Origin of the sequence: Citrobacter sp. C6_1, from assembly GCF_014596835.2 — a bacterium.
Classification (GTDB): Bacteria; Pseudomonadota; Gammaproteobacteria; order Enterobacterales; family Enterobacteriaceae; genus Citrobacter; species Citrobacter pasteurii.
In genome coordinates this window covers 1,954,791-2,012,461 of the sequence record NZ_CP115031.1, presented here as the reverse complement: position 1 = coordinate 2,012,461, position 57,671 = coordinate 1,954,791, and the positions used below count along the sequence as shown (strand labels likewise).

The following is a 57,671-nucleotide window of genomic DNA, read 5'->3' as shown; positions in this document are numbered from 1 at the left end:
CGCGCGTTAGGGCGCGAGGTGATTGAGCTTCCCAACTATATCTATGCACTGAATGTTTTGTATCAGATGGGCATTCACGCACATGTTGATTTTATCCGTGGACCAAACTGTCAGCAGGACAACAGCACCTGGACACATTTTCTGGAGAACGTACGCTGGAGCATGGGGGAACTGAGCACAGACGAAATTGAGCGTCTGGATCACTGGTATCATCAACAGGACCCCGGCACCATTGCGCCCGCCAGTCGCGACTGGGCGCTTATCTGGTGGGACAGCGTACCGCGGGAGGCGCTGCAATGATCTACTTCTCACAGGCGCAAGTCGATGCGCTGCTGCTGGAGGATATTCAGGGCGGCGATTTAACAACCCGCGCGTTAGGTATCGGCGCACAGCCAGGAAATATGGGTTTTTATCACTGCCAGGGCGGGTGTGTAAGCGGAACCACTGTTGCCAGACAAATGCTGACATCACTGGGTTTGACCGTTACCGACCTTGTGCCCGATGGCGAACGGGCGCGTACCGGACAGTTACTTCTACGGGCGCACGGTAACGCGGCGGCACTACACCAGGGCTGGAAAGCGGTACAGAACGTGCTGGAGTGGAGTTGCGGTGTCTCACGCTATCTCGACGATATGCTAAGCATCCTGCGTCAGCGCTATCCTGATGGCCAGATTGCCTGCACCCGCAAAACTATCCCTGGCACCCGTATGCTGGCTACCCAGGCGATCCTTGCTGCCGGAGGCATTATCCACCGGGGCGGGTGCGCCGAAACCGTTCTGCTGTTTGCGAATCATCGCCGCTTTCTTGCCGATCCGAAAGACTGGGCCGCGGCAATCGCGCAACTACGCGCCCATGCGCCAGAAAAAAAGATTGTGGTCGAAGCAGATACCCCCGATGAGGCACTGGACGCGCTACATGCTGCCCCTGATGTACTGCAACTCGATAAGTTTACCCCTGAGCAGGCAGCAGGCATCGCTCGCCTGGCACCTTCTCTGGCTCCCCATTGCACGCTGGCGCTGACTGGCGGCATTACCCTCGCCTCACTGGCGAGTTATCTCGACTGTGGCATCAGACTCTTTATCACCTCCGCACCTTACTACGCCCCACCGGCGGATATCAAAGTTAGCCTGAGCCCGGACGCCCACGGCGTATAACATTTATAAATGGACTATAAATAATGAATTTCAACAAAAGTTGTCTTTACACAGCCCTGTCGTTTGCTTTCGCGCAAGGTGCTTTTGCTGGGCAGGAAAGCGAAACCATGACCGTCTGGTCTAGTCCGGCCTCCGCCGCCACCACTACGGTTCTCGGCCAGGAAACGATGCAGCAACTGGATAAACAAAACGTGGCACAGGCGCTAAGCGTCGTTCCCGGCGTCGTGCTGCAAAAATCCGGTAACCGTAATGAGCAACAAGTGAAGGTCCGCGGTTTTGACAGCCGTCAGATCCCGGTCTTTTTCGACGGTGTTCCGGTGTACATCCCCTACGATGGCAACCTTGATTTAGGTCGTTTTCTGACGTCCGATATCGCCTCTGTCGAGGTCTCTAAAGGCTACTCATCCTTGCTACAGGGGCCGAACCAGATGGGTGGCGCTATCAACATCACGACCAAAAAGCCCACCAAACCGATTGAGGGCTCTCTAGGGTATCGTCAGGGCTGGAGCCGTAGCAAAGACAATGCCCATGATATACACGCGTCGTTCGGTGCCAGCAACGATCTCGGATATATCCAGCTCAGTGGTAGCCAGCTAAAACAGGATTTCCTCGGATTACCTCATGGTGTTGATAACCCGGTAGCGGGCAGCAATGGCAAGATTACCAACTCGTCAGCCGATGATAAACGCGGCATCGTGAAACTGGGATTCACGCCGCGCGGCGATGATGAGTATGTTCTGACCTACATTAATCAGGACGGCGAAAAAGATAACCCGCCATATGCCGGGACCAGCAGCCAGAAATCACGTTACTGGCAATGGCCGCAATATGATAAAGAAAGTTATTACTATCAGGGCACCACGCATTTGGGCGATCGCTTTACATTGAAAAGCCGTCTGTATCGCGACACCTTTGAAAATACACTGATGATGTACAATTCCCTTGCCGATCTGAAAAATAAGAAAGGCAGCTACAGCCATTATTCTGACTATAGCGACGGTGCAGGTTTGCAGCTTTCCGCTGATATGCGGGAAAACGACCTGCTCTCTTTCGCCGTGAACTGGAAAGACGATGTTCATCGCGAAAAAGGGGCTCCGAATGCCGCTTATGACCGCTACGAAGATCGCACCTGGTCTGTCGCCAGTGAATATCAGTGGGCGGCTGCGGATAATGTCGATGTGGTGGCGGGTATCAGCTACGACTGGCGTGACAGCGTAGAGGGGATGAAGCACGAGAAAAACGGTAGCGTTACCCATTATGATGACAACGACCAGTCCGCCTTTAACTGGCAGGTAATGACCAAATATCACTTTGAAAATTCTGACACATTAGCGCTGTCCTACTCTGACAGAACGCGCTTCCCCACACTGAAAGAGCGCTACACCACGTCAAAACCGGCTTATAACCAGATAGCGCTGGTCAACCCGCAGCTAAAACCGGAACGCGCCCGCAGCGTCGATCTCACGTGGAGCGGTTCGTTCACCCAGGACTGGGGATTCGAAGCCAGCGTGTATTACAACCGCATTACCGATGCGATTCTGTCGCACAATATTGATGCCGACACGATTCAGAACCAAAACAGTGGTCGGGTGGATTACACCGGCCTGGATGCAGGCGTCAAAGGTAAGGTCTTTGACATGTTGGATGTGGGGCTGAGCTACGGTCTTATCCATGCTGACGTTAAACGCAGCGACATTGGTAAAATTACCGATCTGCCGACACAAACTCTCACCGCCTGGATGACGCTGAAACCGTGGGATCCACTCAGCATTACACTATCCGAAGAAGCCCGCTCTTCAAGCTATAGCAATTCTGATGGCTCACAAAAAGCGGCCGGGTTCGCCATTACCCACCTCCGTGCAGATTACACCATCGGACATGGCTTTAGCGTTAACGCTTCGGTCAACAACCTGTTTGATACACAGTACGTCTACAGCGAAGGATTTATTGAGGAGGGGCGTAATTACTGGGCGGGGATTGAATACCAGTTCTGACTAAACTACGCAGAGAAACGGCCCCCGCAGGGGCCGTTCGATTAATCTCGTCGTACCAGTCGGAAAACCCCCAGTACCACAATCGCGCCGACCACGGCCACCAGGAAGCTGTGGAGATTAAACCCACTGACATCGCCGCCGATACCAAACATCGTTGCCAGCCACCCACCGACCACAGCACCGACAATACCGAGAATGCAGGTCAGAATAAATCCGCCGCCATCACGCCCCGGCATAATCAGCTTGGCGATAACCCCCGCAATCAGACCAAAAATAACCCAGGCAATAATTCCCATTTTCAGGCCCTCTTTCCAGTGAACGCATACGCAAGACATTCCTGCGCCAGCACGTTAAGTATAGGCAAACCATCGCTACCTGCTGTTTGCACTCAGACTTAATTCATTGGCTGGGGTAAAAAATTTCATCCATTTGTATTAAGTTCCGTCTCGCGATGCCGATAACCCAACGATAAGCCAGGTATCCAGGAGTCATTAGGTGTGAGTAACTACAATGAGCAGTTCCTGAAGCAAAACCCGCTCGCAGTATTAGGGGTACTCCGGGACTTAAATTCACAACAGGTTCCACTGCGTATCTCCTGGTCAGGAGGTCAGTTCATCAGCAAAATTCTTGCTGTCAGCCCGGACGAATTGATCATGGATTTTGGCAGTCAGGAATATGAAAACCAGGCCGTGCAACGCGCCAGCCAGATCTCAATTATCGCCGAAACGCAGGGTGCCAAGGTGGAGTTTACCCTCCCGCAACTGACAAAAGGCGAGTACCAACGATTGCCAGCCTTTGTCTCATCGTTGCCACCTTCGCTGTGGTTCGTCCAGCGCCGGGAATACTTTCGCATCGGTGCGCCGTTGCACCCACCCTATCACTGCAAGGCGAAAATGCCGGACAACAGTCTCCTGCATTTTCGCTTATTCGATTTGTCTCTTGGCGGCATGGGCGCGCTATTAGAAGGAGCAGCACCGGAGGGGCTGGTCGAAGGTATGCGCTTCTCGCAGGTTGAACTGAATATGGAACAATGGGGCGTGTACCACGTTGATGCCCAACTCATCTCGATTACCGAGCGAAAAGTGATCGACGGGAAAAATGAGACCATCACCACTCCCCGCCTGAGCTTTCGTTTTCTCAACGTCGGCCCGGCGGTGGAGCGGAATTTACAGCGGATTATTTTTTCACTTGAGCGCGAGGCTCGGGAAAAATCGAATAAAGTGCGCGAGTAATATCACGCGCGTTACATCGCATCCAGCGCTCGCTGAAGTTTCCAGATATAACGTGGAGCCTGCGGCGCAGGATGGTTATCGACAACATGCTCAAAAAACTCATCCGCACTCAGATCGTTGATTTTGCTGATGGCTTTTTTCCTGTCAGAGGAGAACGTCCGCAGCAGCGCCCCGGCACCGTTCGCGTATGACACCACCAGCGCATATTGCATCACCTGTGGGTCTTCAATTCCCGCCAGCGGGCCGGTTTCAAGAATGCTCAGATACGCCGCCCCCATGGAGATATTGCGCTCTGGATTTTTCAGCTCACTGGTCGACGGCTCACCGCTCCATCCCATGCGACGATAAACATCCCGCCCGGAGGTGGAGGCTTTAAGCTGCATCAGACCGATGGCATTAGATTTACTGACTGCATTGGGGTTACCCCCTGATTCAATAGCGATAATCGCCGTAATCAATTGTGGGCTAACGCCCCAGGCGGCACCGGCTTTTTCACTGATAGGCATCCATTGCATCGCGCGTTTAACCGGAACTTCTGCATTCCATGGCGGATTTTTGTAATCCTGTTTTGAACTACAGCCCGCAAGTATTACAACCAAAAAAGCAAACCATCTCAATTTCACGTCATCTATCCTTATAGCCGGAACCTGTCGCTGAGGTGACAACGACATACCTACGCGGCATGATATACATTTGGTTTTAGTTGTAGCAAGGAAATGCCATGTCCCGGTTTCACTTAATTGCCCCGTCGGGCTACTGTATCAACCAGCAGGCAGCATTACGTGGGCTTGCGCGTCTTACTGAGGCCGGTCATCAGGTCGATAACACTGCCGTCATTTCTCGCCGTTGTCAGCGTTTTGCCGGTACCGAAGCCGAGCGTCTGGCGGATGTGAACTCACTCGTTGAGCTAAAAACGCCTGATACCATTGTGATGGCGGTACGCGGCGGCTACGGCGCGAGCCGTTTGCTGGCAGATATTGACTGGCAGGCGTTGGCGGCCCGTCAGCAACAAAACCCGTTGCTGCTGTGTGGACACAGCGATTTTACGGCCATTCAGTGTGGTCTGCTGGCGCAGGGTAATGTGATTAGTTTCAGCGGCCCGATGCTGGCGGCTAACTTCGGTGCCGGGGAAATGAACGCCTTTACCGAGCACCATTTTTGGCAGGCTTTGCGCAATGCCGAATTTACCCTCGACTGGCAAGGGCATGGCCCGGATTGCGCGACCGAAGGCACGCTGTGGGGCGGAAATCTGGCAATGCTCATTTCGCTGATGGGGACGCCGTGGATGCCCGCCATTGAGAACGGTATTCTGGTGCTGGAAGACATCAACGAGCACCCGTTTCGCATCGAGCGCATGCTGCTGCAACTTTATCATGCTGGGATCCTCGCCCGCCAGAACGCCATCATTCTCGGCAGTTTTAGCGGTAGTGCGCCTAATGACTATGATGCCGGTTACAGTCTTGATTCAGTCTGTGCGTTTTTGCGTGCCAAATTATCCGTTCCACTGTTAAGCGGTCTCGATTTTGGCCATGAACAACGCACCGTCACCTTACCTTTAGGGGCCCAGGCCGTGCTGAAAAATGATAAAAACGGCAGTCAACTCACAATCTCCGGTCATCCGGTGCTTAAATTGTAAAAAAAGCCTGTCTCAGGGCTAAGTAAAACGCTGTTTCTGTCGTTATTATGTTAGGGTTTATTAATACGAAACAGCGTAATTCAGGAGTAACCGAACGTTGGATGCCGCAGCAATCATTAGCCTTTTTATTTTGGGTTCCGTTCTCGTCACCTGCAGTATCTTGCTTAGTTCATTCTCATCACGTCTTGGTATCCCGATTCTGGTGATTTTCCTCGCTATCGGCATGTTAGCGGGCGTGGACGGTGTTGGCGGCATTCCTTTTGATAACTACCCTTTTGCCTACATGGTCAGTAACCTGGCGCTGGCGGTTATCCTGCTCGACGGTGGGATGCGCACCCAGGCCAGCTCCTTTCGTGTTGCGCTAGGCCCGGCATTATCGCTGGCGACCGTGGGCGTGCTGATTACCTCTGGTTTAACCGGCATGATGGCGGCATGGCTGTTTCATCTGGATCTCATTGAAGGGCTGCTGATTGGCGCGATTGTCGGCTCAACTGATGCCGCAGCGGTATTTTCCCTGCTCGGCGGTAAAGGACTCAACGAACGTGTGGGCTCGACGCTGGAAATTGAGTCAGGTAGCAATGACCCAATGGCCGTATTTCTGACCATTACGCTTATCGAAATGATCCAGAACCACGAGACCGGTTTAAGCTGGATGTTCGCCGTGCATATTATCCAGCAGTTTGGCTTAGGCATCGCTATCGGTCTCGGCGGTGGATATCTGCTCCAGCAGATGATTAACCGTATTTCTCTGCCTGCCGGGCTGTATCCGCTGCTGGCCTTAAGCGGCGGGATCCTGATTTTTTCCCTGACTACCGCGCTGGAAGGCAGCGGTATTCTGGCGGTCTATCTGTGTGGTTTCCTGCTGGGAAATCGCCCGATCCGCAACCGATTCGGTATTCTGCAAAACTTTGACGGCCTGGCCTGGCTGGCGCAAATTGCCATGTTCCTGGTGCTGGGATTGCTGGTGACGCCGTCCGACCTGCTGCCTATTGCAATTCCGGCGCTGATTTTGTCCGCATGGATGATTTTCTTCGCTCGTCCGTTGTCGGTGTTCGCCGGATTGCTGCCATTTCGTGGTTTCAATCTGCGTGAGCGCATTTTCATTAGCTGGGTTGGCTTGCGCGGGGCGGTACCCATCATCCTTGCCGTCTTCCCGATGATGGCGGGTCTGGAAAATGCGCGTTTGTTCTTTAACGTCGCATTCTTTGTGGTACTGATCTCGCTGCTGTTCCAGGGAACGTCGCTGTCGTGGGCAGCCAAAAAAGCCAAAGTCGTGGTACCTCCCGTTGGCTGGCCGGTTTCACGTATAGGTCTCGATATTCACCCGGATAATCCCTGGGAGCAGTTTGTTTATCAGCTCAGCGCGGATAAGTGGTGTGTCGGGGCTGCGCTGCGCGACCTGCATATGCCGGAAGAAACGCGAATTGCCGCCCTGTTTCGTGACAATGTGCTGTTTCACCCCTCAGGCAGTACCCGCCTGCGTGAAGGCGATGTGCTGTGCGTCATTGGCCGCGAACGCGACCTGCCCGCCTTAGGTAAGCTGTTCAGCCAGTCGCCGCCAGTGTCATTAGACCAGCGTTTCTTTGGTGATTTTATTCTTGAAGCCAGCGCGAAATATGCCGATGTGGCACTGATTTATGGCCTGGAAGATGGCACCGGGTATCGCGATAAGCAGCAAACGCTGGGTGAAATTGTTCAACAACTGTTGGGTGCTGCGCCGGTCGTCGGTGACCAGGTGGAATTTGCCGGTATGATCTGGACGGTAGCCGAGAAAGAAGATAATGCCGTGCTGAAAGTAGGTGTCCGTGTGGCAGAAGATGAGGATGAATAACGCGGATGTTTTTGCCGGGTGGTGGCTGCGCCTTACCCGGCCTACAAAAGTTACACCGTCACTACCGGCACGCGCAGCGCCAGCGAGCACATTAATTCATAGCCAACCGTACCCGCCGCTGTCGCCACATCGTCGATTTTAATCTCTTTGCCCCACAGTTCCACAGGCGTTCCTATCCCCGCCTGTGGGCATGGCGTCAGGTCAACCGCCAGCATATCCATGGATACCGTGCCAACCGTCCCGGTACGTACACCGTCCACCAGCACAGGAGTCCCACTCGGAGCATGGCGCGGATAACCATCGGCATAGCCTGTCGCCACAATCCCAATGCGCTGCTCGCCGCTGGCGGTGTAGCGTCCACCGTAGCCCACCCGATCTCCGGCTTTCAGCGTCTGTATGCCGATTATCTCGCTGCTCAGGGTCATCACCGGTTTCAGGCCGGTATTGGCGATGTCCCGCCATTGTCCCGACGGCGATGCGCCATACAGAATAATGCCCGGACGAACCCAGTCATAATGCGCTTGTGGGTGCCACAGCGTCGCAGCCGAATTCGACAGCGAACGTCGACACTCCAGTCCTTCCGCTGCCTGCGCAATACGCGCCATCGCGTCCTTAATGCCATCCGGATGCTCAGCATCAGCAAAATGCGACATCAGCGTCATTTCACCCACGTTAGGCATTGCCCGTAACTGTTGCCAGACGGTCGCTACTCGCTCTGGTAAGAAACCCAGCCGGTTCATGCCGCTATTCATCTTCAGGTAAATATCCAGCGGCGCGTTCAGGCGGGCATTTTGCAACGCTTTGAGCTGCCAGTTACTGTGGACACAGGTGGTCAGACGATATGTGTCATACACCGTCAGGTCTTCGGCATGGAAAAAACCCTCCAGCATTAAAATCGGTCCTTTCCATCCCCGCTCCCGCAGGGTGATCGCCTCCTCGAGATTGAGCATAGCGAAACCATCGGTCGTTCCCAGTGCATTCCAGACACGTTCTATGCCGTGTCCGTAGGCATTGGCTTTTACGACCGACCAGACGCGGGAGTCCGGCGCGGCCTGGCGGGTAATGGTCAGGTTTTGTTTCAACGCCTGCAGGTCAATGCTGGCCAGTATCGGGCGGGTCATCTCACGTCCTTATTAGTTATGTACGCCATGTAAATGCCGCGGGCGAGACGGGGTAAATCCCGGACTGTAACGCGCCACGCTCAGATCGTCATAAGGTATGGCTGGCGTGCGACCAGAGAGAATATCGCTCAGCAACTGACCGGATCCACACGCCATCGTCCAGCCCAATGTGCCATGACCCGTATTGAGCAGCAGATTCTTAAAGCGTGTACGCCCCACCACTGGCGTTCCGTCTGGCGTCATCGGACGCAGCCCGGTCCAGAAGGTGGCTTGTTCAACATGACCGCCGCGCGGAAAGAGATCGCGCACCACCATCTCCAGCGTTTCACGACGTGGTTGTAGTAGCTCGGTATTAAAACCAACAATTTCTGCCATACCGCCAACACGAATACGCTCATCAAAACGGGTAATGGCGATTTTGTAGGTTTCATCAAGAATAGTGGAAACCGGCGCACCATCATCTTCTGCCACCGGAATGGTTAATGAATAACCCTTCAGCGGATAAACCGGAATATCAACGATCCCTTTGAGCATCGCCGTGGAGTACGAGCCAAAGGCCATAACATAGGCATCGGCTTTGATAACTTCGTCGCCACACTGGACACCATAGATTTGCTCGCCTTCGCTGAGTAGCTTATCGACGGGAGTGTTAAAACGGAATTTTACCCCCGCCTGCTCGGCCATTTGCGCCAGACGCTGGGTAAACAGCTGACAGTCACCGGTTTCGTCATTCGGTAACCGTAACCCGCCAGTCAGTTTATGCGCGACCTCTGCCAGCGCAGGTTCGACTTCCGCCAGACGATTCGCCTCCAGAAGTTGGTACGGCACACCGGCATCTTCCAGCACGGCAATATCACGCGTGGCGTTCTCATACTGTTGAGCGGTTCTAAAAAGCTGTAACGTACCGCCCTGACGACCTTCATATTCGATCCCCGTGGTGGCCCGCAGCGCCTTCAGACAATCACGGCTGTACTCCGCCAGCCGCACCATGCGCCCTTTGTTTTCCATGTAGTGGCTGGTGTCGCAGTTGCGCAGCATTTGCCACATCCACTTCAGTTGGAACTGCGTTCCGTCGAGGCGTACAGCCAACGGCGCGTGGCGCTGAAACATCCATTTAATCGCTTTTAGCGGTACGCCTGGCGCCGCCCACGGCGCGGCATAACCAGGGGAGATTTGCCCGGCGTTCGCCGCACTGGTTTCCAGTGCCGGACCCGGCTCACGATCGATGACGGTGACATCGTGTCCAGCCTGACTTAAATACCAGGCGCTGGTCACGCCAACGACGCCACTTCCCAGTATGACAACTCGCATAGCCACTCCGTTAACAGTAAAAGAACAATCTTCTAATTACATCTTGATAACTCAGTTGAAAATATTATTCAACATATGGCTTTTTTATGGTGATGTATCTCACACATAGCAGCGATTGCAGGGAAGTCTCTGCTTTGGCATCTCCTGCTGTGCGTTATTTTTATCCAGCATAAAATTTTGTCACCTGGCCGTTTTTCGACGCTTCGCTGACGTGAAATCGCAAAGAAAAAATTTCTCCTGCAGCACGCTTTTTAACACCATGATCTATGCTTGAAATGAGGTACTCCAGACAGAGAGTGCCGCCAACAATGAGGGTGCGCGAATGGCTACGATTGATTCCATGAACAAGGACAGCACACGGTTAAGCGATGGACCCGACTGGACGTTTGATCTGCTGGATGTCTATCTGGCAGAGATAGACCGCGTGGCGAAACTCTACAGGCTGGATACCTACCCGCACCAAATCGAGGTGATCACTTCTGAGCAAATGATGGACGCCTACTCCAGCGTCGGGATGCCAATCAACTATCCACACTGGTCGTTTGGTAAAAAGTTTATTGAAACCGAACGTTTGTACAAGCATGGTCAGCAAGGGCTGGCCTATGAGATTGTTATTAACTCCAACCCGTGTATCGCGTACCTGATGGAAGAGAACACCATCACCATGCAGGCACTGGTCATGGCGCATGCCTGCTATGGACATAACTCTTTCTTCAAGAATAACTACCTGTTCCGCAGTTGGACGGACGCCAGCTCCATCGTCGATTACCTGATCTTCGCGCGAAACTACATCACCCAGTGTGAAGAGCGTTACGGTGTTGATGAAGTTGAGAAACTCCTCGACTCCTGTCATGCACTGATGAATTACGGCGTTGACCGCTATAAACGCCCGCAAAAGATCTCACTACAGGAAGAGAAGGCCCGGCAGAAAAGCCGTGAAGAGTATCTGCAAAGTCAGGTGAATATGCTGTGGCGCACGTTGCCGAAGAAAGAGGAAGAGAAGACGATCTCTACCGCGCATCGTTATCCTTCTGAGCCGCAGGAAAACCTGCTGTATTTTATGGAGAAAAACGCCCCACTGCTGGAGTCCTGGCAACGCGAAGTGCTGCGCATTGTGCGCAAGGTCAGCCAGTATTTTTATCCGCAGAAACAAACGCAGGTGATGAACGAGGGATGGGCAACTTTCTGGCACTACACCATCCTCAATCACCTTTATGATGAAGGCAAAGTCACCGAGCGCTTCATGCTGGAGTTTCTGCATAGCCATACCAATGTGGTATTCCAGCCACCGTATAACAGTCCATGGTATAGCGGGATAAACCCTTATGCGCTGGGCTTTGCTATGTTCCAGGATATCAAACGTATTTGTCAGTCGCCCACCGAGGAGGACAAATACTGGTTCCCAAATATTGCGGGTTCCGACTGGCTGGAAACGCTGCATTTCGCGATGCGCGATTTTAAAGATGAGAGCTTTATCAGCCAGTTCCTGTCACCAAAAGTGATGCGCGATTTCCGCCTGTTCACGGTGCTGGATGATGACCGCCATAATTACCTGGAAATTTCCGCAATTCACAATGAGGAGGGGTATCGCGAGATCCGTAACAGGCTGTCATCGCAATATAACCTGAGCAATCTGGAGCCGAATATTCAAATCTGGAATGTCGATCTGCGCGGCGACCGTTCACTGACCTTGCGTTACATCCCACATAACCGCGCGCCGTTGGACAAAGGACGCAAAGAAGTGTTGAAGCATGTGCATCGGCTATGGGGTTTTGACGTGATGCTGGAGCAGCAAAATGAAGATGGCAGCGTTGAGCTGCTGGAGCGTTGCCCGCCAAGGATGAACGGCCTGTAAAGCTTATTGCCGGAGGCGGTGTAAACATCTTATCCGGTCTACGAAGCGGACGCATTGTAGGCCGGATAAGACGCGTTGGCGTGACCATCCGGCATTGCGCGATTAGCGTCCCTGAATAGCTAAATCGCCTGGTAAATTCTTCTGCATACGGTGCCAAATCTCGCCACTGTCGTGACCATAGCGGCGCACCGTTTCATAGACCAAATCATGAGCGCCCTGCTCACACAGCTCTGACAGCTTACGGTAGAAGTTCAACGCCAGGCCGCGCGCTTCCGGGTTGGCAAAGTAATGACGGCCAATACGCGTATAAAGTCCTTTCATACCGTTGAGGATCAGACCGTAAATCGGATTGCCCGACGCAAATGCCAGACCGCGGAAAATGTTGTAATCCAGATCGGCAAACGCGTCAGCATGGTCAGCAACCTGATTCGCCGTAGCCAAAACGTCCTGGGCTTTATCAGGATGTTGGCGGAAGGCGGTGCGAATAAAGATCGTCGAGATGTTGGTACGCACAGACAGCAGATTATCAATCAGCTGCGGAACGCTTTCGTGATCAAGACGCGCCAACGTTTCCAGGATATTCAGTCCGGAGGTTTCCCAGAAGTTATTCACTTTCGTCGGTTTGCCGTGTTGAATGGTCAACCAGCCGTCCCGCGCCAGACGCTGCAATACTTCGCGTAACGTGGTACGTGTTACTCCAATAAGTTCGGAGAGTTCACGTTCAGCGGGCAAAATAGTGCCAGGTGGGAAGCGGTTATTCCAGATACTCTCAATGATGTACTCTTCCGCGAACCCAGCAGGGCTTTGCGCCTTAATGACCATAGTGATAATTCCATTACACAGCAAAACATAGTTACACACATCATACCAGACGGGTTTCTTAGCTGATAGCTGACGCAACGAAGAAAAAGTGGATCAAGGCTTCATTTTCCAGATAACGCTGATACGCAGCCGGTACGATAAGCCACGTGAAGAGCTTGCCTGCGTTCCCTCGTGCCGCTAAGCTTTGCGGTCAAACATAAAAACATGATTTCATTTTTACAGGTAAGGGAAACTGCCATGGAGCTATCATGGGGCCGCGCTATGTGGCGCAATTTTTTAGGTCAGTCGCCAGACTGGTATAAACTTGCACTGCTCGTCTTCTTAATCATTAACCCGCTTATTTTTTTCATCAATCCCTTTATCGCGGGTTGGTTGCTGGTGGCCGAATTCATTTTTACGCTGGCAATGGCGCTTAAGTGTTATCCACTGTTGCCGGGCGGGCTGTTAGCCATCGAAGCTGTCGTCATCGGCATGACCAGCGCCACTCATGTTCGTGAAGAAGTTGCCGCCAACCTTGAAGTGCTCTTGCTGCTGATGTTCATGGTGGCAGGCATCTACTTTATGAAGCAACTGCTGCTGTTTATTTTTACCCGACTGCTGCTCAGTATTCGCTCCAAGATGCTGCTGTCGCTGGCCTTTTGTGTTGCCGCTGCCTTCCTTTCGGCGTTCCTCGACGCATTGACCGTGGTCGCGGTCGTGATCAGCGTGGCGGTCGGTTTTTACGGTATCTACCATCGCGTCGCCTCTTCCCGCCCGGGAGATAACAATTTGCTGGATGACAGCCATATCGACCAGCACAATAAAGCCGTACTGGAGCAGTTCCGCGGTTTTCTGCGCAGCCTGATGATGCATGCGGGAGTCGGCACAGCGTTAGGCGGTGTGATGACCATGGTTGGCGAGCCGCAGAACCTGATTATCGCCAAAGCGGCTGGCTGGCATTTTGGTGATTTTTTCCTGCGCATGTCGCCGGTCACCGTCCCGGTGTTGATTTGCGGTCTGCTCACCTGCCTGCTGGTCGAAAAGTTACGTTGGTTTGGCTACGGTGAAACATTGCCGGAAGCTGTCCGTGGCGTTCTGCAACAGTTTGACGATGAAAGTCGTCAACAACGTACCCGCCAGGATAAAATAAAGCTGATTATTCAAGCAGTTATCGGCGTATGGCTGGTGATTGCCCTCGCGCTGCATCTGGCAGAAGTCGGATTAATTGGCCTGTCGGTGATTATTCTGGCTACTTCGTTAACCGGTGTCACTGACGAACACGCTATTGGTAAAGCCTTCACCGAGTCGCTGCCCTTCACCGCGCTGCTTACCGTATTTTTCTCCGTAGTTGCGGTGATTATCGATCAGCAGCTCTTTGCGCCGATTATTCAGTTTGTTTTGCAGTCTTCTGAACATGCACAGCTGACCCTGTTTTATCTTTTCAACGGCCTGCTGTCGTCGATTTCAGACAACGTCTTTGTTGGCACAATTTACATCAACGAAGCGAAAGCGGCGCTGGAGCACGGGACGATTAGCCTGAATCAATATGAACTGTTAGCAGTGGCGATTAATACCGGAACCAACCTGCCTTCCGTGGCTACGCCAAATGGTCAGGCGGCATTCTTATTCCTGCTTACCTCCGCACTGGCACCACTGATTCGCCTCTCCTACGGCCGTATGGTGTGGATGGCATTGCCGTATACAATCGTCCTGACGCTCGTCGGTCTGCTTTGCGTAGAGTTCACGCTGGTTCCAGTGACCGAATGGATGACGCAAACAGGCTGGTTAGCTACACTTTCATAACAATAAACCGGGTAAATCACTGCCCGGTTTGACTTTTTGCATGATAATTATCCGATTACACAATATTTCAATTGCCGCTAGTGGCGCATAAATTGAATTGGTTTAAACTGCGGTCTCTACGCATGTTGCAGGGAAATTATTATGTTGCGATTTTTAAACCAGTGCTCCCGTGGGCGTGGAGCATGGTTATTGCTGGCGCTAACCGCCCTGGCGTTGGAACTTGTTGCCTTGTGGTTCCAGCATGTCATGCTGCTTAAACCCTGCGTGTTGTGTATTTACGAACGTAGTGCATTATTTGGCGTGATGGGTGCTGGTCTGGTGGGCGCAATTGCCCCAAAAACGCCACTGCGTTATGTGGCAATGCTTATCTGGATTTACAGCGCCTGGCGCGGGCTTCAGTTAGCGTATGAACACACGATGATTCAGCTTCACCCTTCACCGTTCATGACCTGTGATTTTGCCGCGCGCTTCCCGAGTTGGTTACCGCTGGATAAATGGCTGCCGCAGGTATTTATGGCATCCGGTGACTGCGCTGAACGTCAGTGGTCATTTTTAACCCTGGAGATGCCGCAGTGGCTGTTGGGGATTTTTGCCGCATATCTGGTCGTTGCAGTGTTGGTGCTGATTGCCCAGCCCTTTAAACCGAAAAAACGTGACCTCTTTGGTCGCTAACAGAACGCTCCTTCGGGAGCGTTTTTTTTTGCCATAATGTCATTGCTTGCTGGCATCTATAAGATGTATATTAAATACATCTTATAGATGCCACACAAAGGAGATGTCTTATGTCCCATTTACGCATCCCGGCAAACTGGAAAGTTAAACGCTCTACTCCCTTCTTTACGAAAAACAATGTCCCGGCAGCTCTGCTTTCTCACCACAACACAGCAGCGGGCGTTTTTGGACAACTCTGCGTGATGGAAGGCACTGTAACGTATTACGGCTTTGCCAATGAAGACGCAAAAGAACCTGAAGTAAAAGTGGTCATTAATGCCGGACAGTTCGCGACCAGCCCACCGCAGTACTGGCATCGCGTTGAATTAAGCGACGATGCGCAGTTCAACATTAATTTCTGGGTTGAAGATGACAACCATAGTGATGAGATGTATCAGGCGAAAAAGTCTTAATCCTTAACGCCTGTTAATCGATGGGCGGCTTAGTCCGCCCATGAAGGTTTGTTCAGAATATGGTCCTGCCAGTCACGCACTTCTGATTCTTTCACCGCGATATGGCGTACTGAAATACGCTCACCGTGCATCGCCGCCTTTGAACCCGTCAGCAAAGGGTGCCAGTCCGGTAATCCTTTCCCTTCCGCTAACAAACGATAGGCGCAGGTCATCGGCAACCATTCAAAGGTTGGCAGGTTATCACGTGTTAGTTTGATGCAATCGGGCTCGTATTCGAATCGACGTTCATAATTACGGCACTGGCAGGTTTTGATATTGAGCTGCTTACAGGCAACATTGGTAAAGTAGATTTCGTCAGTGTCTTCATCCATCAGCTTATGCAGACAGCATTGGCCGCACCCATCACATAATGACTCCCACTCGGCATCAGTCATTTCATCAAGGGTTTTACTTTGCCAGAAAGGTATGTCGCTCATCAGGGTATCCGCTATTTCACTAAAGCTGCACCTTATAACCAGTCTGGCACGTTGATGCAAGTTTTGCCGCCCGAAACAGGCGGCAAGCAGAGATTACAGCACCCGGGTGGTTAGCGTCTGACCATGGAAACTGATAGCCAGCTCATCACCGCTGTGTAACGGCCCAACGCCAGCTGGCGTCCCAGTCAGTACCACATCACCAGCTTTAAGCGTGAAGAATCGGCTCATGTAAGCAATCAATGGAACAATATGGTGGATCATATCCGCCGTAGTGCCCTGCTGGCGTACTTCGCCATTCACCGTTAAACCGAGCTGAGTATCCTGCGGATCACCGTTAAATTCCGCTACCGGAATAAACCCAGACAGCGGGCAAGAGTTGTCAAAACCCTTCGCTTTTTCCCACGGCTGCCCCGCTTTCTTCATTTTGCCCTGAATATCACGCAGGGTCAGATCCAACGCGACGCCATAGCCCGCGATGGCTTTGCGCACATGTTCTTCCGTCGCCTGACGTAGGGTCGCGCCAATCAGTACCGCCAGCTCAACTTCATGGTGAACTGAACCCATATCAGATGGGATCACCAGCGGCTGGCGCAAATCACACAGCGCAGTTTCAGGCTTAATAAATAACACCGGCTCTTCCGGCGTTGCTCCCCCCATCTCTTTAATATGGTTTGCATAATTGCTACCTACGCAAACCACTTTGCTCACCGGATAATCCAGCAGAGCACCATGCCAGTTGTGATGTTGATACATTACTTTCCCCTAACGTAGTCATAGATTTCAGGTACTGCATCGATGAGACATGCTGCTGCCGGATGCAGTTTAACGTTTAGCGTCTGGTGTATTTTCTTTTACCGCAGATAAATGCTGTTTGAGTAAATCTTCAGGCGGCGGTGGTATTTGTAAATAATAGCCCTGCTCGGTTAGTGCCTGTTTTACTTTTTCAAGATCGGCATTAACCAGTTTTTTACGACCATCAAGCGGTAAAATCATAGCCAGCTTTGGCTGACCAAACCCTTTCATCAGTTCTTCAGGAACTCGCGAGAAATCGTCTTTTTTTTCGACATATAAATAGGTCTGGTCACGTTTGCTGCTTCGGTAGATCACACAAAACATATCTTTTACTCTGAATTCACGGAATGGTGGCTTGCCTCAATATAATACTGACTATAACATGCCTTATAGTCTTCGGAATATCACCCCGCACTGGGGATGATAAATAGCAAATTGAGTAAGGCCAGGATGTCAAACACGCCAATCGAGCTTAAAGGCAGTAGCTTCACCTTATCAGTGGTTCACTTACATGAAGCAGAACCCGAGGTTATTCGTCAGGCGTTGGAAGACAAAATCGCGCAGGCACCTGCATTTTTAAAACATGCTCCCGTAGTGATCAACGTGAGTGGCCTTGAAAGCCCGGTAAACTGGTCGGCGCTGCAAAAAGTTATCACGTCCACCGGTCTGCGCATTATTGGTGTTAGCGGATGCAAAGATGCAAAACTTAAGGCAGAAATCGACGAAATGGGTTTTCCTTTACTGACAGAAGGTAAAGAAAAAGCCATTCGTTCCGCACCTGTTGAAGCTCCGGCACCTGCAGCACCGCCACAAAACGTTAATCCCATCACAAAAACACGATTAATAAATGTACCGGTTCGTTCCGGTCAGCGTATTTATGCTCCACAATGTGATCTGATTGTTACAAGTCACGTCAGTGCGGGCGCAGAGCTTATCGCTGATGGCAATATTCACGTTTATGGCATGATGAGAGGCCGTGCTCTGGCGGGCGCAAGCGGCGATCGGGAAGCGCAAATTTTCTGTACCCACCTGACGGCAGAACTGGTGTCTATCGCAGGTGTTTATTGGCTGAGTGATAAAATCCCAGCAGAATTTTATGGCAAAGCGGCACGTCTGCAATTGGCAGAGAACGCTTTGACAGTTCAACCGTTGAATTGATCCCTTTTTAACAAGGAATTTCTATGGCACGCATTATTGTTGTTACTTCGGGTAAAGGGGGCGTTGGCAAAACCACCTCCAGCGCGGCCATCGCTACAGGTTTGGCCCAGAAGGGAAAGAAAACTGTCGTTATTGATTTTGATATCGGCCTGCGTAACCTTGATTTGATTATGGGTTGTGAACGTCGCGTCGTTTATGACTTCGTCAACGTTATTCAGGGCGATGCGTCGTTAAATCAGGCGTTGATCAAAGATAAACGTACCGAAAATCTCTTTATTCTTCCGGCCTCACAGACTCGTGATAAAGACGCGCTGACCCGTGAAGGCGTCGCGAAAGTTCTGGACGATCTGAAAGCGATGGATTTTGACTTCATCGTCTGCGACTCCCCGGCAGGTATTGAGACCGGTGCGCTGATGGCCCTGTATTTTGCCGACGAAGCCATTATTACCACCAACCCGGAAGTGTCTTCTGTACGTGACTCTGACCGTATTCTGGGTATTCTGGCGTCGAAATCTCGTCGTGCTGAAAATGGCGAAGATCCGATTAAAGAGCATCTGCTGCTTACGCGCTATAACCCTGGCCGCGTAAATAAAGGTGACATGCTCAGCATGGAAGACGTACTGGAAATTCTGCGAATCAAGCTGGTTGGCGTGATTCCTGAAGATCAGTCAGTCCTGCGCGCGTCTAACCAGGGTGAGCCGGTTATTCTCGACATCAATGCTGATGCCGGTAAAGCCTATGCTGATACCGTAGACCGTCTGTTGGGAGAAGAACGTCCTTTCCGCTTCATTGAAGAAGAGAAGAAAGGTTTCCTCAAACGCCTGTTCGGAGGATAAGTTATGGCATTACTGGATTTTTTTCTCTCGCGGAAAAAGAGCACAGCGAACATCGCTAAAGAGCGACTGCAGATTATTGTTGCGGAACGTCGTCGTAGTGACGCCGAGCCACATTATTTACCGCAGCTGAGGAAAGATATTCTCGAGGTTATCTGCAAGTATGTACAAATTGACCCTGAAATGGTCACCGTACAGCTTGAACAAAAAGACGGCGATATTTCTATCCTCGAACTTAACGTGACTTTACCTGAAGCAGAAGAGTCTAAATAGCGTCTTTTGTAAATGAGTCATGGTTGAAAAAAGGCAGATTATTCTGCCTTTTTTATTTTTGATCGTAGTCCAGGCTACGCCACATTTATTCCAAACTGAACTTCGGGTAGTTCTCAGCAAAATAGCGACGTAAATACTCCACGGTAATACGGATTTTTGCCGACGTCGCCAGACGTGACACATAAACAGCCCAAATATTTGCTGGTTGATAATAGTCAGGCAATATATGAACCAGATGCCCACTGGCGATGTTATCGCAGACATCCCACCATGAACGTAGCGCAATCCCCAGGCCATCCACACACCATTGGTGAACAACTTCGCCATGATTGGAGGAGAGCCGCCCCGTCACCTTGATCGAGTGCACGCCCTCTTTATTACGCATTTGCCAGATGCCAAATGGATGATCGCGCTCTTTAATCACCAGGCAGGGCAACATGGACAGATCGTTCAGCTGTTTCGGTGTACCGTGCTGCGCCACAAACTCAGGTGATGCACACAATATTCGATAATTGGTTGCCAGCTTACGTGCGATCAAATTAGGTGCAATATCATCCCCGATGCGGATATCAAGATCGACACCTTCATTAACCAGATCGACTAACCGATCCTCAACGTCAAACCGCAACTCCAGCTGCGGATACTCTTTTGCCAGCGCTGACAATGCCGGAGCCACTACACGGCGACCAAAACCAAAGCTGCTGATAATACGTAACATTCCCTGCGGGATCTGTCGGACATCAGACAGCTCATCCATCATCTGATCCACATCCTGCAGGATCCGCTGGGCCCATTCATAGATCCGTTCCCCTTCTTCCGTGATGGTGACACGCCGTGTTGTACGGTGTAACAACACCACGTTCAGTGTCTGTTCCAGCAATGCAACACGCTTGCTGATAAAAGCCGGTGAAACCCCCAGTTCCTCAGCAACTGCGGCAAACCCCGCACGGCGGGCAACCAGCATAAAGACGCGTAAATCATTTAACAGCGGCAGATTATTCATGATCTGTGTTTTATGTTTCACCAGTTAGGGGGATTAACTATTAATCAGTCAATTATAGGATAAGGGGAAAGTCAATTTTGATGGCGTACAAGTGAGAGCTGCTATGAAGAAAACCTGTCGTATTGCCGCTATTCCCGGAGATGGCATTGGTAAAGAAGTCCTGCCTGAAGGCATTCATGTGTTACAAGCTGCCGCCGAACGCTGGGACCTGTCGCTTAGCGTTGAACAAATGGAATGGGCCAGTTGCGAGTACTATACGCATCACGGCAAGATGATGCCGGATGACTGGCATGAACAGTTGAAATCCTTCGATGCTATTTACTTTGGTGCCGTCGGGTGGCCAGACACTGTACCGGATCACATCTCACTATGGGGCTCGTTACTCAAGTTTCGTCGTGAGTTCGATCAATACGTCAATCTGCGTCCGGTACGCCTGTTTCCTGGTGTTCCTTGCCCATTGGCGGGTAAGAAACCCGGCGACATTGATTTCTACGTTGTGCGTGAAAACACCGAAGGCGAGTATTCTTCACTGGGCGGGCGCATAAGCGAGGGTACCGAACATGAAGTGGTCATTCAGGAGTCGGTCTTCACACGTCGTGGCGTTGATCGCATTTTGCGTTATGCGTTTGAACTGGCGCAGAGCCGTCCGCGTAAAACACTGACCTCGGCCACCAAATCAAACGGCCTTGCCATCAGCATGCCTTACTGGGATGAGCGCGTTGAAGCAATGGCCGCCCAGTACCCTGAAATCCGCTGGGATAAACAGCATATTGATATTCTGTGCGCCCGTTTTGTCATGCAACCGGAGCGTTTTGACGTGGTGGTCGCCTCTAACCTGTTTGGCGACATCCTGTCCGATTTGGGGCCAGCCTGCACTGGCACGATTGGCATTGCACCCTCGGCTAACTTAAATCCGGAACGAACCTTCCCATCATTGTTTGAACCGGTCCACGGTTCGGCCCCGGATATCTACGGCAAGAATATTGCTAACCCAATTGCTACCATCTGGGCTGGTGCGATGATGCTGGATTTCCTTGGCAACGGCGATGCGAATTATCAGGCGGCCCACGATGGCATTCTGGCAGCGATTGAACAGGTTATTGCCAACGGCCCTAAAACGCCGGATATGAAAGGCAATGCCACCACTCAACAGGTAGGTGAAGCCATTCGCCAGGCACTGTGTCGCTAACGCGAGTCCGATTAAAAACGGGAGCACCAGCTCCCGTTTTTAGGTTTTCTACTGTGGGTATTCCTGCAGCAGCGCGTTGAGTCGTTCTGCCATCAGTTCGCCACGCCAACCGGAAATCAGCTCCGGCAGGCATGCCTGCGGCTTTAATTTCCAGTGCCAGTTGAGCAGCTGGTTGATTTGACGACGCGAAGCAAGGAGTTCCACGCTAAGATTCTGCTCCGCACTCACTTCGGCTACCAGGGCTTTAATGGCTTTGAACGCCTTGCGATAACCCGGCATATCCATCAGATTCAGCAACGGTTGCGGCAAGGCTTCTTCCGGCATTGCCTGCGCTTTCTCGACCAGTGAAATCAGCGTCTTACCATGGAAGCGAATTTCACTCCCTGAGAGACCCAGGCTATCCAGTTCCCCCAGACTTCCCGGCATATAGCGGGCAACCGCCCACAGATGTTCTTCGCGCACCACGAAGTTTACCGCCAGATCACGTTCACGCGCTTTGCGCAACCGCCAGTCGGCCAGTAGTTGCAAACAGGCGAGCTGACGGGTACGCAATTGCCAGGCATTGGTAATTTCTCGCCACGCATCTTCGGGCGCCAGAATTTCCTGACGACGCTGTTGCATCAAACGACATTCGTCCAGCGCAGCGGGCAACCAGCCGGACGCATCGGTTTCTGCCATCAGCTTTGTGGTGATCGGTAATAAATACCAGACATCTGCCGCGGCATATTCGCACTGCCGCTCGGTCAGCGGTCTGGCCAGCCAGTCGGTACGTGATTCACTTTTATCCAGCACCACCCCGGTGAACTCTTCCACCATCGCAGCAAAGCCCCACGACAGCGGGCGCCCACAAAAGGCGGCCAGAATCTGTGTATCGATAAGTGGTTGCGGGAGTTCACCAAACGTGTTGAGAAACACTTCCAGGTCTTCACTGCCGGCATGCAGGAATTTGGTAATGGCGGTATCACGCAAAATATCGCGCAGCGGCGACCAGTCGGTGATCTCTAGCGGGTCAATCAGAGCAACGTGTTTGCCATCAAACAGCTGGATCAGCCCCAACTGCGGGTAGTAGGTACGCGTGCGAACAAATTCTGTATCCAGGGCTATCGCCGGAAATTCACGGACGGCTTCGCACAGCGTGGCTAACGCGTCGTCCGTAGTGATCATTTGATAATTCAAATCGTGCTCTCTTAGGTTTTCGCCAAAAAAAACGCCGGATTATCCGGCGCTTTCTGCTGGCTGTCTTAACGCTCAGCCTTTATTGTCCACTTTGCCGCGAGCTTCGTCACGTAATTCTCGTCGCAAAATTTTACCGACGTTAGATTTCGGCAATTCATCACGGAATTCCACCTGTTTCGGAACTTTGTAGCCTGTCAGATGACGACGGCAAAAAGTAACCAGCGCTTCATCGGTTAACGATGCATCCTTTTTCACCACAAAGATTTTTACCGCCTCACCGCTGCTGCCCGACGGTACGCCGACAGCAGCCACTTCCTGAACGCCAGGATGCTGCATGACTACGTCTTCAATTTCGTTCGGATAAACGTTAAAACCCGACACCAGGATCATATCTTTCTTACGATCGACAATACGCAGGAAGCCTTCGTCGTCCATTACTGCAATATCGCCGGTGTGTAGCCAGCCGTCTTTGACGATTTCATCAGTGGCGTCTGGTCGCTGCCAGTACCCCAGCATCACCTGCGGACCTTTCACGCACAGTTCGCCCGGTTCTCCCGGTGGCACTTCGTTGTCGTCATCATCCACCAGTTTGACCTCGGTGGAAGGAACCGGTAACCCGATGCTGCCGCTATGGTAGTCGATATCGTGCGGGTTGACACTCACCAGCGGAGCGCACTCCGTCAGGCCATAGCCTTCCAGCAGGTACTGACCCGTCAGCTTCACCCAACGTTCCGCTACCGCCTGTTGAACCGGCATCCCGCCGCCTGCGGAAAGGTGCAGTGACGAGAAGTCCAGTTGCTGGAACTCCTTGTTATTCAGCAACGCGTTAAACAACGTATTGACGCCGGTCATCGCGGTAAACGGGTATTTTGCCAGCTCTTTCACCAGCCCCGGAATATCACGCGGGTTAGTGATCAGCAGGTTTTGTCCGCCCAGTTCAATAAACAGCAGGCAGTTCATGGTGAGCGCGAAAATGTGATACAGCGGTAACGCCGTCACCACCAGCTCTTTACCCGGATGCAGCAACGGTCCGTAAGTGGCATTAACCTGCTCCAGGTTAGCCAGCATGTTGCGGTGCGTGAGCATCGCGCCTTTCGCCACGCCGGTGGTACCACCGGTATACTGCAGGAAAGCCAAATCTTCAGACACAACTTCCGGCTTCACATACTGCATGCGGTAGCCGTTTTGCAGCGCACTGCGAAATGAGATGGCATCCGGCAGATGATATTTCGGCACCAGACGCTTGATATATTTCACGACGAAGTTAACCAGCGTCCCTTTCGCGGTCGACAACTGATCGCCCATACGCGTGAGGATCACGTGTTGAACCGAGGTCTTATCGACCACTTTCTCCAGCGTGTGAGCAAAGTTAGAGACGATGACGATCGCCGACGCACCGCTATCGTTGAGCTGATGCTCCAGCTCGCGAGGCGTGTACAGCGGGTTAACGTTCACCACAATCATGCCAGCACGTAAAATCCCAAACAGTGCAACGGGATATTGCAACAGGTTGGGCATCATCAGTGCCACGCGATCACCCTTTTTCAGTCCAAGTCCTTGTTGCAAATAAGCCGCAAATGCCCGACTGCGCTCTTCGAGTTTGCGGAAGGTCATCACCTCCCCCATGTTCATAAAGGCAGGCTGATCGGCATACCGTCTTACTGAGTGTTCAAAGAGTTCCACCAGGGATTGATAACGGTCAGGATTGATCTCCGCGGGAACACCTGCGGGATAACGGTTAAGCCAAACCTTTTTCAATACATCACCTCTAAAATGCGTATTCGTCGTCATCACAACCCCAGGCAATAAACAAACTGTTAACATAATATTAACTCAGCGTACCAGTTTGTTTATTACACAACGACAAGGTTGCGAAGCACGTCACTATTTATTTTTCTTATATCCACGTTAATGCAGAAACAGCGGACGAGCCGCTGTTTCTTTTATCATTAAAACAAAGAGTTACTCTGTTACTATCGTCTGAACCTGCGCGGGACCGGGATTGTACCATCCCCATCCGCCGTAGCCACCGTAAGGCCAGCCACGCGCACCGTAGAACCAGGGGTCAATTGGCTGTGGCGGCATCACAATTTGCTGAGTAATATGCCAGCGTTTATAGCCAGTTACCTGCATCAGCATGAATTTATACGGGGTATTGCCGATTTTTCCGTCCACTGTACCGCTAATCGAACCGACGACAGTGACCAGTTGACCACGAAAATCTACCGGATCGAGGAAACCGTTAACATCGGCATAAATTCGCCCGCGTGACGCTTCGCCCAGAATCGGTCGTGCCCCACTATCGAGCGGCATGGTGGCGATCTCCAGTCGGGATTTCCCCTGCTGGTTTTGAATATTCACCACTTTGCCGCCGAAACGGGCTTCCTGTCCGACATACAGCTGCGGCGCATTCATCACCCGCACCAGATCCTGCTGCGGCGTAGGACTCGAACCTTTAATCGCGTCCGGGATGGTGACGCAGCCGCTTAGCATTAACGCTAATGCGCCTGCCAACACACCTTTCAATAACTGCTTTTGCACCGCCATATTATGACTCCCTTTTCTTAGCTTCTGCCCCGGCCTGTTCACAATGCTGTGCACTGACGTCGATAAAAATTAACCGGGGATGTACTACTAAGATTCATTCTTTACCGGGAAGTTTCTTCCATGCCACGGTGTTACGTAAATAAACCGGTTCAGCATGTTCAACCGCCACGGTCTTACCGGCAGCCAGCATTTGCATGGCGACAGGCAGCATATCTTCAGCAGCCGGAAGCAAAACGTCGCCATCGCTGAGTGTCAGACCGCTGTCTTTACCCAGTTCAGGCCAGGCAGGCCAGCCCGTTCCGACCGTTACCCACTCGCCAGACAACTGCAGTAAACGCTCATGCACCTGCTCAGGGGTTAACACCGCTTCGGTCTCTTCACCGTGCCAGTTACCGTTCTCATCACGCTGGTATTCGGCCCAGTAGACTTCGCCCATTCGCGCGTCGATCGCGGCCAGTACGCGGGTAGCGCCCGACTTACGCCAGGCTCCCTGCGCCATTGTCGCGAGAGTGGAAACGCCAATCATCGGTAAATTCGCACCTAACGCCAGCCCCTGAGCAATGCCAATCCCAATACGGACACCGGTGAAACTGCCGGGACCGCGACCAAACGCCAGGGCGTCGATGTCGGTTAACGTGAGATCGCCGGCGGCCAGGATTTCCTCGACCATCGGTAAAATTCGTTGGGTGTGTTCTCGTGGGCAAAGCTCGAAATGAGCCTTGATAGTACCGTCATTCCACAGGGCAACAGAGCACGCCTCTGTGGCGGTATCGATAGCCAGAATTCGCATGGGTGTTTGTGATCAGATCAATAAATTTGGCGCGCATCTTACCACACTCCGTAACAAATTACTCAGCCGATGGTATAGCAAGAAAGCGAACAGCACGCGCAATATCACGCGTGCGTGGCGCAGGCGGAAGGCTTGCCAGGAAGGTCGCGCCATAAGGGCGCATCACCAGACGGTTATCACAAATCACCAGCACACCGCGGTCGTCAGCATCACGGATCAGTCGCCCTACCCCCTGTTTCAGGGTGATGACCGCATCCGGGAGCTGTACCTCTTCGAAAGGATCGCCGCCGCGCAGTCGGCAGTCTTCCATCCGCGCTTTTAACAGCGGATCGTCCGGGGAGGTAAACGGCAACTTATCGATAATCACCAGCGACAGCGTATCGCCACGCACGTCTACCCCTTCCCAGAAACTACTGGTGGCAACCAGCAAGGCATTACCTGCGCTGACAAACTGCTGCAGCAGTTGCCCTTTACTGGTTTCGCCCTGCAGCAGAACGGGAAGCGTCATGGTGGCGCGGAATTGTTCCGCCAGATCGCGCATCATCGCGTGCGAGGTACACAGCATAAAGCAGCGACCGTTGTTCGCTTCGATAATGGGACGTAGCATCGATGCCAACTGACGCGCAGCACCCGGCTGGTTGGTTTGCGGCAGATTGCGTGGTACGCACAGCAGTGCCTGACGCGTGTAATCAAAAGGACTCGGCAGCAGCATCGACTCGGCATCGTCAATCCCCAGCCGCGCGGTGAAATGGTGGAGGTCATCGTTTACCGACAGCGTCGCGGAGGTAAAAATCCAGCAGCCCGGCTTTTGCGCCATCACTTCTTTGAATTTATCCGCCACCGTGAGCGGCGTCAGCGCAAGGGTGAAATGACGGGAGGTACATTCATACCAGTAGCTGAAGCCTGGCTGGTTGATCTCTTTCAGATGCTTCAGGCGCGCACGGTAAAGTGTGGCGCGTTCAAACGCGGCATCCAGCAACGCCGAACGCCCAAGAGACAGCTTCGCCACGTCATAACACAACTCAAGTGTGTCATCGAGCAGCAAAAACGCGCGCTGCACGCGCTGGTCGGCCAGCAGTTCACGCAGGTTTCCGCGATAGCCCGGCTCGCCTAGCTGTAAGCGAAAGTCCTGCGCGCTTTGCGCCAGGCGGTCGGCGCATTTTTGCAGTTGCTGGGTGTCTTTCAGCTCGGTGCGATAAGCAATGGTGATGTCTTTTGCCAGATCCAGCAGTTGGCGGCTGGAGAGCGATTGACCAAAGTATTGACTGGCGATATCCGGTAACTGGTGCGCTTCATCGAAGATCATCACATCTGCCTCGGGGATTAATTCACCAAATCCACTCTCTTTCACCACCATATCGGCGAGAAACAGATGATGGTTGACCACCACTACATCGGCATCCATCGCTTTTTTACGCGCTTTGACGACAAAGCACTCTTTATACAGCGGACAGTCGCTGCCAAGGCAATTATCGTTTGTGCTGGTCACCAGCGGCCAGGCCTGAGAGTCTTCCGCCACGCTGACGCAGGTGCTGATGTCGCCATCAAGGGTTTGATTTGACCATGAGCGCAGCAGAATGACGTCGCTTAACGTTTGTACCGGCAAGTCACCACCCGCCAGCGCTTGCTGTTCGAGACGTTCAAGGCACAGATAGTTTGAACGCCCTTTCAACAGCGCCAGTTTACCGGTGAACTTCAGTGCCTTAGCGACGGTCGGGAGATCGCGGCTGTAGAGCTGATCCTGTAATGCCTTCGAACCCGTGGAGACAATGACCTTCTTACCAGCGCGCAGCGCAGGGGCAAGATAGGCGTAGGTTTTACCCGTTCCGGTTCCGGCTTCGACAACCAGCGGCTGTGATTTTTCGATAGCATGACTGACGGCGAAGGCCATCTGCCGCTGTGGTTCACGCGGTTTAAAACCTGGTATCGCTTTAGCCAACTGACCGTCTGCTGCAAAATCGTCCGTCACACTGCCCCCTGTTCATTTGAACAGGGATTATGTCAGGCCAGCGGGTCTTTCGCCAGTTGAAGAGGTGACGTGGGCACAACATTATGGCAGTCTTGGCGCAACCCAAAGCCATTATGAAAAAACGTAAATGAGGAATGATTTATGACGATTGTGCGCATTGATGCCGAAGCGCGTTGGTCCGACGTGGTTATCCACAACAACACGCTGTATTACACCGGCGTGCCGGAAAATCTGGATGCAGACGCTTTTGAGCAAACGGCAAATACGCTGGCGCAAATTGATGCGGTGCTGGAAAAACAAGGCAGCGACAAGTTACGTATCCTTGATGCCACCCTGTTCCTGGCAGACAAAAGTGATTTTGCCGCCATGAACAAAGCCTGGGACGCGTGGGTTGTTGCGGGTCACGCGCCAGTACGTTGTACCGTTCAGGCAGGGTTGATGAACCCGAAATACAAAGTTGAGATTAAGATTATCGCTGCAGTTTAAGCGGCGTTATTCGTCTTCATCTTCAAAACGCGCCACGATCCGCTCGCCGGTATGACTGGCGCGTAACTCTTCAGCGACCAGAGCAATAGCTTGTCCGCTGCTCATCCCTTGCGACATCAGTTCCTGAATGCGCTCTACCGCTTTTTGCTGCTGCTCATGACTGAGTGAAGGTAAACCTGCAAACATTGTTAACTCCTGCTAAATTGTCTGCGCTTATTATTTCATGCTACCGGGCAGTTAGCCAGTAGAGTAGCAACGAGTCAGGACTGATGAAGACGTTATCTCCCGCAATAATCACATTACCCTGGCGTCAGGACGCCGCTGAACGCTATTTTTCGACCTTAAGCCATCTGCCCTGGGCGATGCTGTTGCATTCAGGTCATGCCGACCATCCGCATAGCCGCTTTGATATCCTGGTGGCGGATCCCATCGCCACGCTGGTTACGCAGGCTGAAGAGACCGTTGTGCAGGACGGACTCACCTGTGTACGCACGCTTGATGATCCGATGACGGTATTACACTCAGTGCTCAACGCCCGCCAGATTCATCCTGATTATCATCCCGACCTGCCGTTTCAGGGCGGGGCGTTAGGTCTGTTCGGCTACGATCTTGGCCGACGCTTTGAATCTCTGCCCTCTCGTGCCGAACCCGATATTGCGCTACCGGATATGGCGGTAGGCATTTACGACTGGGCGCTGATTGTCGATCACCAGCTACAGAGCGTGTCACTGCTTAGCCATAGCGATGTGCATGCCCGTCTGACGTGGCTCGAAAATCAACTACCGCCGGTACGCGAGCCATTTTCATTGACCTCGGCGTGGCAGTCCAATATGAGCCGTGCCCAGTATGGCGAAAAATTCCGCCAGGTGCAGGGGTATCTGCACAGTGGCGACTGTTACCAGGTCAACCTTGCCCAACGTTTTCAGGCGCATTACCAGGGCGATGAGTGGCAGGCATTTGTCACACTCAATCACGCCAACCGCGCCCCGTTTAGCGCGTTTATTCGTCTTGAGGAAGGTGCAATCCTCAGCCTTTCGCCAGAACGTTTTATTCTGCTGGAGAATCAGCACATCCAGACGCGTCCGATTAAAGGTACGCTGCCCAGGCTTGAAGATACCACCGCCGATCGTGAGCAGGCCCAACGGCTGGCAAATTCAGCGAAAGATCGCGCGGAAAATCTGATGATCGTCGATTTGATGCGTAATGATATTGGTCGCGTTGCCACACCGGGTTCGGTACAGGTTCCGGAGCTGTTTGTGGTCGAACCGTTCCCTGCTGTTCATCATTTGGTCAGCACCATTACCGCCCGCTTGTCAGAGTCATTGCATGCCACCGACCTGCTGCGCGCCGCCTTCCCTGGCGGCTCCATCACCGGCGCGCCAAAAGTGCGGGCGATGGAAATTATCGACCAACTGGAGCCGCAAAGACGCAACGCCTGGTGCGGTAGCATTGGTTATCTGAGCTTTTGCGGCAATATGGATACCAGCATCACCATTCGCACGCTGACAGCCACAAACGGACAAATTTATTGCTCCGCAGGCGGTGGTATTGTGGCAGACAGTCAGGAAGACGCGGAGTATCAGGAAACGTTTGATAAAGTGAATCGTATTTTGCACCAACTGGAGAACTGACACGTGGAATACAGTAGCCTGACGCTTGATGACTTTTTATCGCGCTTCCAACTCCTGCGCCCGCAGGTCAATCATGCCGCGTTAAACCAGCGCCAGGCCGCCGTACTGATCCCTGTCGTACGCCGTGCGCAGCCGGGATTGCTGTTAACCCAGCGATCCGTTCATCTGCGCAAGCACGCCGGGCAGGTCGCCTTTCCCGGCGGCGCGGTGGACAGCAGCGATGCATCATTGATTGCCGCCGCCCTTCGTGAAGCACAGGAAGAAGTGGCGATCCCACCTTCTTGCGTTGAGGTGATTGGCGTGCTGCCGCCGGTCGACAGCGTTACCGGATTCCAGGTCACGCCAGTGGTAGGTATTATCCCGCCAAATTTACCGTATCGCGCCAGTGAGGATGAAGTGTCTGCGGTGTTCGAAATGCCGCTGGCGCAGGCCCTGCATTTAGGTCGCTATCATCCGTTAGATATCTACCGTCGCGGCGATTCACATCGTGTATGGCTTTCCTGGTATGAGCAATATTTCGTCTGGGGAATGACCGCCGGAATAATTCGTGAGCTGGCTCTGCAAATTGGCGTCAAGCCCTGACTATACTTATCTTTACGCACTCCATAGACAACTTGAAACTCAGGTCACAACATTAGTAAAACCGCGGTTATCTATTAGTTTAATTCATGTGAATAGTTAAGCCGATCGCCGCGTTCCCTCTTACACTATGCGCAGTTATAACATCGTTACTGGAAACCCCAGTCGCCCTGTAGGAGTATTATCGTGATTAGTCTATTCGACATGTTTAAGGTGGGGATTGGTCCCTCATCTTCCCATACCGTAGGGCCTATGAAGGCGGGTAAACAGTTCGTCGATGACCTGGTCGAAAAAGGATTACTGGACAACGTTACTCGTGTCGCCGTCGACGTGTATGGTTCACTGTCGCTCACGGGTAAAGGTCACCACACCGATATCGCCATTATTATGGGTCTGGCGGGCAATGAGCCTGCTACCGTGGATATTGACAGCATCCCCGGATTTATCCGCGACGTAGAAACGCGTGGGCGCCTGCTGCTTGCTCAGGGGCAGCACGAAGTGGATTTCCCGCAGAATGACGGGATGCGTTTTCACAACGGCAACCTGCCGCTGCATGAAAACGGGATGCAGATTCATGCGTACAACGGCGAAACCGTCATTTACAGTAAGACGTACTATTCCATTGGCGGTGGATTCATCGTTGATGAAGAACATTTTGGTCAGGATGCTGCGGGCGAGGTCAGCGTGCCTTATCCGTTCAAGTCCGCGACCGAAATGCTGGAATACTGCAACAGCACCGGCCTGTCTCTCTCTGGCATGGCGATGCAGAACGAACTCGCGCTGCACAGTAAAAAAGAGATTGAAGAGTACTTTGGCCACGTCTGGCAGACCATGCAGGCTTGTATCGATCGCGGCATGAACACCGAAGGTGTGCTGCCGGGGCCGCTGCGCGTTCCTCGTCGTGCTTCCGCCCTGCGTCGTATGCTGGTTTCCAGCGACAAGCTCTCCAACGATCCGATGAACGTGATCGACTGGGTGAATATGTTCGCGCTGGCGGTTAACGAAGAAAACGCCGCAGGTGGTCGCGTAGTAACAGCACCCACTAACGGTGCCTGCGGGATCGTGCCTGCCGTTCTGGCTTACTACGATCACTTTATTGAATCTGTCAGCCCGGATATCTACACCCGTTATTTCCTGGCGGCGGGGGCAATTGGCGCGTTGTACAAGATGAACGCCTCTATCTCTGGCGCCGAAGTAGGCTGTCAGGGTGAAGTCGGTGTGGCATGTTCCATGGCTGCTGCAGGTCTGGCTGAGCTCCTGGGCGCCAGCCCGGAACAAGTTTGTGTGGCTGCCGAGATCGGTATGGAGCATAACCTCGGCTTAACCTGCGACCCGGTTGCCGGACAGGTACAGGTTCCGTGCATCGAACGTAACGCCATTGCTTCCGTGAAGGCGATTAACGCCGCACGTATGGCGATGCGCCGTACCAGCGCGCCGCGAGTCTCGCTGGATAAAGTCATCGAAACCATGTACGAAACAGGCAAAGATATGAACGCCAAATACCGCGAAACATCACGCGGTGGCCTGGCAATCAAAGTCCAGTGTGACTAATACTTAATTTTCGCCCATCTGCGACGGATGGGCGAATTTACCCCTTCTCGCTCGTCTACTGTAATTTTCCCCACTACACTTGCTCTGTTGCTGTTGGCTTCTGGGGCCAACGGCTTATCAGGCGGCCCGCATGCAAACAGCACAACGGATCATTCAAAACTATCGCCGTAATCGCTTAATCGTCTGCACAATATGTGCACTACTGACGCTCATTCTCACATTAACGGTTCGATTTATTTCGGAGCGTAATATAAATCATCGTTACACCGTCACCTTTGCTAATCATGCCGTTGAGGCACTGGATGATGTGCTGCTCCCACTGCAGGTCGGGCGCGATATACTGCTCCCATTGATTGGTCTTCCCTGCTCTGTGGCGCGTTTACCTTTGAGCAAGCATGCTGCCAGGCTACAAACAGTGCGCTCTATCAGTCTGATTCAGGGGGGGATTCTTTATTGCTCCAGTATCTTTGGCTATCGCAATGTGCCTATCAGCCAAATTCAGCCTGAATTACCGAGCCGGGAGGCGCAACTGCTGTTGTCCACCGACCATTCACTGATTAAAGGTAGTCCCATTCTGACGCAGTGGTATCCGGCCTCCGCGGATGGCGAAAATGGGGTGCTGGAAATCGTCAACATTGATTTATTGTCGACCATGCTGCTGGAACCCCAGCCGCCGCAAATCACCAACGCCAGTTTAACCGTCGGTAACCGCCACCTGCTCTACGGACAAGGTGTTGTCGAGACCTTGCCTGCACTGAACGATGAAAAACGTTATCAGCTTTCATCGCAACATTTCCCCTTCACGATCAGCGTTACCGGCCCAGGCGCCAGTGAATTGGCGATAAAACATCTGCCGACACAACTGCCGCTGGCGGTGATCCTGAGCCTGTTGGTGGGATACCTTGCCTGGCTGGCAACCGCCAGCAGAATGAGTTTTTCCTGGGAGATTAATCTGGCTCTCGCGGCACACGAGTTCGAGTTGTTTTGTCAGCCACTGCTGAACGCGCAGACCCAGCAATGTATGGGTGTAGAAATTCTGTTGCGCTGGAACAACCCGCGTCAGGGCTGGATTTCGCCTGAAGTGTTTATTCCTATCGCCGAAGAGCACAACCTGATTATCCCTCTTACCCGTCATGTCATCGCAGAAACCATTCAGCAACGACACGTTTTTCCGATGAGTAGCCAGTTTCATATCGGTATCAATGTTGCAGCCAGCCATTTCCGCCACGGTACGCTGTTAAAAGATCTCAATCAGTACTGGTTCAGCCAGTATCCCATCCAGCAACTGGTTATTGAACTGACCGAACGCGATGCCTTACTGGATGTGGATTATCGGATCGTGCGCGAGTTGAATCGCCTCGGCGTTAAGCTGGCGATTGACGATTTTGGTACCGGAAACAGTTCGCTCTCCTGGCTGGAAAAATTGCGCCCGGATGTGCTGAAAATTGATAAATCATTTACTTCGGCGATCGGAACCGACGCCGTGAATTCAACCGTCACAGACATCATTATCGCGCTGGGAAAAAGGCTGAATATCGAACTGGTGGCTGAAGGCGTAGAAACGCAGGCACAGGCGCAGCATTTACGCCGTCATGGCGTACATATCTTGCAGGGTTTTTTGTATGCGAAGCCGATGCCGCTTCGTGATTTTCCCAAATGGCTGGCGGGCTGTACACCACCACCCGCCAGGCATAACGGGCACCATATCATGCCCATTATGCCGTTTCGCTAACCCCGTTTACTCGTTTTCGTCGTGAGCGGGTTGTTCTTTAACAATACGAACTAAATCCACACGATAGTCATTGGCTTCGACAATCGTAATGCTCAGCGGTGCGACCTCAATAACATCACCTACACGTGGGATGTGACCGTTAGCCGCAATCACCAGCCCTGCTACGGTGGCGATGTCTTCGTCCTCATCCACCAGCGTATCCACGTCCAGCGCCTGTTGCAGCGCGTGCAGATCGGTTCCCCCTTTCACTAACCAACCGCCTGCATCAGCAATAATTTCAGGCGTTTCGTCGGCATCCGGGAATTCACCGGCGATCGCTTCTAATACGTCCAGAGGTGTTACCAGCCCCTGCACCACACCAAATTCGTTAGTGACGATGACAAAGCTACCGCGGGCACGACGCAGCACGCCTAACAGATTAATCGGATCCAGCGTTTCCGGGACGACAATGGCCGGCGAGGCAGAGGCAATGGCCGCCACATCCACACCGTCTTCCAGCGCCACCAGCAGCTCTTTAGCACGCACGATACCGATAATTTCGTCCAGTTCACCGCGACACACCGGGAACAGGCTGTGTGGAGAAGAAAGCAACTGTTCGCGAATTTCCGCTACGCTCAGATCGGCGTCGACCCAACTAATTTCACCACGAGGTGTCATGATGCCGCGTAATGAACGGGATGCCAGTGAGAGAACACCGTTGATCATATAGCGTTCTTCTTCCACAAACGCGCCTTCCGGGACCGGGACTGGCACCGGATTGTCGGATTCCATCTGCACGCTGGCCTGACGTTTACCCCCCATCAGACGCAGAATTGCATCCGCAGTACGCGCACGCAGCGGCAGAGTCGACTGGTGGCGAATAAAGTTCCGACGGGCAATCTGGTTAAACAGTTCGATAATAATTGAGAAGCCAATCGCGGCGTACAGATAACCTTTCGGAATATGGAAGCCAAACCCTTCGGCAACCAGGCTCAAACCGATCATCAGCAGGAAGCTCAGACAGAGCACCACCACCGTCGGATGTTGGTTCACAAATCGCGTCAGCGGCTTCGACGCCAGTAGCATCACCGCCATCGCAATAACCACCGCCGCCATCATCACCGGCAGATGGTTGACCATACCGACTGCAGTAATGACTGCATCCAGTGAGAACACCGCATCCAGGATAACAATCTGCGTCACCACGACCCAGAAACTCGCATAGCCTTTTGACTGCCCGGTCTCATGTTCACGGTTTTCCAGCCGCTCATGCAGCTCTGTCGTAGCCTTGAACAAGAGGAAGATACCCCCCAGCAGCATAATCAGATCTCGCCCGGAAAACGCGTAGTCCATGACCGTAAACAGCGGTTTTGTCAGCGTCACCATCCACGAAATAACAGACAGCAGTCCCAGACGCATAATCAGCGCCAGTGACAAACCAATGAGACGCGCTTTATCTCGCTGTTTCGGTGGCAGCTTATCGGCAAGAATTGCAATGAAGACCAGGTTATCGATACCCAGAACAATTTCGAGAACAACAAGCGTGAGCAAACCCACCCAAATCTGCGGGTCCATTAAGAGTTCCATGACAAGCTCCTGCTTAAGGAATGATCAAACTGCGCCCTGAACATCTCAGGCGTTAAAGCAATATGCAGATAAAGTTTGTGGCAAAAAGTGCCAAACTGACAGGCTTGATACGGCCTATAGGTGAAATGACGTCGGTGACGATCCATATGGTGGGCTACTGCCCTATACTCCTGAGTAATTAAACAGATGCTAAACATAACAGAGACAACTGGTTTTTAGCAAAGATTTACCTTCCTTTGCAATAAGTTGTTTCGGAGATATTTCACCCTTCGAAATTTCTTATGATCGGAAGTTAAATTACGGATCTTCATCACATAAAATATTTTTTTCGATATCTAAAATAATTCACGAAAATCATAGGTTTTTCTTTGTAACCCTTATCTGAATCGATTCGATTGCGGACGAGCGATTCAAAATGCATCTTCACGTTGATGTGTTAACGATAATAAAGGAGGTAGCAAGTGACCATTGCTATTGTAATAGGCACACATGGTTGGGCTGCAGAGCAGTTACTTAAAACAGCAGAGATGTTGTTAGGCGAGCAGGAAAACGTCGGCTGGATCGATTTCGTTCCAGGCGAAAATGCCGAAACGCTGATTGAAAAGTATAACGCTCAGTTGGCAAAACTGGATACCAGTAAAGGCGTGCTGTTTCTCGTTGACACATGGGGAGGCAGCCCGTTTAACGCTGCGAGCCGCATTGTCGTCGATAAAGAGCATTACGAAGTTATCGCAGGCGTAAACATTCCCATGCTGGTAGAAACCTTCATGGCGCGTGACGACAACCCCAGCTTCGATGAATTAGTCGCACTGGCGGTTGAAACGGGTAGCGAAGGCGTAAAAGCGCTGAAAGCAAAACCCGTTGAAAAAGCCGCACCTGCCCCCGTCGCAGCACCTAAGGCAGCGGCACCCGCGAAACCGATGGGCCCGAACGACTATATGCAGATCGGCCTCGCGCGTATCGATGACCGTTTAATCCACGGTCAGGTGGCGACCCGCTGGACCAAAGAAACCAACGTAACGCGCATTATTGTCGTCAGCGATGAAGTCGCTGCTGATACCGTGCGTAAGACGTTGCTGACTCAGGTCGCACCGCCAGGCGTTACCGCACACGTGGTTGATGTCGCGAAAATGATCCGCGTCTATAACAACCCGAAATACGCCGGTGAGCGTGTAATGCTGCTGTTCACCAACCCGACCGATGTAGAACGCATCGTTGAAGGTGGCGTAAAAATTACCTCTGTTAACATTGGCGGCATGGCATTCCGCCAGGGGAAAACGCAGGTAAACAACGCGATTTCGGTGGATGAAAAAGACATCGAAGCCTTCAAGAAACTCAACGAACGCGGTATTGAGCTCGAAGCCCGTAAGGTTTCTACCGATCAGAAACTGAAAATGATGGATTTGATTGCCAAGGCGAAATAACCACCTGGCATTTACTTAGTTTTCACACTTAAGTCTGTATAGCAATAGGAGAAGTACAATGGAGATTACCACTCTTCAGATTGTGCTGGTGTTCATCGTCGCATGTATCGCGGGTATGGAGTCGGTACTCGATGAATTTCAGTTCCACCGTCCATTGGTGGCCTGTACGCTGATTGGTGCCGTTCTCGGGGATATGAAAACCGGTATTATCATCGGTGGTACCCTGGAAATGATCGCTCTGGGCTGGATGAACATCGGTGCTGCGGTTGCGCCTGATGCTGCACTGGCTTCCATTATCTCTACCGTTCTGGTTATCGCGGGTCACCAAAGTATCGGTGCAGGTATTGCGCTGGCTATACCGCTGGCAGCAGCAGGCCAGGTTCTGACCATTATCGTTCGTACCATCACCGTAGCATTCCAGCACGCGGCGGATAAGGCGGCCGAAAACGGCAACCTGACGGCGCTCTCCTGGCTGCACGTTTCCTCCCTGTTCCTGCAGGCTATGCGTATCGCTATCCCGGCGGTAATCGTGGCGATTTCTGTCGGTACCAGTGAAGTTCAGAGCATGCTGAACGCGATTCCGGAAGTCGTTACCGGCGGCCTGAATATTGCGGGTGGCATGATCGTCGTAGTGGGTTATGCGATGGTCATCAACATGATGCGCGCAGGCTACCTGATGCCATTCTTCTACCTTGGCTTCGTCACTGCAGCATTTACTAACTTCAACCTGGTTGCTCTGGGTGTGATTGGTGCCGTAATGGCCATCCTCTACATTCAGCTGAGCCCGAAATATAACCGCGTAGCCGGTGCGCCAGTGCAGGCGGCGGGTAACAACGATCTTGATAACGAACTGGACTAGCAGGTGAGCGAAATGGTTGATATGACTAAAACTACCACCGAGAAAAAACTCACTCCGAGTGACATTCGTGGCGTGTTCATTCGTTCTAACCTGTTTCAGGGTTCATGGAACTTCGAACGTATGCAGGCGCTGGGTTTCTGTTTCTCCATGGTGCCGGCAATCCGCCGCTTGTACCCGGAAAACAACGACGCACGTAAGCAAGCTATTAAGCGTCACCTGGAATTCTTTAACACTCATCCTTATGTCGCGGCTCCCGTACTGGGCGTTACGCTGGCGATGGAAGAACAGCGTGCGAACGGCGCAGAGATTGACGATGGTGCTATCAACGGTATCAAAGTTGGTCTGATGGGCCCGCTGGCAGGCGTGGGCGACCCGATTTTCTGGGGTACCGTACGTCCGGTATTCGCCGCGCTTGGTGCAGGTATCGCGATGAGCGGCAGCCTGCTTGGGCCTTTGCTGTTCTTCATCCTGTTTAACCTGGTTCGTCTGGCAACCCGTTATTACGGCGTGGCATACGGCTACCGTAAAGGTGTCGATATCGTTAAAGATATGGGCGGCGGCTTCCTGCAGAAACTGACTGAGGGGGCGTCAATCCTCGGCCTGTTTGTCATGGGGGCATTGGTTAACAAGTGGACGCACGTCAACATCCCGCTGGTGGTTTCCACCATCACGGGTCAGGATGGCCAAACGCGCGTGACCACTGTGCAGACAATCCTTGATCAGCTGATGCCTGGCCTGGTTCCTCTGCTGCTGACCTTCGCCTGTATGTGGCTTCTGCGTAAGAAAGTGAACCCACTGTGGATCATCGTTGGCTTCTTCGTCATCGGTATCGCGGGCTACGCTGTCGGCCTGCTCGGCCTGTAAGACTGTTGTACATCACCGGGGGCTTGCCCCCGGTTTTTCTATTTAGAGGGTTGAGGATTCATGACTATCACGGACCTGGTGCTGGTTCTATTTATCTTTTCGCTGCTGGCGTATGCCATTTACGATCAGTCCATCATGCCCCGCCGTAATGGCCCCACTCTGCTTACTGTTGCCCTGCTTCCACGCAGTCGAGTCGACAGCGTTATCTTCATCGGTTTGATTGTTATTCTGATCTACAACAACATCACCAGCCACGGAGCACAATTCACCACATGGTTATTATGTGCACTGGTGTTAATGGGGTTGTATCTGTTCTGGATCCGTACGCCCAAAATTATTTTCAAACAAAAAGGTTTTTTCTTCGCTAATGTCTGGATTGAATATGACCGGATTAAAGAGATGAATTTATCAGAAGATGGTGTGCTGGTGATGCAATTAGAGCAGAGACGATTGCTTATTCGCGTACGAAATATAGACGACCTGGAGAAGATATATAAACTTCTCATTTCAAACCAATAAGTTACAAATATAGCCTGAACTATGTTTTTTATATCTCAGTGAAAAACAAACATAGCTAAGGCTATATTACCCCGCCCATATGTTATTTAATTTAACGTTTTATCTATAAATAGATCTAAATGAAAATTGTTTTCATTTAGAAGTCAAATAATATTTCTGCGTTTCTTGTTTTATATTCCAAAAATATGTTAAGGTTGCGCCCGTCGTTGGGGAGTAGCCGATTTCCAGACTCCGGAAATGTACGTGTCAACATACTCGTTGAAAAACGTGGCACGTACGGACTGAACATCACGTTTCGTCAGGCGAGACCATAGACACATCAACTGCAATGCATATTTGAATGGCTCTGTATAGACAGTGGGTCCGCTCAGTGTGCATGGTTACTGGGGGCAGTGATGTGTTTTATGGATTACCCCGGTCAGGACGCTGTTATGAATATCACCGCAACTGTTCTTCTCGCTTTCGGCATGTCGATGGATGCTTTCGCGGCATCAATTGGCAAAGGCGCCACCTTACATAAACCTAAATTCTCTGAAGCGCTGCGAACCGGCCTTATCTTTGGCGCAGTCGAGACCCTTACGCCACTGATTGGCTGGGGAATGGGCATGCTTGCCAGCAAATTCGTGCTGGAGTGGAACCACTGGATCGCCTTCATTTTACTGATCTTTTTAGGCGGCCGAATGATAATCGAAGGCTTTCGTGACAACGACGATGAAGATGAAGAGCCGCAGCGCCGCCACGGTTTCTGGCTGCTGGTCACCACAGCCATTGCGACCAGTCTCGACGCGATGGCCGTCGGGGTGGGTCTGGCCTTCCTGCAGGTCAACATTATTGCCACTGCGCTGGCCATTGGCTGCGCCACGTTGATTATGTCCACGCTTGGCATGATGATCGGTCGCTTTATTGGCCCGATGTTGGGCAAGCGAGCTGAAATTCTGGGTGGGATAGTCCTGATTGGTATCGGCGCCCAGATCCTCTGGGCACACTTCCAAGGTTAATTCAGGCGCTGCCAGATATGAATACTAAAGTCAGTCTGGCAGTCAAACTTCGTTTTCCTCGCTAACGTTTCCCACACTTCCGGCTTTGCCCGCCAGGCAAACGGCGTCATTTGCAATAACGCAACGGCCTCGCTGCCCTTAAGCTGCATCTGATACCCCAGCGCAATACTCTGTTGCAGAACAAAACCGTCCAGTTGCTCTGTGTGTGGCGCATGTAAACGCACCTCATCATAAATCAGCCCTTTAAGTTCCATTAAATGACGCGGACCCGGCGTGGCGGTGATTACCCATCCACCCGGTTTCACCACGCGGGCCAACTCTTCTGCTTTGCAAGGTGCGTAGATCCTGATAATGGCGTCCATTGACGCATCGGCAAACGGCAGACGATGGCTGGAAGCAACGCAAAAGGTCACCTGCGGATAGCGTCGAGCCGCGGCTTTAATTGCCACTTTGGAGACATCAAGACCAAAGGTTGTACAACCCGCTATCGCATCCGCGAAAGCGTGGGTGTAGTACCCTTCCCCACAGCCGATATCCAGAATCGACGCATCACTTGTTCCCAGCGTCTCGCTGAGCGCATTCACAATCGCATCGCGCAGCGGTTGATAGTGCCCGGCATCCAGAAATGCCCGGCGAGCCTGCATCATTTCCGCACTGTCACCCGGATCGCGCGACCGCTTATGCTGAACCGGCATCAGGTTGACATATCCCTCTTTCGCCACGTCAAACTGATGCCGTCCGGGGCACACAAAACTGTTATTCGCTTGAGTAAGAGGCAGATGACAAAGGGGACAGGAAAACGACATGACAACTCCGGCTGGTGATTTAAGGGCGCAAGTGTAACGCGATTCGCGCCCCGCGAAAATAACTTACAGCGACGGCGAGGCCAGGCTACTGCCGTGCATCACCAGTAGATGGTCAGAATCGGCTGGCATCCCGTCGGGTTTCACATTTTCCAGACGCAGGACATCACCCATGATCTGGCTGAAGACCGGCGCGGAAACGGCTCCCCCATAGTAAGCGCCGTTTTGTGGATTATTTATCACCACGACCAACGCGAATTTCGGCTCACTGGCAGGGGCAACCCCTGCCGTATAAGCCACGTATTTATCGACGTACTTACCGTCATCGCCTATTTTTTTTGCCGTCCCGGTTTTCACCGCAACACGATAATCCCTCACCGCAGCCTTGGTCCCACCGCCGCCGGGTAACGCAACGCTCTCCATCATATGTTCAACCTGATGCACTAGCGCCTCTGGCATTACGCGGGTTCCTATAACCGGTGGGTCGATACGTGTAATGGAAAGCGGTCGGTAGATGCCAAAACTGCCGATAGTGGCATAGACATGTGCCAACTGGAGCGGTGTCACCATTAACCCGTAACCGAATGCAAAGGTCGCACGATCCAAATCGCTCCAGTAACGTCGCTGAGGCATTAAGCCGCGACTTTCTCCAGTGAGACCTAAGCCGGTTGGATCGCCAAAGCCAAAGCTTTTATAGGTATCCAGCAGTTTCTGTACCGGCATTGCCAGCGAAAGGTGCGACACACCGGTATCGCTCGATTTCTGCAAAATACCGGTAAGCGATAGCTCCGGGTAAAATCCGACGTCGCGGATGCGATGTCCATCAACGTTAAAAGGATGAGTGTCAATCACGCTGTCCGGCTGCACTATTCCTTGCTGCAGAGCGGTCATGATCACTAATGGTTTGACGGTTGAGCCAGGTTCAAAGGTGTCACTAATTGCACGGTTGCGGAAATCATCCAGTACCGCGCCTTCGCGGTTATTAGGGTTAAAATCGGGAAAACTCGCCATCGACAGGATTTCACCGGTGGCAATACTTACCAGCACCGCCGCACCAGAATCCGCTTTATTCCATGTCACGGCATTGTCCAGCGCATCTTCAGTCACCGTCTGCAAACGCTCATCAATACTGAGTTGCAATTCGTGCGCGGGGACTGGCATCACTTCCGTGATATTTTCAATCACATGCCCGAACTTGTCTTTGCGCACAAGGCGAGAACCGGGTTTACCCATCAACTGACTGTTGAAACTTTTCTCCAGGCCTTCAATACCTTGTCCATCAATGTTCGTAAAGCCGATAAGATTCGCCGCCACATGACCTGCGGGATAGAAACGGCGGGATTCTTCGCGCAGATTGATCCCCGGGAGATTAAGATCATCGACCCACTGCGCCTGCTGAGGAGAGATCTGGCGCGCCAGATAGATAAAGCGGCTAGCTGGATTGCTGTTAACGCGTTCAGCCAGCGTGCTGAGTGAAATATGCAGGGTCTTCGCCAATGCCTGCCAGCGTTCGTTATAGCCAACGCCACCTTTGCTGACAATCGTCTTCGGATCGGCCCAAACTGCATTCACCGGCACGCTTACTGCGAGAGGACGACCTTCTCTGTCGGTAATCATCCCACGCGGTGAGGCGATTGTGACTTCACGTAACGAACGCATATCCTCCTGCTTGACCAGACTCGTAGGGGTGACGATTTGTAACCACGCAACCCGACCAAGCAACAATCCCAGACTCAACAGAATTGCCACACAAAGCAGGGCAAAACGTACGGGAGTAAAATTGCGTGCATCGCCGACGTTTTTCTTTTTCACCGGGGCTCCTGCAAGATAGTTTTTCAGGTGACTGATTTAACGGGAATTGCCGGGAGAAAGCGGGGAAAACAATGCTACGAACATCACGCCTTTGCAACAAAGCGCTAATGGAGAGGCATTCAGAAATATTTTGACGTAATTTGAATTAAAAAGCCCCGCATAAGCGAGGCTTTATATCTGAATTGGTTGCGCTTGAGCGCTTCAAATCAGTGGTATCGATCAGATAGCTGTTACGTTAACAGCAGCCGGACCTTTCTGGCCGTCCTGAATTTCGAACTCAACGTTCTGGCCTTCAGCCAGAGTTTTGAAGCCGTTACCCTGGATAGCGGAGAAGTGTACGAACACGTCTTTGCTGCCATCAGCCGGAGTAATGAAACCAAAACCTTTAGACTCGTTGAACCACTTAACTTGACCTTTAATCTTTGCCATTTGCAAAATTCCTTAGAGTATTTTCTTCGCCCGCAGGCATAACATAGATAAAACTGAGACATTACTGCTTGAGGCACTAATATAAGGTTCGGCAGAGAAGCGGTATTCAACGTCAACGTGTTTACTCAGGACTTCTTTACTGAAAATGCCACACATAAACAGAACTGTACCTCGTTTAACCCAAACCGTGTTATCACATACAACGTTAATAATGGCAAGCCATTTTTAAACGTGTCTCGATCGGTCGCACAAATCCCGCAGTTCATCAAACAACAACTGCACAGTTATGCGCCAGGCCGAGTAGAGATATATTCTCGCCTCTCTCCCCTTGCCCCGGCTGGCCTGCGCCGTAGCAGGGACTTTTCTACCATAGCTCATCAGGTTCAACTGTTCCAGATTATCTGTCACAGCCTCTGCCAGATATCATTTTTTATGCTTAGTAATGCATAAAAAATCACAAGCTTAAAAATGAGATCGGCATTCTGGTTTTGCACTAAAATAATGAAAGAATGATGACAATGCACAAAAAAAAGGGAGAGAAACGTTTCGCTGATAATAAAACGATCGGCATCACAAAAATGACACAATCATATTATTAATCTATGGATAATTATATTTGTGTCAAACCAGAGATAAGATATTAATTGGTCAGGGCATCAGGAAGAACACAGGTTCGGCGTGTGCCGACGCAGTAATTGCCGGATTGTTGCAGAAGAAAATAATCTGATATCGTTGACGACAGGATGAGGATGAAGCATCTGAGAATAGCAGCTACAAACTCTCACCCTGTCTTTCTGTTTACTACCGTTCGGCTACCAGACGAATGATGTCATCATCTTCATCCTGAGTTTGCACCGCGGCTGGCTCTTCTGCTTTTTCCGGCTCGTTAGCTTCACAAAGACGGCGGAGCAATGCGCTCTGTCGTTTTTGTTGATCCAACAACGCCTCAAGCAGTTCAATCTGCTCGTTAGTACGCGAACTTGCCCGATTGATGAAAAACCACAATACAAGCCCGATTACCAGAACCACCACCGATACCACTAAAGACGCAAAACTCAACGCGCCAGAATTCAAAACTTCGTTCATTTCACCACCTCAATGTAGACAGCATAGTTTACCACTGCCGCACAAGAAGGTAATCAACTGTTACTGAAATGCGCTTACCAGGGAATAAATTTATTGATGGCGCAAATTCCGCTGAAAAATTGTACGTCCTGATCGCACATGATGTTGAACACCTGCGCCCACATCAGTATGCATACCAGCACGACAACGATCAGGACCACCCATCGAAATTTTTTCACTCCAACTCCACTCTCCGAATCTACAGCTTATGTTGATAAATTATCATGAGTTACCTAAACCCTAAGTTAACTGTAACGGCATTAAATGTTTTTAGGAATGATTCACTTGTTTCATCCCATGTACAGGCTAATCTAATAATAACGAGAAAAGATAAGAGGTTGTAATGCGTCTGATTATCCGCGCTATTGTGTTGCTCGCTCTGATTTGGATCGGTTTATTACTGAGTGGCTACGGCGTTTTGATAGGAAGTAAGGAGACTGCGGCTGGCCTGGGCCTGCAATGTCAATATCTGACCGCACGCGGAACCAGCACCGCGCAATACGTCCATACCAACAGCGGCATCATTGGCCTGTCAGATTGTCCCCTGTTGAGGAAAAGCACCGTCGTTATCGATAACGGTTAATACAGCAGCAAAAAATCAGTACGTTATTTGCTCCGGCGACGACGACAGATCGTAAAAAACCCGATACGCCGTATCGGGTTTTTTGTGTATCGCAACGCGTCAAAATCAGAAAGGGTAATCGTTATAACCCATTTGTTCTGAAATCTTACGCGCTGCGGTGTGCAGCATTTCGACATATTCGTGCAAACGTTCTTCAGAAAAACGCAGCGTCGGGAATGAGATGCTCAGACCCGCAATGACCACGCCGAAACGATCAAATACCGGTACCCCGATACAGCGCAGTCCTTCTTCCTGCTCTTCGTTGTCTTCGCCATAGCCCTGCTCACGGACTTTATCCAGTAATACCAGCAACTCATCGGTGTTAGTGATTGTCCGATCTGTACTGCGCTTGTACTCAATACCATCCAGAATTTGCTTCACTTCATCGCGGTCGCGCCATGCCAGCAGCACTTTACCAATGGCGGTGCTGTACAGCGGATTACGACGACCTACGCGAGAATACATGCGCAGATTGTACATCGAGTCGATTTTATGGATGTAGACAATGCTGTCTTCATCCAGCGCACCGAGATGTACTGTCTCTTTGGTCAGGCGCGAAAGTTCGCGCATCTGAATGTCAGCGCTACGGATAAGATCAACGTTTTGCAACGCGCGCGCGCCCAGCTCGAATAATTTCAGTGTCAGAGAGTATTTCTCAGACTCGCCTTCTTGTGCCACATAACCCAGCGTTTTCATGGTCTGCAAAAAGCGATAAACGGTACTTTTTGACATCATGACGCGTTGTGACAATTCGGTAATACCAATTTCGCGCTCTTCACCCAGCGCCTGCAGGATGCCAAAAACCTTCAGCACGGAAGATACAGAATCGGGTTGTTTATCCAGATCTGCGATAGCCATTTACCACCTCATTGCGAGTGTTTTATAAAAATCAGAACCGGTTTTTATTATAATTTCACGTACCAGCCGTCGCAATCTGTCTTTGCTCACTTAGTTACAAATCTGCGACCTAACGCCTGAATATCAATGCTAAAATTATTATTCTCATCATAATTTCCGACAATATTGACTTCCTATGGATAAGTTCCAGGCCGATGGCCTGCCATTGCCCCAGCGATACGGTGCAATTTTGACCATTGTTATTGGCATCTCAATGGCAGTACTGGACGGCGCAATTGCTAACGTTGCCCTGCCGACGATTGCCACCGATCTTCAGGCCTCCGCGGCCAGCTCAATCTGGATCGTTAACGCCTACCAAATCTCGATTGTCGTATCACTCCTGTCACTCTCATTTTTAGGTGATATGTTTGGCTACCGACGCATATACAAGTGCGGACTGGTGGTATTTCTGCTCGCATCACTTTTCTGTGCCCTCTCCGATTCGCTGCACATGCTAACACTGGCGCGTGTGGCTCAGGGTTTCGGCGGAGCGGCATTGATGAGCGTGAATACAGCACTCATTCGCCTGATTTATCCGCAGCGTCAGCTTGGACGGGGCATGGGGATCAACTCCTTTATCGTGGCGGTTTCCTCAGCAGCAGGCCCGACTATTGCGGCAGCGATCCTCTCAGTTGCCTCATGGAAATGGTTGTTTCTGATTAACGTCCCACTGGGTATTATCGCGTTGCTGCTGGCCATGCGCTTCCTGCCACCTAATACACCGCGTAGCAATAAGCCGCGTTTTGATCTGCCTGGCGCGGTGATGAATGCGCTAACGTTTGGCTTGCTAATCACCGCACTTAGCGGTTTTGCACAAGGGCAATCGCTTAAGTTAATTGGTGCTGAGCTCGTCGGGCTCATCGTGGTAGGTTTCTTCTTTATCCGCCGTCAGCTCGCGCTACCAGTACCGTTATTACCGGTTGACCTGCTGCGTATTCCGTTGTTTTCACTCTCGATTTGTACGTCAATCTGTTCATTTAGCGCACAAATGCTGGCGATGGTTTCCCTGCCCTTCTTTCTACAAACCGTACTCGGTCGTAGCGAAGTAGAAACGGGCCTGCTATTGACCCCATGGCCGCTGGCAACCATGGTGATGGCGCCGCTGGCAGGTTATCTCATTGAACGCGTCCACGCCGGGCTTTTAGGCGCTTTGGGAATGATGGTGATGGCGTGTGGATTATTTTCACTGGTGTTGCTGCCATCCGCGCCGTCGGATTTCAATATCATCTGGCCGATGATGCTGTGCGGCGCGGGTTTTGGCTTGTTCCAGTCACCGAACAACCACACTATCATCACCTCCGCGCCGCGTGAGCGCAGCGGTGGGGCGAGCGGTATGCTGGGAACGGCGCGCTTGTTAGGGCAAAGTACCGGCGCGGCGCTGGTGGCATTAATGCTCAATCAGTTTGGCGACAACGGAACACATATATCTCTGATAACTGCGGGTGTACTGGCAACGGTTGCCGCCATAGTGAGCGGCCTGCGTATCACACAGCCGCGCGCATAAACGCCAGGCCCGGCAGCACTTCCCCGGGCCTGGCGTCATTTATTATTCGCGTAACGGTTCCGATGTCACCACTCCGGTTGGTACATAGGATTGGACGGATCGTCAGTATCGCCCATAATACAATCTGAAAAAAAATCTAAACTAAATCCTGAAGTGGCTAGCTGCATCAATTTACGCTGTTCATCCGTTAAATTCGCTGTTGGGCCGAGTTCTTCTGCTGAAGCAGCATCTTCTGCGGAAACTGGCGTTGTGCTGATGGTCATATCGCCCATGACAAATACCTATTTGAGAAATTCTTTTTGGGTTTCCTGTAAGGCTTCTATCGTCGATGACAATACCTTGGTCAGGTTATTAAAGATGGTATTCGCCTGGCTTAATTTTTCGGACATAACTTGTGACTGGCTTTCTACTGTACTGGACATCGTGTTCATCGAGTTTTCCCACTCGTTAAATATACCGCTACTGATAGAGACAACTTCATCCGCGTTGTGTCCTTCAAAATCCCAGGTCGATGTGGGAGAAACATAAATATTCGCTTGCTCCCCTCCCTCCCCATTCATGTCATATGACTTATCAAGAACAACAACACCTTCTGTAACATGTACAGGAGTTTTATTATCAACATCACCAGCGTCACTATTAGCTTCAGCTGGATCCAACATTTCCGTTGGAATTAAAAAACAATCATACTCATGATAATCATCAGTAGCCTTTGATGTTATGAGTGTATAGCCATCAGGGATATAAAAATTTTTTTGACGTATTACGGATGGGGGTACAATAACCATCTCCGCATCCGTTGAGACAACAGAATATGATTTCTCGGTCCCTTTATTTCCACTATATCTTGAATCGATATGAGTGAGTGGTAAATCGGCTGGTGCATTGGTCTCTATTGGAGGAACACTTCCGGCATCGGCTCGATATGCATACGGTGGAGTTACCGCAGAGCCGTGCGCATCAAAATCCCAATCTGCAGCATCGCTAACATAGATATTGGTTGCTTCACCACCATCGTCAGGTGCATCCCCAAACGTATCATAAGTCTCTTTTTCAAGAACAATATCTTCCGTGACATAATAACTGCCATTACGATAACTTAACTTATTTGTTGGTATCAAAAAGCAATCAAACTCATGATACTCTTTAGTAGCCTCTGATGTCACTAACATATAACCCGGTGGACAACGACGACCTTTATCGGCAGGCACAACTTTTAACTGTTTTGTTGTAGGAATAACAAAATAGTAGTTATAGGCTCTTTGACCCCAATACTGATCTCCGAAATAGTCAGGATCAACAAGAGGTAAACCAAGCTCGGATGCAGTGGGAGCTTCAGCCCCAGTCGATGATCCGGCATCTGAGCGGTAAGCCAACAGGCTAAACGTTGCGTCTTTGGCATCCCGTACGGGCTGGAGATCAGGGTAGACATACAGGGTATAAGTGCCATCAGCCTCCATTACCAAATAAAGCCGACAGTCCTCTTCTGGCGGTTCGACAAGATTGGTGACCGCATCAACCACCGTTATATTGTCAATATCATCCCCAGGATTACCCGTATTCATTTTCCCATCAGCCCCAGCCTCTGTATGTGTTGCGATAGCCAGTTGATCGGATAATGCCAGTTGCTCTGCCCAATAATAAACCCCCTGGGCATCTAACCCACGGATAGCAACAGGACCACGATCAGGATAGGGACCCGCTGTCGTTTCGGGGTTAATGGGATTTAGGTTGATATTGCCGTCAGCATCATATATCCCCCACCCATCAATTATAGCATCAAGTTCATCTTGCACACCACCGACATCGATTTTCATTTTATCTTCATCGCTGGAGATATATGTCACCATTCGAGCTTTAAAGCTATTAACATCATCGAGAAATTCAACGCTTTGATTAGCAAGATCCGTATATACATCCATATAATCTGTTTGCAGCCCAGCAAGCTCAGTACTAACATCCGCATAGATTTCCCAGTCACTCTCAGGGTAATTCACCCCATTGTCATGATCGTTATCATTTGACCAGATATAGGTGCTGAAATCGATATCATCATCAATCTTGCCATCACCATCCTTATCCATGTTTTTGTCAAAAGTGATGTCCCAGAGTGAGCCACCAACAGCCGAGTCCCCTAAAGGTTTTCCCACGCTTTTTTCGCTTGAAACACCGGTGTTCATGAACCGAGAGAGAGACGATTTCAATACGCCCTGTGCAGGCGTCGTATCGATAAGGATCCCTTTATTGAGAAGCTGATGATACTGATCAGAATAGACTGCCAGTTTTTCTGTCAATATATCCATCACCTGCTGACGGCGTGTACCCGTTTCTGCCGTGCCAGCAGTTGTCGAAGCTTGTAGCACCTCAGGTGATGAAGAAACCGCATTCGTGGTGGTACGTAGAATTGAAAATGAATTTTGCCCTGCTGTTGTGACACTTGTAGACATCGTATCTTTCCCTGAAAGGTGTGCAAAGTTTTAGTTACCTGGCATCCCGGCAAGCGTATCCTGAGATTGCACATAATGAAGCAATTGTATGTTGCTGGTAATTGCAAGTTTCTGCATCGCGTTGTGCTTATGTACCGCAACCGTACAGACTGAGCGCTTGAGAAGGTTTGCAATCTCTTTTACCCGCATGCCCCGTGCATACAGGCGAATAATTTCGAGTTCACGCGAGGTTAACAGGGACTGCTGTTGAGCATAATCAGTAGCTATATCCGCCAGTTGAATCCGCGGAGAAGAATAAAAGCGCCTTGCCGCCAAATCAGATAACGCTTTTGGCAGACAACGTTCCAAATCATCTTTCTTGCTTATTAACGCGTGTACCCCTGACGCCCGGAGACGTCGGAGCGTAGGAGTAAACGTGTAGTTTTCACTTACCAGCGCAATCAGTTTAAGATCCGGAGCTACCTTTTGAATTCTCGATATATAGTGACTGGCATCATTATTGTTTTCACAGTCAAAAGATACATCAACAATCAAAACTAAATTTTTATCATCGCATTTGCCTGATAACGTGCGAATCAAATCATTTCGTGAATGAGCTACAAATGCAATATCTGCATACCCGACAAGCAAGCTGCGCAATCCTGTAATAACAATCGGTTCATCACAGGCAACCGCAACGGAGAGTCGAGAATGTAGGAATTTATGAGACATACTCGGTTCCTTCTTATGCAAACGCTAATCAATCCTTAATTAGCTAAAAATAAACTATTTGCGATAGTTTCATGCACGGCAAAGCAACTCAAATTATTTATTCTAATTTTAGAATTAAAAACACATTAAATCATTTCATCAATGAATGGTTTTATACTCATTCATCACGTTCTTAATATATTTATGTGTCTCATTAAATGGGGGTATTTTATTGCTATACTTTGCAACGTTCCCCTCTCCCGCGTTATATGCGGCCAGAACCAGTTCGAGATTACTTGTATAGCGTTTAGCCAATTCTGAGAGCAAATAAGTGCCAAGATGAATATTCATCTCAGGATCAGATAATCTATGCTTTTCAAGAGAATACCCTAATGCTGAAGACAGGCGGTTCGCTGTATCAGGCATCAACTGCATTAAACCCACAGCGCCTTTTGCCGAGATAATGTCCGGATTAAATCCGGACTCAACGGCCATAACCGCCTTAACGAGATACGGATCGACACCATACTGCCTGGCATAGTGGCCGATAACCTTATCGTAACGACCGTTTGCCATTTGTGTCGTAAACTGACGCCGCGGTGAGGAACGCGATATGCGAATGGCGGAATTGGCTTTCGTGGCCTGCCAGCGTTGCACGGCATCATTTTTAGCGATAGCGCAACGCCGACCCTTGTTTGACGTTCGTTGCTGTTCGACATACATGATTCCCTGAGCATCTTCATAACACCACTGCGCTGCCATCGCAGCAGGCATGAAACAACACAGTAAAAGAAATATACTATGACGCATCTCCATCCCCTTCCTTGTTTGTTTCTGCATTTTCTTTATCACAGTTAACATCAACCACCATCTCTTCTGACTCGTCATTCTGAGGAATATCATCTTTCCATGCTTGTTCCATCTGCTCGAGCCAGGTCAGTAAGCGCATAATTTCATCAATACTGCTGCTATCAATAAAAGTATAAATTTTCGCCGTCTTAAAAATTCGCCGTGCCAGCGAGATGTTGCGAATAACAGGGATATTATTTTTTTCCGCGAAAGCAATAACCGCAACAGCGCGAGAGTTTTTCTCGATGACTGAAATAAAAGGTAAGCCAATTACCGTAGGATTAAAATAAATTCCCAATGCGATATGTGTCGGGTTAGCCAACACCATTTTTGAAGTCAATATATTTGCTTTAGTCTGTTCAGAAAGCAATTCACGATGCAATTGCTTACGTGCGCTTTTAATGTGTTGATCACCCTCATTATTCTTATACTCTTGCTTAATTTCCTGTTTGGTCATCATCAAGTCTTTAATGTATAAATAAAAATCAACCAAAGCATCAAATGCCATAATGATTAAAAACGGTAACAAGGTATAACAAAAAAGCAATGGCATCAGTCCACGCCACACATTAATAAAGTGCTGGATCCCACCCGTCGGTATAGTAAATAATCGAGTATGATATTTTATAATAAAAACACTAAAGCCAGTGAGTGCCATCCCAAGATACAAAATAGCTTTTATACTGTCTTTCAGCCCCCTGATGCTAAATATTTCTTTAAATCCTTTTATTGGATTAATGGCATTCAGATCCAATCGAATCGCCTCCGACGCCATTTTGAAACGTGTTTGTAGCAATGTCACCAGTGCCGAAGTGAAAACAGAAATCAGGGCGATACCAGAGATAATTTTAAACGCTGTTGTAAATACCAGTCGCGCATATTCTCCCGTTGATAGCATGAAACCACTACTGACGAATAAATCGAAATAAAATATTAACTCCCTGGCATCAATGGTCATCCACACAAATGAGGAGACAGCAATTAACGTAAGTAGTCCTACAAAATCTCGGCTAAGAAACATCTGCCCCTTTTTAGCAGAATCTTCTTTCTTCTTATGTGTTGGTTGTTCTGTTTTTTCTTCACTCATTATGCTTAACTCTTCGGTAAAAAATCACTCAACCGCAATCCTGTCAACTGGGAGATAAGTAATGGTGTTAAATAAATCAACAGTACGAAAATGGCGATAACGCTCTTTAACGTTAATGCGACAGAAAAAGCATTCAATTGTGATGCAAAACGTGAAAGTAAACCAAGTGCACATTCTGTGACAAATAAAGCGACGACGATAGGCCCTACCAAAATTAAAGCCTTCAGCATTAACTCATTAACAAGATGAACCACTTGCAATGCTAATGCTTTGTCAAAGTGAAAGGATTGTGCCACCGGAAATATTTGATAACTTTTTTTTATCGCCTCACAAAGCGTAACCATTCCGCCACTTAGCATAAAAGTCGCGCCATAGAAATAGTTCATAAAACTGGCGAAAACAGATGTTTCAACCCCTATCCCTGGATTCATAGTACTACTAATAGTTGCTCCGCGTTGGTTGTCAATGACCTCACCTATCACCAAAGCAATCCAGAATGGCACTGACAGGCAAATACCGCATAGTAAACCAATAATCGCTTCCCGAACGATAATCACCATTGGTGGCGCCGCTGGCGCCAGTGAAAACTGTACACTCAGCAGGGGCAAAAAACCGAGAAGCATAAAACACGTAATTACATTTTTGGCTAACATGCCCCCTAGCACCTGGCTGTTAAACCAGGGTAAGAAAAATGTCATTGGCAGAAGTCTGGCCATCCCGATAACAATCAACAGGATATATTCATGGTAGAGCACATAAACATTCATAGGCGACTCATTAGGGTATCTGGAATGCCAGGGCCAACACTTCGGCAGCGAAACTTTTCAGGCTGGAAACAAACCACGGTGCAGTCATAAAAAGCGCGGCACATACTGCCAGCAATTTGATACCAAATGGCAAGGTCTGTTCCTGGATATGAGTAATTGCCTGAAGAAGAGCCACAACTATCCCCACCACCGTTGCGACAATAACCGGAACTGAAGATAATATTAAGACCATATATAGTGCTTTATTGCCTATATAAAAGATACTGTCCATTGTTATCCCGCCGTTTTCCATAACGCTGCGTACTGCATGACCATGCCGGTCGCAATCTTAGACCATCCATCAATGGCAACAAAAAGTACCAATTTTATTGGTAATGATATTGTTACAGGACTCATCATCATCATGCCGAGAGCCAATAATACGTTGGAAACTAACAGATCCACTACAATAAAAGGAAGATAAACATAAAAACCTAAAACAAAGGCGCTTTTTATTTCACTCAGTGAATAAGCCGCTAACAGCGTAAATAACGAACTATTCTCAACTGTTGGTTTAACCCCAACAATCTGATGATCATCCGTTACGGGATATTGCTGCTGATAAATATTGCTAAAAAATGTAAGGAGTTCTTTATCAGAAAATCGGTATAAATAATTTTTATACCCAGAAAGGCCGTTATCGATGAAGTTTTGCACTGACTCAACATTATCGAAAGAGACACCTTCCTGGCGATAATAGTCATAGCCCTGCAAGGCAACAGGCGACATGACAAAAGCAGTTAATAGTAGTGATATGCCATTCAAGGTCATATTGGATGGCGCCTGCTGTAAGCCTATGGCATTGCGTATCAATGAAAAAACAATAGAGAATTTAATAAAACACGTTCCACCCGCAATGAAAAATGGCAAAAGTGTCGCAAGACTCAGAATCCCTATCAGACCAATGCTATTATAATCCGTCATAATTTCATCTCACAGTGTGTTGTAAACGTCCTCTATTTCCACCGCCAGGCGGTCATTCAGTAAAACAAGTTCTCCCGTTGCTAACGTACGTCCCTGAACCCGGAGTTCAACATCGACTTTGTTGTCTCCCAGACCAATCTGCGCATCTAATACATCGCCTGTTTGTATTTTACTAATTTCTGCTAATGTCATGGTTGTTTCACTGAGTACAAACTCAATGTTTAATTTGAGTCCATCTGTTGTCCATAACTTATCAACAAGAGCATTATTTGTTTGACTATCCATAATATCCTCACTTACAGTAAAATTGTGCTGTTCATATTGAACCGCACAATATTTTATGTTTCCGACATAAAGGTAAATCTGAACATTTGTAATCCACAAAGCGTCACCAATGGCCAAATTTTCGATATCACTCACGGGTAACGATGTGAATCCGAGAGAGACTTTGATGGGGCAAAGCAAATGCTGGCAATCGTTTACTGTTTCCGTAACCAGCACGTCTAATGAGGTTAGGGATGTTTTTGGAAACCAAACGAAACCGGCATCGTCACCTGCACTGTAGAATTTCTCATGAAGAGGAATCTGACATTCTGGATCCTCAATAACAACTTCAGCAATAGGTGCTGAAAACCACTCAGTCCCCAGGGAGAGATTAGATAACAACTCACTGTACAGCGAAGAAATAAATTTATTGCCCATCTGCTGAACAGAAAATCGAGCATCCTCCATACCATATTTCTGCAAAAGCGTTTCTGCAGAGACAAAAAAACATACCTCCGTTCCGGCGTGAACACCGCTACAGCGGATGAACGCGCCCTGCATTCGTTTCTGATTTGTCAGCAAAGAGATATCATTGCGTGCGCAGTACTGCATGATCAGATTTTCTGTGGCATCCAGGTGCCGTAAACTTGAAAGAATGGTGTTCACGTCTCCTCCTCCTCGTCATTTAAATCATCCTTGTTTGCCTCATTCTGCTGCTGTGAGTTCTGCTGATTCTGCAAATAGTCATTCACCGTTGACACGGCACCATCTACACGCAAACCGTGCAAAGGATGTTGCTGTTGGAAATTTACCAGTTGTTGTTCAGTTGCAATGTCCGATGGCAGAATTTGTATTTGCGTATCAGATCTATTCTGTGCGTGTTCTATGCGTACCTGGGCCGTCTGTTGAGTTGGAAAGGTCCAGCTGACTTCGGTCACATTCGATTTCGTGTTTACCGCAGGCGCTACATTTTTGGCAGACTTTAACGGCTGCTGATTAACTGTCTCTTTTCCGCGTACTCCAGGTGATAGCTCTTCCGTTGCCCATCCAGATTCATCGATAGTCTTGTCAGGTACTGCCATAGCGGAAAGAACGGTTACCTCTGAAGATTCATTTTTTTTCTTATCAGTTTTCTGAGTATTCTCTTGATGTTGCGGATCCGCTGCGGTAAAAATTGTTGCCGATCGACTGTGGGTCAGGATTTCTTCCTTTAATCGCCCTAAATCTATATTCACTGTGGAAATACGTGTTGGCACATTAGATACTGAATTATTGCCCGTACTATTCGTTTGTAGCTGCTGCACGAATTTGGCCGACAGAGACGATAATAGCGGCTCCCCAGCTAATATTACCGATGCCGCAATCTGGTCAGTTTGCCCGGTGCCCTTATCTCCTTTTTTTTCATCTTTGTTACCGTCAAAATCCTCAATCTTAGTATTCTTTTTCCACTTGATATCAGTATCACTCAATAATTTCTGGATAATACCATCAATAGATTGTACACCGTCACAAGAGTCCATTTTTTCTGATAAATGTGCTTTCACTGATGATGTTTTTATATTTCCATGCAATACATTCCTCTATAGAATATTCTTCCTGAGCAATTCTTTTGACATTACGTTGACGTTTAACTTTTTGTTGGCATAAAGACCACTTACGTTTTTTCCGTTCATAGCTGGCGCGTAATTGCAACAGACGCGATTTTTCATCTTCTTGTTCATGCTGACTTGCAATTAACTCATTTTTTTCCGCATCCAGACGATATAAAACTGAGAGCAGTAATGATTCTTTTCTTTTAATAGCATATATATTGTCTTTCGTTACTTCACTTTCGGTAACTCCATGCCATAAGGTGATGATACTGCCATCAGTCTCTTTATGACGTTCAGCATTAACAATCAGCAAATCTTTTAATCGTTCAATTTCGCGTTCAATACGTGTTACTTTCAGAACAACGCTATCGCAGTAAGTTGAATACAGATTTTCCATACTTTTATATGGCATACAGTGACTCCAACATTTGTGTAAATGATGTTTTATCTTCCATCTTTTGCTGGAGAAAATTCTTTATAATGTCAGTTTTCCCAACAATTTTATCTGTGGCTGGATTTTCACCCGGTTGGTATTCACCTAATTCAATCATCAGCTTCAATTCGTCCAGTTTTGACAAATAATTGCGAAATAAAGATGCAGCTTCACGTTGCTCATCAGATGATACTGCACGCGTTACACGACTGACGCTACGTAATACGTCAATTGCCGGATAATGCCCTGTACCAGCCAGTTTTCTGGAAAGATAAATATGCCCATCAAGAATCGAGCGCACTTCATCACCGATGGGGTCTACTTCCTCTTCTTCTTCAAGCAGTACCGTATAGAACGCTGTAATGCTGCCGAATTGAGTTTTACCACTTCTTTCCAGGATCCGCGGCAAATTATCAAAAACAGATGATGGGTAACCGCGTCTTGCAGGCATTTCTCCAGCTGAAAGCGCAACGTCACGAAGCGCACGGGCATAGCGTGTCATTGAATCAATCATCAGCACAACATTCTTGCCGGCATCGCGAAAATATTCTGCAATAGTGGTGGCAATAAGCGCTGCATTCCGTCTTTCGACAGCTGGCCGATCGGAAGTAGAATAGACGACAATGGTTTTATCACGCTTATCCTCCGGGATCCCTTCAGCTAAGAACTCGGTAACCTCCCTGCCTCGTTCACCAACCAGTCCAATAACATAAACATCGGCAGATGAATGGCTAATGATCATTGTCATTAAGGACGTTTTCCCGGCCCCCGCCCCAGCAAAGATCCCTACACGTTGACCTATGCCGCAAGTCAATAACCCGTCGATAGCTCTGACACCTGTGGCAAATAAGCTATCGATTGACCGCCGCTCACTATAATCTGGCGGAGATTGCATAATGGGTCGAAGCATCGGTAAAAACGCGTTGCCAGGAGCTGGCAACGCAAAACGTTCACAAATCTCGCCTTGTGCATTAATAACTGTACCCAGCGTGTCCATCGATACTGAAAGTGAAAAAGCAGTACCATCCGGAACAATAATATTGGAGCATGAAATACCATCCGATCCGCCCAGCAGGCACAGCACAGCATTGCCCTGGCTAAAACCGATAG

The 57,671-nt window shown here is 50.2% G+C and carries 61 protein-coding genes and 1 riboswitch (2 of these 62 cut by a window edge); of the genes, 26 read left to right on the top strand and 35 right to left on the bottom strand.

Annotated elements, in window-relative coordinates; translation table 11 throughout:
- The 3 genes in view from IB196_RS09840 to IB196_RS09830 are tightly spaced (at most 23 nt apart) and all read left to right on the top strand, a layout consistent with a single transcriptional unit that may run on beyond the window.
- Positions 1-300: the end of a class I SAM-dependent methyltransferase gene (locus IB196_RS09840; protein ID WP_005122277.1), read on the top strand. Its footprint begins 513 nt before the window's first position; only the last 300 of its 813 coding nucleotides appear in the window; the start codon falls outside the window, past its left edge; it ends in the stop codon at positions 298-300.
- The gene (gene modD, locus IB196_RS09835; RefSeq protein ID WP_005122274.1) at positions 297-1,154 is read left to right on the top strand and encodes a ModD protein; all 858 of its coding nucleotides are present in this window, start codon (positions 297-299) and stop codon (positions 1,152-1,154) included. The genes IB196_RS09840 and modD overlap by 4 nt, the downstream gene beginning before the upstream one ends.
- Before the next feature lie 23 nt (positions 1,155-1,177).
- On the top strand, positions 1,178-3,148 hold the full coding sequence (locus tag IB196_RS09830; protein ID WP_005122271.1) for a TonB-dependent receptor: 1,971 nt from the start codon (positions 1,178-1,180) through the stop codon (positions 3,146-3,148).
- Between the two features lie 41 nt (positions 3,149-3,189).
- Here IB196_RS09830 and IB196_RS09825 read toward each other — a convergent pair whose 3' ends face one another.
- On the bottom strand, positions 3,190-3,444 hold the full coding sequence (locus tag IB196_RS09825) for a GlsB/YeaQ/YmgE family stress response membrane protein (RefSeq protein ID WP_005122268.1): 255 nt from the start codon (positions 3,442-3,444) through the stop codon (positions 3,190-3,192).
- A gap of 201 nt (positions 3,445-3,645) precedes the next feature.
- On the opposite strand from IB196_RS09825, the gene ycgR reads away from it, so the two are divergent.
- Positions 3,646-4,380: a flagellar brake protein YcgR gene (gene ycgR, locus IB196_RS09820; protein WP_005122265.1), complete on the top strand. Its 735-nt coding sequence runs from the start codon at positions 3,646-3,648 to the stop codon at positions 4,378-4,380.
- A gap of 11 nt (positions 4,381-4,391) precedes the next feature.
- Here ycgR and emtA read toward each other — a convergent pair whose 3' ends face one another.
- Complete coding sequence (gene emtA / locus IB196_RS09815; protein ID WP_040232326.1) at positions 4,392-5,003, bottom strand: membrane-bound lytic murein transglycosylase EmtA; 612 nt, start codon at positions 5,001-5,003, stop codon at positions 4,392-4,394.
- Between the two features lie 98 nt (positions 5,004-5,101).
- On the opposite strand from emtA, the gene ldcA reads away from it, so the two are divergent.
- A complete protein-coding gene (gene ldcA / locus IB196_RS09810) occupies positions 5,102-6,016 on the top strand; it encodes a muramoyltetrapeptide carboxypeptidase (RefSeq protein WP_005122260.1) in 915 nt (304 codons plus the stop codon).
- Between the two features lie 97 nt (positions 6,017-6,113).
- Positions 6,114-7,847, top strand: a complete 1,734-nt coding sequence (locus tag IB196_RS09805; RefSeq protein ID WP_188231670.1) for a potassium/proton antiporter — start codon at positions 6,114-6,116, stop codon at positions 7,845-7,847.
- 50 nt (positions 7,848-7,897) lie between these two features.
- Here the strand turns inward: IB196_RS09805 and dadX are convergent, their stop codons facing one another.
- Both dadX and IB196_RS09795 read right to left on the bottom strand, forming a co-directional pair.
- Positions 7,898-8,968, bottom strand: a complete 1,071-nt coding sequence (gene dadX, locus IB196_RS09800) for a catabolic alanine racemase DadX (protein ID WP_005122257.1) — start codon at positions 8,966-8,968, stop codon at positions 7,898-7,900.
- 12 nt (positions 8,969-8,980) lie between these two features.
- Complete coding sequence (locus tag IB196_RS09795) at positions 8,981-10,279, bottom strand: D-amino acid dehydrogenase (RefSeq protein ID WP_005122256.1); 1,299 nt, start codon at positions 10,277-10,279, stop codon at positions 8,981-8,983.
- 322 nt (positions 10,280-10,601) lie between these two features.
- Here IB196_RS09795 and IB196_RS09790 point away from each other — a divergent pair, with 322 nt between their 5' ends.
- Positions 10,602-12,134: a SpoVR family protein gene (locus tag IB196_RS09790; RefSeq protein WP_040232329.1), complete on the top strand. Its 1,533-nt coding sequence runs from the start codon at positions 10,602-10,604 to the stop codon at positions 12,132-12,134.
- A gap of 102 nt (positions 12,135-12,236) precedes the next feature.
- On the opposite strand, the gene fadR is transcribed toward IB196_RS09790, so the two are convergent.
- A complete protein-coding gene (gene fadR / locus IB196_RS09785; protein ID WP_005122254.1) occupies positions 12,237-12,956 on the bottom strand; it encodes a fatty acid metabolism transcriptional regulator FadR in 720 nt (239 codons plus the stop codon).
- A gap of 237 nt (positions 12,957-13,193) precedes the next feature.
- Here fadR and nhaB point away from each other — a divergent pair, with 237 nt between their 5' ends.
- The 3 genes from nhaB to IB196_RS09770 all read left to right on the top strand — a co-directional run bounded on the left by nhaB (position 13,194) and on the right by IB196_RS09770 (position 15,862).
- Positions 13,194-14,738, top strand: a complete 1,545-nt coding sequence (gene nhaB / locus IB196_RS09780) for a Na(+)/H(+) antiporter NhaB (protein WP_188231671.1) — start codon at positions 13,194-13,196, stop codon at positions 14,736-14,738.
- A 141-nt stretch (positions 14,739-14,879) separates the two neighbouring features.
- Entirely contained in the window at positions 14,880-15,410 is a 531-nt protein-coding gene (gene dsbB, locus IB196_RS09775) for a disulfide bond formation protein DsbB (protein ID WP_005122248.1), read from the top strand.
- A gap of 110 nt (positions 15,411-15,520) precedes the next feature.
- Positions 15,521-15,862 (top strand): DUF1971 domain-containing protein, encoded by a 342-nt coding sequence (locus IB196_RS09770; protein WP_155021150.1) that lies wholly within the window; start codon positions 15,521-15,523, stop codon positions 15,860-15,862.
- Between the two features lie 29 nt (positions 15,863-15,891).
- Here the strand turns inward: IB196_RS09770 and IB196_RS09765 are convergent, their stop codons facing one another.
- The 3 genes from IB196_RS09765 to IB196_RS09755 all read right to left on the bottom strand — a co-directional run bounded on the left by IB196_RS09765 (position 15,892) and on the right by IB196_RS09755 (position 17,454).
- Entirely contained in the window at positions 15,892-16,338 is a 447-nt protein-coding gene (locus IB196_RS09765) for a YcgN family cysteine cluster protein (RefSeq protein WP_005122244.1), read from the bottom strand.
- A gap of 93 nt (positions 16,339-16,431) precedes the next feature.
- Positions 16,432-17,091: a fumarylacetoacetate hydrolase family protein gene (locus IB196_RS09760; protein ID WP_188231672.1), complete on the bottom strand. Its 660-nt coding sequence runs from the start codon at positions 17,089-17,091 to the stop codon at positions 16,432-16,434.
- A gap of 69 nt (positions 17,092-17,160) precedes the next feature.
- Complete coding sequence (locus IB196_RS09755; RefSeq protein ID WP_005122238.1) at positions 17,161-17,454, bottom strand: YcgL domain-containing protein; 294 nt, start codon at positions 17,452-17,454, stop codon at positions 17,161-17,163.
- Between the two features lie 126 nt (positions 17,455-17,580).
- On the opposite strand from IB196_RS09755, the gene minC reads away from it, so the two are divergent.
- The 3 genes from minC to minE are packed head-to-tail and all read left to right on the top strand — an operon-like array spanning position 17,581 to position 19,394.
- The gene (minC, locus tag IB196_RS09750) at positions 17,581-18,288 is read left to right on the top strand and encodes a septum site-determining protein MinC (RefSeq protein WP_005122236.1); all 708 of its coding nucleotides are present in this window, start codon (positions 17,581-17,583) and stop codon (positions 18,286-18,288) included.
- Between the two features lie 23 nt (positions 18,289-18,311).
- Positions 18,312-19,124: a septum site-determining protein MinD gene (gene minD, locus IB196_RS09745; protein ID WP_005122235.1), complete on the top strand. Its 813-nt coding sequence runs from the start codon at positions 18,312-18,314 to the stop codon at positions 19,122-19,124.
- A 3-nt stretch (positions 19,125-19,127) separates the two neighbouring features.
- Positions 19,128-19,394, top strand: a complete 267-nt coding sequence (minE, locus tag IB196_RS09740) for a cell division topological specificity factor MinE (protein WP_001185666.1) — start codon at positions 19,128-19,130, stop codon at positions 19,392-19,394.
- Between the two features lie 85 nt (positions 19,395-19,479).
- On the opposite strand, the gene IB196_RS09735 is transcribed toward minE, so the two are convergent.
- Positions 19,480-20,397, bottom strand: a complete 918-nt coding sequence (locus tag IB196_RS09735) for a LysR family transcriptional regulator (RefSeq protein WP_188231673.1) — start codon at positions 20,395-20,397, stop codon at positions 19,480-19,482.
- Positions 20,398-20,500: 103 nt separating this feature from the next.
- Here IB196_RS09735 and IB196_RS09730 point away from each other — a divergent pair, with 103 nt between their 5' ends.
- A complete protein-coding gene (locus IB196_RS09730) occupies positions 20,501-21,586 on the top strand; it encodes a tartrate dehydrogenase (protein ID WP_188231674.1) in 1,086 nt (361 codons plus the stop codon).
- Positions 21,587-21,634: 48 nt separating this feature from the next.
- On the opposite strand, the gene rnd is transcribed toward IB196_RS09730, so the two are convergent.
- The 5 genes from rnd to IB196_RS09705 all read right to left on the bottom strand — a co-directional run bounded on the left by rnd (position 21,635) and on the right by IB196_RS09705 (position 28,068).
- Positions 21,635-22,750: a ribonuclease D gene (gene rnd, locus IB196_RS09725; RefSeq protein ID WP_005122195.1), complete on the bottom strand. Its 1,116-nt coding sequence runs from the start codon at positions 22,748-22,750 to the stop codon at positions 21,635-21,637.
- Positions 22,751-22,834: 84 nt separating this feature from the next.
- On the bottom strand, positions 22,835-24,520 hold the full coding sequence (gene fadD, locus IB196_RS09720; RefSeq protein ID WP_188231675.1) for a long-chain-fatty-acid--CoA ligase FadD: 1,686 nt from the start codon (positions 24,518-24,520) through the stop codon (positions 22,835-22,837).
- 204 nt (positions 24,521-24,724) lie between these two features.
- Positions 24,725-25,309 (bottom strand): Slp family lipoprotein, encoded by a 585-nt coding sequence (locus IB196_RS09715; protein ID WP_005122191.1) that lies wholly within the window; start codon positions 25,307-25,309, stop codon positions 24,725-24,727.
- Between the two features lie 94 nt (positions 25,310-25,403).
- The gene (gene tsaB, locus IB196_RS09710) at positions 25,404-26,099 is read right to left on the bottom strand and encodes a tRNA (adenosine(37)-N6)-threonylcarbamoyltransferase complex dimerization subunit type 1 TsaB (protein WP_005122189.1); all 696 of its coding nucleotides are present in this window, start codon (positions 26,097-26,099) and stop codon (positions 25,404-25,406) included.
- 58 nt (positions 26,100-26,157) lie between these two features.
- Positions 26,158-28,068, bottom strand: a complete 1,911-nt coding sequence (locus IB196_RS09705) for an ATP-dependent DNA helicase (protein ID WP_155021155.1) — start codon at positions 28,066-28,068, stop codon at positions 26,158-26,160.
- A 141-nt stretch (positions 28,069-28,209) separates the two neighbouring features.
- Between IB196_RS09705 and IB196_RS09700 the strand changes: the two genes are divergently transcribed.
- Positions 28,210-28,554, top strand: a complete 345-nt coding sequence (locus IB196_RS09700; RefSeq protein WP_188231676.1) for a RidA family protein — start codon at positions 28,210-28,212, stop codon at positions 28,552-28,554.
- Positions 28,555-28,560: 6 nt separating this feature from the next.
- Here IB196_RS09700 and IB196_RS09695 read toward each other — a convergent pair whose 3' ends face one another.
- On the bottom strand, positions 28,561-28,740 hold the full coding sequence (locus IB196_RS09695) for a YoaH family protein (RefSeq protein WP_003020986.1): 180 nt from the start codon (positions 28,738-28,740) through the stop codon (positions 28,561-28,563).
- 83 nt (positions 28,741-28,823) lie between these two features.
- Between IB196_RS09695 and pabB the strand changes: the two genes are divergently transcribed.
- The 4 genes from pabB to IB196_RS09675 all read left to right on the top strand — a co-directional run bounded on the left by pabB (position 28,824) and on the right by IB196_RS09675 (position 34,047).
- Entirely contained in the window at positions 28,824-30,185 is a 1,362-nt protein-coding gene (gene pabB / locus IB196_RS09690; protein ID WP_005122184.1) for an aminodeoxychorismate synthase component 1, read from the top strand.
- Between the two features lie 3 nt (positions 30,186-30,188).
- Positions 30,189-30,767, top strand: coding sequence for a CoA pyrophosphatase (locus IB196_RS09685; protein ID WP_005122183.1), 579 nt, complete (start codon positions 30,189-30,191; stop codon positions 30,765-30,767).
- 183 nt (positions 30,768-30,950) lie between these two features.
- Complete coding sequence (gene sdaA / locus IB196_RS09680) at positions 30,951-32,315, top strand: L-serine ammonia-lyase (protein ID WP_040232340.1); 1,365 nt, start codon at positions 30,951-30,953, stop codon at positions 32,313-32,315.
- A gap of 130 nt (positions 32,316-32,445) precedes the next feature.
- A complete protein-coding gene (locus tag IB196_RS09675) occupies positions 32,446-34,047 on the top strand; it encodes an EAL domain-containing protein (RefSeq protein ID WP_188231677.1) in 1,602 nt (533 codons plus the stop codon).
- A gap of 6 nt (positions 34,048-34,053) precedes the next feature.
- Here IB196_RS09675 and yoaE read toward each other — a convergent pair whose 3' ends face one another.
- Positions 34,054-35,613: a CNNM family cation transport protein YoaE gene (gene yoaE / locus IB196_RS09670; protein ID WP_040232342.1), complete on the bottom strand. Its 1,560-nt coding sequence runs from the start codon at positions 35,611-35,613 to the stop codon at positions 34,054-34,056.
- Positions 35,614-36,074: 461 nt separating this feature from the next.
- Between yoaE and manX the strand changes: the two genes are divergently transcribed.
- The 5 genes from manX (at position 36,075) to mntP (ending at position 40,277) form a co-directional block, all read left to right on the top strand.
- A complete protein-coding gene (gene manX, locus IB196_RS09665; RefSeq protein ID WP_005122176.1) occupies positions 36,075-37,037 on the top strand; it encodes a PTS mannose transporter subunit IIAB in 963 nt (320 codons plus the stop codon).
- Positions 37,038-37,095: 58 nt separating this feature from the next.
- A complete protein-coding gene (locus IB196_RS09660) occupies positions 37,096-37,896 on the top strand; it encodes a PTS mannose/fructose/sorbose transporter subunit IIC (protein ID WP_005122174.1) in 801 nt (266 codons plus the stop codon).
- Positions 37,897-37,908: 12 nt separating this feature from the next.
- Complete coding sequence (locus IB196_RS09655) at positions 37,909-38,760, top strand: PTS mannose transporter subunit IID (protein ID WP_003833769.1); 852 nt, start codon at positions 37,909-37,911, stop codon at positions 38,758-38,760.
- Positions 38,761-38,820: 60 nt separating this feature from the next.
- Positions 38,821-39,279, top strand: coding sequence for a DUF986 family protein (locus IB196_RS09650; protein ID WP_188231678.1), 459 nt, complete (start codon positions 38,821-38,823; stop codon positions 39,277-39,279).
- 196 nt (positions 39,280-39,475) lie between these two features.
- Positions 39,476-39,704, top strand: a riboswitch (yybP-ykoY riboswitch).
- 6 nt (positions 39,705-39,710) lie between these two features.
- On the top strand, positions 39,711-40,277 hold the full coding sequence (mntP, locus tag IB196_RS09645) for a manganese efflux pump MntP (RefSeq protein WP_188231679.1): 567 nt from the start codon (positions 39,711-39,713) through the stop codon (positions 40,275-40,277).
- Here mntP and rlmA read toward each other — a convergent pair.
- The 6 genes from rlmA to mgrB form a co-directional block, all read right to left on the bottom strand.
- Entirely contained in the window at positions 40,274-41,083 is an 810-nt protein-coding gene (gene rlmA / locus IB196_RS09640; RefSeq protein ID WP_005120197.1) for a 23S rRNA (guanine(745)-N(1))-methyltransferase, read from the bottom strand. The two genes, mntP and rlmA, sit on opposite strands and share 4 nt — an antisense overlap.
- Positions 41,084-41,146: 63 nt before the next feature.
- Complete coding sequence (gene ftsI, locus IB196_RS09635; RefSeq protein WP_005120196.1) at positions 41,147-42,892, bottom strand: peptidoglycan glycosyltransferase FtsI; 1,746 nt, start codon at positions 42,890-42,892, stop codon at positions 41,147-41,149.
- 219 nt (positions 42,893-43,111) lie between these two features.
- Positions 43,112-43,321: a transcription antiterminator/RNA stability regulator CspE gene (cspE, locus tag IB196_RS09630; RefSeq protein WP_001062678.1), complete on the bottom strand. Its 210-nt coding sequence runs from the start codon at positions 43,319-43,321 to the stop codon at positions 43,112-43,114.
- Between the two features lie 12 nt (positions 43,322-43,333).
- Complete coding sequence (locus IB196_RS09625) at positions 43,334-43,477, bottom strand: DUF2627 domain-containing protein (protein WP_003034983.1); 144 nt, start codon at positions 43,475-43,477, stop codon at positions 43,334-43,336.
- 645 nt (positions 43,478-44,122) lie between these two features.
- Positions 44,123-44,407 (bottom strand): YebO family protein, encoded by a 285-nt coding sequence (locus IB196_RS09620; protein WP_005120194.1) that lies wholly within the window; start codon positions 44,405-44,407, stop codon positions 44,123-44,125.
- Positions 44,408-44,481: 74 nt separating this feature from the next.
- Positions 44,482-44,625, bottom strand: a complete 144-nt coding sequence (gene mgrB / locus IB196_RS09615; protein ID WP_040232348.1) for a PhoP/PhoQ regulator MgrB — start codon at positions 44,623-44,625, stop codon at positions 44,482-44,484.
- A 164-nt stretch (positions 44,626-44,789) separates the two neighbouring features.
- On the opposite strand from mgrB, the gene IB196_RS09610 reads away from it, so the two are divergent.
- A complete protein-coding gene (locus IB196_RS09610; RefSeq protein ID WP_005120192.1) occupies positions 44,790-45,029 on the top strand; it encodes a YobH family protein in 240 nt (79 codons plus the stop codon).
- A gap of 105 nt (positions 45,030-45,134) precedes the next feature.
- Here IB196_RS09610 and kdgR read toward each other — a convergent pair whose 3' ends face one another.
- A complete protein-coding gene (gene kdgR, locus IB196_RS09605; protein ID WP_005120190.1) occupies positions 45,135-45,926 on the bottom strand; it encodes a DNA-binding transcriptional regulator KdgR in 792 nt (263 codons plus the stop codon).
- Positions 45,927-46,101: 175 nt separating this feature from the next.
- Between kdgR and IB196_RS09600 the strand changes: the two genes are divergently transcribed.
- The gene (locus IB196_RS09600) at positions 46,102-47,469 is read left to right on the top strand and encodes an MFS transporter (protein ID WP_149692036.1); all 1,368 of its coding nucleotides are present in this window, start codon (positions 46,102-46,104) and stop codon (positions 47,467-47,469) included.
- Positions 47,470-47,534: 65 nt separating this feature from the next.
- Here the strand turns inward: IB196_RS09600 and IB196_RS09595 are convergent, their stop codons facing one another.
- From IB196_RS09595 to sctN, 12 genes are all read right to left on the bottom strand, one after another.
- Positions 47,535-47,741: a hypothetical protein gene (locus tag IB196_RS09595; protein ID WP_040232351.1), complete on the bottom strand. Its 207-nt coding sequence runs from the start codon at positions 47,739-47,741 to the stop codon at positions 47,535-47,537.
- 9 nt (positions 47,742-47,750) lie between these two features.
- Positions 47,751-49,916 (bottom strand): IpaD/SipD/SspD family type III secretion system needle tip protein, encoded by a 2,166-nt coding sequence (locus tag IB196_RS09590; protein WP_188231680.1) that lies wholly within the window; start codon positions 49,914-49,916, stop codon positions 47,751-47,753.
- A gap of 30 nt (positions 49,917-49,946) precedes the next feature.
- Complete coding sequence (locus IB196_RS09585; protein WP_005120186.1) at positions 49,947-50,627, bottom strand: response regulator transcription factor; 681 nt, start codon at positions 50,625-50,627, stop codon at positions 49,947-49,949.
- A 138-nt stretch (positions 50,628-50,765) separates the two neighbouring features.
- Entirely contained in the window at positions 50,766-51,416 is a 651-nt protein-coding gene (locus IB196_RS09580) for a lytic transglycosylase domain-containing protein (RefSeq protein ID WP_005120185.1), read from the bottom strand.
- On the bottom strand, positions 51,406-52,542 hold the full coding sequence (locus tag IB196_RS09575) for an EscU/YscU/HrcU family type III secretion system export apparatus switch protein (RefSeq protein ID WP_040232352.1): 1,137 nt from the start codon (positions 52,540-52,542) through the stop codon (positions 51,406-51,408). Before IB196_RS09575 ends, IB196_RS09580 begins: the two co-directional genes overlap by 11 nt.
- A gap of 5 nt (positions 52,543-52,547) precedes the next feature.
- Entirely contained in the window at positions 52,548-53,309 is a 762-nt protein-coding gene (gene sctT, locus IB196_RS09570; RefSeq protein WP_040232354.1) for a type III secretion system export apparatus subunit SctT, read from the bottom strand.
- A 10-nt stretch (positions 53,310-53,319) separates the two neighbouring features.
- Positions 53,320-53,580 (bottom strand): type III secretion system export apparatus subunit SctS, encoded by a 261-nt coding sequence (gene sctS / locus IB196_RS09565; RefSeq protein ID WP_040232355.1) that lies wholly within the window; start codon positions 53,578-53,580, stop codon positions 53,320-53,322.
- Between the two features lie 2 nt (positions 53,581-53,582).
- The gene (locus IB196_RS09560) at positions 53,583-54,272 is read right to left on the bottom strand and encodes an EscR/YscR/HrcR family type III secretion system export apparatus protein (RefSeq protein WP_005120180.1); all 690 of its coding nucleotides are present in this window, start codon (positions 54,270-54,272) and stop codon (positions 53,583-53,585) included.
- Between the two features lie 9 nt (positions 54,273-54,281).
- Positions 54,282-55,202: a FliM/FliN family flagellar motor switch protein gene (locus IB196_RS09555; protein ID WP_155021158.1), complete on the bottom strand. Its 921-nt coding sequence runs from the start codon at positions 55,200-55,202 to the stop codon at positions 54,282-54,284.
- A complete protein-coding gene (locus IB196_RS09550; RefSeq protein ID WP_348936032.1) occupies positions 55,199-56,080 on the bottom strand; it encodes a hypothetical protein in 882 nt (293 codons plus the stop codon). The genes IB196_RS09555 and IB196_RS09550 overlap by 4 nt, the downstream gene beginning before the upstream one ends.
- Positions 56,043-56,540 (bottom strand): hypothetical protein, encoded by a 498-nt coding sequence (locus tag IB196_RS09545; protein ID WP_188231681.1) that lies wholly within the window; start codon positions 56,538-56,540, stop codon positions 56,043-56,045. Before IB196_RS09545 ends, IB196_RS09550 begins: the two co-directional genes overlap by 38 nt.
- Positions 56,530-57,671, bottom strand: partial view of a type III secretion system ATPase SctN gene (gene sctN / locus IB196_RS09540; protein WP_005120176.1) — the 3' portion only. 160 nt of this gene lie beyond the right edge of the window; only the last 1,142 of its 1,302 coding nucleotides appear in the window; its start codon lies beyond the right edge, outside the window — the gene reads right to left on this strand; its stop codon occupies positions 56,530-56,532. The genes IB196_RS09545 and sctN overlap by 11 nt, the downstream gene beginning before the upstream one ends.

Bases quoted from the DNA above. Each gene is read 5' to 3' on its own strand.
- modD (WP_005122274.1), top strand. From the start codon at position 297: ATGATCTACTTCTCACAGGCGCAAGTCGATGCGCTGCTGCTGGAGGAT.
- IB196_RS09830 (WP_005122271.1), top strand. From the start codon at position 1,178: ATGAATTTCAACAAAAGTTGTCTTTACACAGCCCTGTCGTTTGCTTTC.
- IB196_RS09825 (WP_005122268.1), bottom strand. From the start codon at position 3,444: ATGGGAATTATTGCCTGGGTTATTTTTGGTCTGATTGCGGGGGTTATC.
- ldcA (WP_005122260.1), top strand. From the start codon at position 5,102: ATGTCCCGGTTTCACTTAATTGCCCCGTCGGGCTACTGTATCAACCAG.
- dadX (WP_005122257.1), bottom strand. From the start codon at position 8,968: ATGACCCGCCCGATACTGGCCAGCATTGACCTGCAGGCGTTGAAACAA.
- IB196_RS09795 (WP_005122256.1), bottom strand. From the start codon at position 10,279: ATGCGAGTTGTCATACTGGGAAGTGGCGTCGTTGGCGTGACCAGCGCC.
- IB196_RS09790 (WP_040232329.1), top strand. From the start codon at position 10,602: ATGGCTACGATTGATTCCATGAACAAGGACAGCACACGGTTAAGCGAT.
- fadR (WP_005122254.1), bottom strand. From the start codon at position 12,956: ATGGTCATTAAGGCGCAAAGCCCTGCTGGGTTCGCGGAAGAGTACATC.
- nhaB (WP_188231671.1), top strand. From the start codon at position 13,194: ATGGAGCTATCATGGGGCCGCGCTATGTGGCGCAATTTTTTAGGTCAG.
- dsbB (WP_005122248.1), top strand. From the start codon at position 14,880: ATGTTGCGATTTTTAAACCAGTGCTCCCGTGGGCGTGGAGCATGGTTA.
- IB196_RS09770 (WP_155021150.1), top strand. From the start codon at position 15,521: ATGTCCCATTTACGCATCCCGGCAAACTGGAAAGTTAAACGCTCTACT.
- IB196_RS09765 (WP_005122244.1), bottom strand. From the start codon at position 16,338: ATGAGCGACATACCTTTCTGGCAAAGTAAAACCCTTGATGAAATGACT.
- IB196_RS09760 (WP_188231672.1), bottom strand. From the start codon at position 17,091: ATGTATCAACATCACAACTGGCATGGTGCTCTGCTGGATTATCCGGTG.
- IB196_RS09755 (WP_005122238.1), bottom strand. From the start codon at position 17,454: ATGTTTTGTGTGATCTACCGAAGCAGCAAACGTGACCAGACCTATTTA.
- minC (WP_005122236.1), top strand. From the start codon at position 17,581: ATGTCAAACACGCCAATCGAGCTTAAAGGCAGTAGCTTCACCTTATCA.
- minD (WP_005122235.1), top strand. From the start codon at position 18,312: ATGGCACGCATTATTGTTGTTACTTCGGGTAAAGGGGGCGTTGGCAAA.
- minE (WP_001185666.1), top strand. From the start codon at position 19,128: ATGGCATTACTGGATTTTTTTCTCTCGCGGAAAAAGAGCACAGCGAAC.
- IB196_RS09735 (WP_188231673.1), bottom strand. From the start codon at position 20,397: ATGAATAATCTGCCGCTGTTAAATGATTTACGCGTCTTTATGCTGGTT.
- IB196_RS09730 (WP_188231674.1), top strand. From the start codon at position 20,501: ATGAAGAAAACCTGTCGTATTGCCGCTATTCCCGGAGATGGCATTGGT.
- rnd (WP_005122195.1), bottom strand. From the start codon at position 22,750: ATGATCACTACGGACGACGCGTTAGCCACGCTGTGCGAAGCCGTCCGT.
- IB196_RS09715 (WP_005122191.1), bottom strand. From the start codon at position 25,309: ATGGCGGTGCAAAAGCAGTTATTGAAAGGTGTGTTGGCAGGCGCATTA.
- tsaB (WP_005122189.1), bottom strand. From the start codon at position 26,099: ATGCGAATTCTGGCTATCGATACCGCCACAGAGGCGTGCTCTGTTGCC.
- IB196_RS09700 (WP_188231676.1), top strand. From the start codon at position 28,210: ATGACGATTGTGCGCATTGATGCCGAAGCGCGTTGGTCCGACGTGGTT.
- IB196_RS09695 (WP_003020986.1), bottom strand. From the start codon at position 28,740: ATGTTTGCAGGTTTACCTTCACTCAGTCATGAGCAGCAGCAAAAAGCG.
- pabB (WP_005122184.1), top strand. From the start codon at position 28,824: ATGAAGACGTTATCTCCCGCAATAATCACATTACCCTGGCGTCAGGAC.
- IB196_RS09675 (WP_188231677.1), top strand. From the start codon at position 32,446: ATGCAAACAGCACAACGGATCATTCAAAACTATCGCCGTAATCGCTTA.
- yoaE (WP_040232342.1), bottom strand. From the start codon at position 35,613: ATGGAACTCTTAATGGACCCGCAGATTTGGGTGGGTTTGCTCACGCTT.
- IB196_RS09660 (WP_005122174.1), top strand. From the start codon at position 37,096: ATGGAGATTACCACTCTTCAGATTGTGCTGGTGTTCATCGTCGCATGT.
- IB196_RS09655 (WP_003833769.1), top strand. From the start codon at position 37,909: ATGGTTGATATGACTAAAACTACCACCGAGAAAAAACTCACTCCGAGT.
- IB196_RS09650 (WP_188231678.1), top strand. From the start codon at position 38,821: ATGACTATCACGGACCTGGTGCTGGTTCTATTTATCTTTTCGCTGCTG.
- mntP (WP_188231679.1), top strand. From the start codon at position 39,711: ATGAATATCACCGCAACTGTTCTTCTCGCTTTCGGCATGTCGATGGAT.
- rlmA (WP_005120197.1), bottom strand. From the start codon at position 41,083: ATGTCGTTTTCCTGTCCCCTTTGTCATCTGCCTCTTACTCAAGCGAAT.
- cspE (WP_001062678.1), bottom strand. From the start codon at position 43,321: ATGGCAAAGATTAAAGGTCAAGTTAAGTGGTTCAACGAGTCTAAAGGT.
- IB196_RS09625 (WP_003034983.1), bottom strand. From the start codon at position 43,477: ATGTGTGGCATTTTCAGTAAAGAAGTCCTGAGTAAACACGTTGACGTT.
- IB196_RS09620 (WP_005120194.1), bottom strand. From the start codon at position 44,407: ATGAACGAAGTTTTGAATTCTGGCGCGTTGAGTTTTGCGTCTTTAGTG.
- IB196_RS09610 (WP_005120192.1), top strand. From the start codon at position 44,790: ATGCGTCTGATTATCCGCGCTATTGTGTTGCTCGCTCTGATTTGGATC.
- kdgR (WP_005120190.1), bottom strand. From the start codon at position 45,926: ATGGCTATCGCAGATCTGGATAAACAACCCGATTCTGTATCTTCCGTG.
- IB196_RS09600 (WP_149692036.1), top strand. From the start codon at position 46,102: ATGGATAAGTTCCAGGCCGATGGCCTGCCATTGCCCCAGCGATACGGT.
- IB196_RS09595 (WP_040232351.1), bottom strand. From the start codon at position 47,741: ATGGGCGATATGACCATCAGCACAACGCCAGTTTCCGCAGAAGATGCT.
- IB196_RS09590 (WP_188231680.1), bottom strand. From the start codon at position 49,916: ATGTCTACAAGTGTCACAACAGCAGGGCAAAATTCATTTTCAATTCTA.
- IB196_RS09585 (WP_005120186.1), bottom strand. From the start codon at position 50,627: ATGTCTCATAAATTCCTACATTCTCGACTCTCCGTTGCGGTTGCCTGT.
- IB196_RS09580 (WP_005120185.1), bottom strand. From the start codon at position 51,416: ATGCGTCATAGTATATTTCTTTTACTGTGTTGTTTCATGCCTGCTGCG.
- IB196_RS09575 (WP_040232352.1), bottom strand. From the start codon at position 52,542: ATGAGTGAAGAAAAAACAGAACAACCAACACATAAGAAGAAAGAAGAT.
- sctT (WP_040232354.1), bottom strand. From the start codon at position 53,309: ATGAATGTTTATGTGCTCTACCATGAATATATCCTGTTGATTGTTATC.
- sctS (WP_040232355.1), bottom strand. From the start codon at position 53,580: ATGGACAGTATCTTTTATATAGGCAATAAAGCACTATATATGGTCTTA.
- IB196_RS09560 (WP_005120180.1), bottom strand. From the start codon at position 54,272: ATGACGGATTATAATAGCATTGGTCTGATAGGGATTCTGAGTCTTGCG.
- IB196_RS09545 (WP_188231681.1), bottom strand. From the start codon at position 56,540: ATGCCATATAAAAGTATGGAAAATCTGTATTCAACTTACTGCGATAGC.